Source organism: Burkholderia sp. BE17, assembly GCF_009362305.1.
Taxonomy (GTDB): domain Bacteria; phylum Pseudomonadota; class Gammaproteobacteria; order Burkholderiales; family Burkholderiaceae; genus Burkholderia; species Burkholderia pyrrocinia_C.
The window spans coordinates 1-56,721 of record NZ_WHNU01000056.1 but is presented as its reverse complement, the minus strand read 5'-3'; the positions used below and the strand labels follow the sequence as shown (position 1 = coordinate 56,721).

Annotated in this window: 51 protein-coding genes (1 of these 51 only partly in view); 19 read left to right on the top strand and 32 right to left on the bottom strand. The window is 68.6% G+C overall.

The features are described from left to right. A protein-coding gene (locus GD429_RS35435) for a TlpA disulfide reductase family protein (protein WP_152864248.1) crosses the window boundary here: on the top strand, positions 1-473 show its 3' portion. Its footprint begins 64 nt before the window's first position; only the last 473 of its 537 coding nucleotides appear in the window; its start codon lies off the left edge, out of view; it ends in the stop codon at positions 471-473. Between the two features lie 96 nt (positions 474-569). On the opposite strand, the gene GD429_RS35430 is transcribed toward GD429_RS35435, so the two are convergent. The 9 genes from GD429_RS35430 to GD429_RS35390 form a co-directional block, all read right to left on the bottom strand. Next, the gene (locus GD429_RS35430; RefSeq protein ID WP_034179129.1) at positions 570-1,925 is read right to left on the bottom strand and encodes a sigma-54-dependent transcriptional regulator; all 1,356 of its coding nucleotides are present in this window, start codon (positions 1,923-1,925) and stop codon (positions 570-572) included. 97 nt (positions 1,926-2,022) lie between these two features. Next, the gene (locus GD429_RS35425) at positions 2,023-4,047 is read right to left on the bottom strand and encodes a sensor histidine kinase (protein WP_152864246.1); all 2,025 of its coding nucleotides are present in this window, start codon (positions 4,045-4,047) and stop codon (positions 2,023-2,025) included. A 4-nt stretch (positions 4,048-4,051) separates the two neighbouring features. After that, the gene (locus GD429_RS35420) at positions 4,052-5,341 is read right to left on the bottom strand and encodes a dicarboxylate/amino acid:cation symporter (RefSeq protein WP_321575097.1); all 1,290 of its coding nucleotides are present in this window, start codon (positions 5,339-5,341) and stop codon (positions 4,052-4,054) included. Positions 5,342-5,691: 350 nt separating this feature from the next. Continuing rightward, a complete protein-coding gene (locus tag GD429_RS35415; protein ID WP_152864244.1) occupies positions 5,692-7,377 on the bottom strand; it encodes a cation acetate symporter in 1,686 nt (561 codons plus the stop codon). A gap of 11 nt (positions 7,378-7,388) precedes the next feature. Next, entirely contained in the window at positions 7,389-7,694 is a 306-nt protein-coding gene (locus GD429_RS35410; protein WP_059233105.1) for a DUF485 domain-containing protein, read from the bottom strand. A gap of 238 nt (positions 7,695-7,932) precedes the next feature. Then, the gene (locus GD429_RS35405; protein ID WP_152864242.1) at positions 7,933-9,138 is read right to left on the bottom strand and encodes a CaiB/BaiF CoA transferase family protein; all 1,206 of its coding nucleotides are present in this window, start codon (positions 9,136-9,138) and stop codon (positions 7,933-7,935) included. A gap of 30 nt (positions 9,139-9,168) precedes the next feature. Beyond that, positions 9,169-10,317: an acyl-CoA dehydrogenase family protein gene (locus tag GD429_RS35400; RefSeq protein WP_152864240.1), complete on the bottom strand. Its 1,149-nt coding sequence runs from the start codon at positions 10,315-10,317 to the stop codon at positions 9,169-9,171. Between the two features lie 14 nt (positions 10,318-10,331). Next, positions 10,332-11,540, bottom strand: a complete 1,209-nt coding sequence (locus GD429_RS35395; RefSeq protein WP_152864238.1) for an acyl-CoA dehydrogenase family protein — start codon at positions 11,538-11,540, stop codon at positions 10,332-10,334. Positions 11,541-11,569: 29 nt separating this feature from the next. Then, positions 11,570-13,696 (bottom strand): 3-hydroxyacyl-CoA dehydrogenase NAD-binding domain-containing protein, encoded by a 2,127-nt coding sequence (locus GD429_RS35390; RefSeq protein ID WP_152864236.1) that lies wholly within the window; start codon positions 13,694-13,696, stop codon positions 11,570-11,572. Positions 13,697-13,851: 155 nt separating this feature from the next. On the opposite strand from GD429_RS35390, the gene GD429_RS35385 reads away from it, so the two are divergent. The 3 genes from GD429_RS35385 to GD429_RS35375 all read left to right on the top strand — a co-directional run bounded on the left by GD429_RS35385 (position 13,852) and on the right by GD429_RS35375 (position 17,459). Beyond that, a complete protein-coding gene (locus GD429_RS35385) occupies positions 13,852-14,814 on the top strand; it encodes a LysR family transcriptional regulator (RefSeq protein WP_047899118.1) in 963 nt (320 codons plus the stop codon). A gap of 71 nt (positions 14,815-14,885) precedes the next feature. Then, entirely contained in the window at positions 14,886-16,760 is a 1,875-nt protein-coding gene (gene ggt / locus GD429_RS35380; protein WP_152864234.1) for a gamma-glutamyltransferase, read from the top strand. Positions 16,761-16,823: 63 nt separating this feature from the next. Further along, the gene (locus GD429_RS35375; protein WP_152864233.1) at positions 16,824-17,459 is read left to right on the top strand and encodes a LysE family translocator; all 636 of its coding nucleotides are present in this window, start codon (positions 16,824-16,826) and stop codon (positions 17,457-17,459) included. 38 nt (positions 17,460-17,497) lie between these two features. On the opposite strand, the gene GD429_RS35370 is transcribed toward GD429_RS35375, so the two are convergent. The 6 genes from GD429_RS35370 to GD429_RS35345 form a co-directional block, all read right to left on the bottom strand. Continuing rightward, the gene (locus tag GD429_RS35370; RefSeq protein WP_227791980.1) at positions 17,498-18,523 is read right to left on the bottom strand and encodes an ABC transporter permease subunit; all 1,026 of its coding nucleotides are present in this window, start codon (positions 18,521-18,523) and stop codon (positions 17,498-17,500) included. Beyond that, on the bottom strand, positions 18,463-19,260 hold the full coding sequence (locus GD429_RS35365) for a taurine ABC transporter ATP-binding protein (RefSeq protein WP_152864231.1): 798 nt from the start codon (positions 19,258-19,260) through the stop codon (positions 18,463-18,465). The genes GD429_RS35370 and GD429_RS35365 overlap by 61 nt, the downstream gene beginning before the upstream one ends. A 30-nt stretch (positions 19,261-19,290) precedes the next feature. Then, a complete protein-coding gene (tauA, locus tag GD429_RS35360) occupies positions 19,291-20,307 on the bottom strand; it encodes a taurine ABC transporter substrate-binding protein (RefSeq protein WP_152864229.1) in 1,017 nt (338 codons plus the stop codon). A gap of 255 nt (positions 20,308-20,562) precedes the next feature. Then, positions 20,563-21,555 carry a lipoyl synthase gene (gene lipA / locus GD429_RS35355; RefSeq protein WP_152864227.1) on the bottom strand — a complete coding sequence of 331 codons (993 nt, stop codon included), beginning with the start codon at positions 21,553-21,555 and terminating at the stop codon, positions 20,563-20,565. Further along, positions 21,548-22,294: a lipoyl(octanoyl) transferase LipB gene (gene lipB / locus GD429_RS35350; protein ID WP_152864224.1), complete on the bottom strand. Its 747-nt coding sequence runs from the start codon at positions 22,292-22,294 to the stop codon at positions 21,548-21,550. The genes lipA and lipB overlap by 8 nt, the downstream gene beginning before the upstream one ends. A gap of 83 nt (positions 22,295-22,377) precedes the next feature. After that, positions 22,378-22,704 carry a DUF2917 domain-containing protein gene (locus GD429_RS35345; RefSeq protein ID WP_034179443.1) on the bottom strand — a complete coding sequence of 109 codons (327 nt, stop codon included), beginning with the start codon at positions 22,702-22,704 and terminating at the stop codon, positions 22,378-22,380. A gap of 102 nt (positions 22,705-22,806) precedes the next feature. Here GD429_RS35345 and GD429_RS35340 point away from each other — a divergent pair, with 102 nt between their 5' ends. After that, a complete protein-coding gene (locus tag GD429_RS35340; protein WP_152864222.1) occupies positions 22,807-23,799 on the top strand; it encodes a transcriptional regulator GcvA in 993 nt (330 codons plus the stop codon). On the opposite strand, the gene GD429_RS35335 is transcribed toward GD429_RS35340, so the two are convergent. The 10 genes from GD429_RS35335 to GD429_RS35290 all read right to left on the bottom strand — a co-directional run bounded on the left by GD429_RS35335 (position 23,783) and on the right by GD429_RS35290 (position 33,091). Next, positions 23,783-24,091 (bottom strand): YbeD family protein, encoded by a 309-nt coding sequence (locus tag GD429_RS35335; RefSeq protein ID WP_011546305.1) that lies wholly within the window; start codon positions 24,089-24,091, stop codon positions 23,783-23,785. The two genes, GD429_RS35340 and GD429_RS35335, sit on opposite strands and share 17 nt — an antisense overlap. Further along, a complete protein-coding gene (locus GD429_RS35330) occupies positions 24,091-25,017 on the bottom strand; it encodes a D-amino acid aminotransferase (protein ID WP_152864220.1) in 927 nt (308 codons plus the stop codon). The genes GD429_RS35335 and GD429_RS35330 overlap by 1 nt, the downstream gene beginning before the upstream one ends. Before the next feature lie 48 nt (positions 25,018-25,065). Next, positions 25,066-26,379 (bottom strand): D-alanyl-D-alanine carboxypeptidase family protein, encoded by a 1,314-nt coding sequence (locus tag GD429_RS35325; RefSeq protein ID WP_152864218.1) that lies wholly within the window; start codon positions 26,377-26,379, stop codon positions 25,066-25,068. Between the two features lie 650 nt (positions 26,380-27,029). Next, positions 27,030-27,674 carry an alpha/beta hydrolase gene (locus tag GD429_RS35320; protein WP_152864216.1) on the bottom strand — a complete coding sequence of 215 codons (645 nt, stop codon included), beginning with the start codon at positions 27,672-27,674 and terminating at the stop codon, positions 27,030-27,032. A gap of 13 nt (positions 27,675-27,687) precedes the next feature. Continuing rightward, positions 27,688-28,005 (bottom strand): (2Fe-2S) ferredoxin domain-containing protein, encoded by a 318-nt coding sequence (locus GD429_RS35315; RefSeq protein WP_011694422.1) that lies wholly within the window; start codon positions 28,003-28,005, stop codon positions 27,688-27,690. A 150-nt stretch (positions 28,006-28,155) separates the two neighbouring features. Continuing rightward, positions 28,156-29,307, bottom strand: a complete 1,152-nt coding sequence (locus GD429_RS35310; protein WP_152864214.1) for a VanZ family protein — start codon at positions 29,305-29,307, stop codon at positions 28,156-28,158. 19 nt (positions 29,308-29,326) lie between these two features. After that, positions 29,327-29,980, bottom strand: a complete 654-nt coding sequence (locus GD429_RS35305; RefSeq protein ID WP_415748972.1) for an ABC-type transport auxiliary lipoprotein family protein — start codon at positions 29,978-29,980, stop codon at positions 29,327-29,329. Between the two features lie 73 nt (positions 29,981-30,053). After that, positions 30,054-30,983 (bottom strand): MlaD family protein, encoded by a 930-nt coding sequence (locus GD429_RS35300; RefSeq protein ID WP_152864209.1) that lies wholly within the window; start codon positions 30,981-30,983, stop codon positions 30,054-30,056. 27 nt (positions 30,984-31,010) lie between these two features. After that, on the bottom strand, positions 31,011-31,970 hold the full coding sequence (locus tag GD429_RS35295; RefSeq protein WP_152864207.1) for an ABC transporter ATP-binding protein: 960 nt from the start codon (positions 31,968-31,970) through the stop codon (positions 31,011-31,013). Continuing rightward, the gene (locus tag GD429_RS35290; protein ID WP_152864205.1) at positions 31,967-33,091 is read right to left on the bottom strand and encodes an ABC transporter permease; all 1,125 of its coding nucleotides are present in this window, start codon (positions 33,089-33,091) and stop codon (positions 31,967-31,969) included. The genes GD429_RS35295 and GD429_RS35290 overlap by 4 nt, the downstream gene beginning before the upstream one ends. A 299-nt stretch (positions 33,092-33,390) precedes the next feature. Here GD429_RS35290 and GD429_RS35285 point away from each other — a divergent pair, with 299 nt between their 5' ends. The 5 genes from GD429_RS35285 to GD429_RS35265 all read left to right on the top strand — a co-directional run bounded on the left by GD429_RS35285 (position 33,391) and on the right by GD429_RS35265 (position 38,692). Continuing rightward, positions 33,391-35,454, top strand: coding sequence for a bifunctional 2',3'-cyclic-nucleotide 2'-phosphodiesterase/3'-nucleotidase (locus GD429_RS35285; RefSeq protein WP_152864203.1), 2,064 nt, complete (start codon positions 33,391-33,393; stop codon positions 35,452-35,454). Positions 35,455-35,462: 8 nt separating this feature from the next. Then, a complete protein-coding gene (locus tag GD429_RS35280; RefSeq protein ID WP_152864201.1) occupies positions 35,463-36,308 on the top strand; it encodes a tetratricopeptide repeat protein in 846 nt (281 codons plus the stop codon). Positions 36,309-36,510: 202 nt separating this feature from the next. Beyond that, positions 36,511-37,431 (top strand): biotin--[acetyl-CoA-carboxylase] ligase, encoded by a 921-nt coding sequence (locus tag GD429_RS35275; protein WP_152864199.1) that lies wholly within the window; start codon positions 36,511-36,513, stop codon positions 37,429-37,431. Next, positions 37,428-38,216, top strand: coding sequence for a type III pantothenate kinase (locus tag GD429_RS35270; RefSeq protein WP_152864197.1), 789 nt, complete (start codon positions 37,428-37,430; stop codon positions 38,214-38,216). The genes GD429_RS35275 and GD429_RS35270 overlap by 4 nt, the downstream gene beginning before the upstream one ends. A gap of 233 nt (positions 38,217-38,449) precedes the next feature. Beyond that, a complete protein-coding gene (locus GD429_RS35265; RefSeq protein ID WP_152864260.1) occupies positions 38,450-38,692 on the top strand; it encodes a hypothetical protein in 243 nt (80 codons plus the stop codon). A 16-nt stretch (positions 38,693-38,708) separates the two neighbouring features. On the opposite strand, the gene rfaE2 is transcribed toward GD429_RS35265, so the two are convergent. From rfaE2 to GD429_RS35230, 6 genes are all read right to left on the bottom strand, one after another. Beyond that, positions 38,709-39,194, bottom strand: a complete 486-nt coding sequence (rfaE2, locus tag GD429_RS35260) for a D-glycero-beta-D-manno-heptose 1-phosphate adenylyltransferase (protein WP_152864195.1) — start codon at positions 39,192-39,194, stop codon at positions 38,709-38,711. A 172-nt stretch (positions 39,195-39,366) separates the two neighbouring features. Beyond that, on the bottom strand, positions 39,367-40,245 hold the full coding sequence (locus GD429_RS35255; RefSeq protein ID WP_011353352.1) for a diiron oxygenase: 879 nt from the start codon (positions 40,243-40,245) through the stop codon (positions 39,367-39,369). A gap of 475 nt (positions 40,246-40,720) precedes the next feature. Continuing rightward, positions 40,721-41,947: a patatin-like phospholipase family protein gene (locus GD429_RS35245; RefSeq protein ID WP_152864193.1), complete on the bottom strand. Its 1,227-nt coding sequence runs from the start codon at positions 41,945-41,947 to the stop codon at positions 40,721-40,723. Positions 41,948-41,971: 24 nt separating this feature from the next. Next, positions 41,972-42,721, bottom strand: coding sequence for a PhaM family polyhydroxyalkanoate granule multifunctional regulatory protein (locus GD429_RS35240; RefSeq protein ID WP_152864191.1), 750 nt, complete (start codon positions 42,719-42,721; stop codon positions 41,972-41,974). A gap of 82 nt (positions 42,722-42,803) precedes the next feature. Further along, positions 42,804-43,631, bottom strand: a complete 828-nt coding sequence (locus GD429_RS35235) for an enoyl-CoA hydratase/isomerase family protein (RefSeq protein ID WP_152864189.1) — start codon at positions 43,629-43,631, stop codon at positions 42,804-42,806. A gap of 130 nt (positions 43,632-43,761) precedes the next feature. Next, a complete protein-coding gene (locus GD429_RS35230) occupies positions 43,762-44,754 on the bottom strand; it encodes a fumarylacetoacetate hydrolase family protein (RefSeq protein WP_152864187.1) in 993 nt (330 codons plus the stop codon). 129 nt (positions 44,755-44,883) lie between these two features. Between GD429_RS35230 and GD429_RS35225 the strand changes: the two genes are divergently transcribed. From GD429_RS35225 to metH, 5 genes are all read left to right on the top strand, one after another. Continuing rightward, a complete protein-coding gene (locus GD429_RS35225) occupies positions 44,884-45,750 on the top strand; it encodes an IclR family transcriptional regulator (RefSeq protein WP_152864185.1) in 867 nt (288 codons plus the stop codon). Positions 45,751-45,867: 117 nt separating this feature from the next. Then, positions 45,868-47,163 carry a DUF3108 domain-containing protein gene (locus tag GD429_RS35220; RefSeq protein WP_152864183.1) on the top strand — a complete coding sequence of 432 codons (1,296 nt, stop codon included), beginning with the start codon at positions 45,868-45,870 and terminating at the stop codon, positions 47,161-47,163. 241 nt (positions 47,164-47,404) lie between these two features. After that, positions 47,405-47,662, top strand: a complete 258-nt coding sequence (locus tag GD429_RS35210) for a DUF3567 domain-containing protein (RefSeq protein WP_006477667.1) — start codon at positions 47,405-47,407, stop codon at positions 47,660-47,662. 200 nt (positions 47,663-47,862) lie between these two features. Continuing rightward, positions 47,863-48,930: a homocysteine S-methyltransferase family protein gene (locus tag GD429_RS35205; protein WP_034179166.1), complete on the top strand. Its 1,068-nt coding sequence runs from the start codon at positions 47,863-47,865 to the stop codon at positions 48,928-48,930. Positions 48,931-48,972: 42 nt separating this feature from the next. Beyond that, positions 48,973-51,690 (top strand): methionine synthase, encoded by a 2,718-nt coding sequence (metH, locus tag GD429_RS35200; protein WP_193727286.1) that lies wholly within the window; start codon positions 48,973-48,975, stop codon positions 51,688-51,690. A gap of 113 nt (positions 51,691-51,803) precedes the next feature. Here the strand turns inward: metH and GD429_RS35195 are convergent, their stop codons facing one another. Next, complete coding sequence (locus GD429_RS35195; protein WP_034179168.1) at positions 51,804-52,127, bottom strand: DUF1840 domain-containing protein; 324 nt, start codon at positions 52,125-52,127, stop codon at positions 51,804-51,806. 201 nt (positions 52,128-52,328) lie between these two features. On the opposite strand from GD429_RS35195, the gene argS reads away from it, so the two are divergent. From argS to GD429_RS35175, 4 genes are all read left to right on the top strand, one after another. Beyond that, complete coding sequence (gene argS / locus GD429_RS35190; protein WP_152864179.1) at positions 52,329-54,110, top strand: arginine--tRNA ligase; 1,782 nt, start codon at positions 52,329-52,331, stop codon at positions 54,108-54,110. A 119-nt stretch (positions 54,111-54,229) separates the two neighbouring features. Beyond that, the gene (locus GD429_RS35185; RefSeq protein WP_152864177.1) at positions 54,230-55,126 is read left to right on the top strand and encodes an SPOR domain-containing protein; all 897 of its coding nucleotides are present in this window, start codon (positions 54,230-54,232) and stop codon (positions 55,124-55,126) included. A 69-nt stretch (positions 55,127-55,195) separates the two neighbouring features. Beyond that, positions 55,196-55,834, top strand: coding sequence for a thiol:disulfide interchange protein DsbA/DsbL (locus GD429_RS35180; RefSeq protein ID WP_152864175.1), 639 nt, complete (start codon positions 55,196-55,198; stop codon positions 55,832-55,834). Positions 55,835-55,853: 19 nt separating this feature from the next. Further along, positions 55,854-56,627: an SDR family oxidoreductase gene (locus tag GD429_RS35175; RefSeq protein ID WP_152864173.1), complete on the top strand. Its 774-nt coding sequence runs from the start codon at positions 55,854-55,856 to the stop codon at positions 56,625-56,627. Positions 56,628-56,721: the final 94 nt, after the last annotated feature.

Here is a 56,721-nt window from a genome sequence, read left to right as displayed (position 1 = left end):
TCGTCGCGGCCATCGCCGTAGCCGGCTTCTTCGCGTTCAACGGCAAGTCCAGCGTGCCGGACGCGACCTTCACGCTGCTGTCGGGCCAGAAGGTCTCGACCACCGGCGACCTGAAGGGCAAGGTCTATCTCGTGAACTTCTGGGCGACGAGCTGCGCGACCTGCATGCAGGAAATGCCGCAGATGGTCGATACCTATAATCGCTTCAAGGGTCAGGGGCTGGAATTCGTCGCGGTCGCGATGAACTACGATCCGCCGATGTACGTCGCGAACTACGCGCAGACGCGCCAGTTGCCGTTCAAGGTCGCGCTCGACGACGGCAGCGTCGCGAAGCAGTTCGGCAACGTGCAGCTCACGCCGACGACCTTCGTCGTCGACAAGAACGGCAAGATCCTGAAGCGCTACGTCGGCGCACCGCAGTTCGCGGAACTCGACGCGCTGCTCAAGAAGGCGCTCGACAGCAACGCGGCCTGAGCGCCGGCTGATCCGGATCGAAGGGCCGCGCGCAGCGCCCTTCTCCCAAGACGGACCGCACGACCGGCTATCCCGGCTCCACGGTCCGTTTGCTTTTCAGCGCTCGGTTTCGCCTTTCGCCGACAGCCCGTAGCGCTTCATCTTCTCGTACAGCGTCGCCTTGCCGACATGCAGCCGGTCGGCCGTCGCGGCGACCGCGCCGCCCGTCTGGTTCAGCGCCTCGGCGATCACCGCGCGCTCGAACTGCTCGATGCGCTCCTTCAGCGTCTGCTCGTTGTCGGCAGCGTCGCCGCCCGCGCCCGTTTCCTGCGGCATGTCGGCCACGCCGAGCACGAAACGGTCGGCCGCGTTGTGCAGCTCGCGCACGTTGCCGGGCCAGTCGCGCTGCATCAGGCTCGCGCGCTGCCGGTCGGTCAGCACGGGTGCGGGCCGCCCGTAGCGCACGGCCGCATCGAGCATGAAGTGCTCGAACAGCGGCACGATGTCCTCGCGGCGCTCGGCGAGCGGCGGCAGTGCGATCGTCACGACGTTGAGCCGGTACAGCAGGTCGCGCCGGAACGTGCCGGCCGCGACGAGCTCGCTCATGTCGCCCTTCGCGGCCGCGACGACGCGGCAGTTCACGCGGATCGGCTGGTTCGAGCCGAGCCGCTCCAGCACGCCGTCCTGCAGCACGCGCAGCAGCTTCACCTGCAGCGCGAGCGGCATGCTTTCGATTTCGTCGAGGAACAGCGTGCCGCCGGACGCGTATTCGAGCTTGCCGACGCGCCGCTTCGCGGCGCCGGTAAACGCGCCGGGCTCGTAGCCGAACATCTCCGACTCGAACATCGGCTCGGGCAGCGCGCCGCAATTCACCGCGATGAACGGCTTGTCGCGGCGCGGCGACAGCTCGTGGAGGCTGCGCGCGATCAGTTCCTTGCCGGCGCCGGTGTCGCCGTTGATCAGCACCGACGCGTCGGTGGGCGCGACATTCGCGATCAGCTTGCGCACCTGCTCGATCGCGGGGCTGCGGCCGATGATGCGCGGCGCGACGACGTTCTGCCCGGCCAGCTCGCGCCGCAGCGCATGGTTCTCGAGCACGAGCTCGCGCCGTTCGAGCGCGCGGCGCACCGTCTCGATCAGGCGCTCGGCCGCGAACGGCTTTTCGATGAAGTCGTACGCGCCGTCGCGCATCGCCTGCACGGCCATCGAGATGTCGCCGTGCCCGGTGACGAGGATCACGGGCACGTCGGGCACGCGCTCGCGGCACTGCGCGAGCACGTCGAGCCCGCTTGCGCCGGGCAGCCGGATGTCGCTGACGATCGCGCCGGCCGTGTCCGCGACGATCGCCTTCTCGGCCGCTTCGGCCGACTCGAAGCCGGCGACGTCGAAGCCCGCCAGCTGGAGGCTCTGTACGCTCGCCCGGCGAACGAGCGCATCGTCTTCGATATAGATCACTTGCAGCCGGTTGGCCATCGTACTCACTTGCTCCTGACGGGCCGCGCGGCGCTATCGTGCGCGCGGCGGCGTTGATGCCGGTCGTTCGCCGACCGGGCCTGCGGCGGGCGCTTGCTCAATGCGAGCCCGCCGGCTCGGACACCGAGTCCGGATGATGCGTGCGTGCGCGCCGCAGCGTCAAGACGAACAGCGCGCCGCCCGACGGCGCGTTGCGCGCGGTCAGCGCACCGCCCGCGTCGCTCGCGATCGACGACGAGATCGCGAGGCCGAGCCCGAGCCCGCGCCCCATTTCCTTGGTCGTGAAGAACGGCTCGAACAGGCGCGGCAACAGGTCGGGCGCGATGCCGGGGCCGTTGTCGCGCACCTCGACCGCGAGCGTCGCGGCCGACACCGCGATCGTCACTTCGATCGCGGGCGCCGCGATGCCCGCAACCGCGTCGAGCGCGTTGCCGAGCAGGTTGATCAGCACCTGCTCGAGGCGCAGGTCCTCGCAACGCGCAACGAGCTCGGGATAGTCGCGCGCCAGATCGAGCGGTGCGTCCTGCGGGGACTTCCGTTGGTCGTCGTGCGCGGGCGATACGGTCGAGTCCCGCAACGTCAGCGTCAGCGCGACGCCGCGCAGGCGATCGCCGAGCAGCGACAGCACGCTGCGCAGCGCGCGCACGACGAGCGCCCGCTCGTTGCGCGGCTTCGCGCGGCCGACGAACAGCTTCAACTGGTTGGTGATCTTGCCCATCCGCTCGGTGAGCGCGGCGATCGCCTCGAGGTTCTCGCGCGCGGCCGCCTGCTCGCCGCGATCGAGCAGCACGCGCGTGTTGTCCGAGAAGCTGCGCAGCGCCGCGAGCGGCTGGTTCAGTTCGTGCGTGATGCCGGCCGCCATCTGGCCGAGCGCGGCGAGCTTGCTCGCCTGGATCAGTTCGTCGTGCGCGGCGCGCAACTCCTGCTCCGCGCGGATCCGGTCGCCGACTTCCTTCTGCAATTGCTCGTTCGCTTCCGACAGATCGGCCGTACGCTCCTCGACACGCCGGTTCAGCTCCGCGTACGCCTGCTGCAACAACGCGCGGCCGCGGATCATTTCGCGCACGCGCGCGCGGCGCATCCGCCAATAGAACGCGAGCAGCGCGACCGACACGAAACCAAAGCCCGTGACGATCGTCGCGTTGCGCGCATCGGCGTCGACCGGCGCGATCGGTGCGAGCGTGACGAGCAGCCAGTCGGGCTCGCCGATCCGGCGCTTGCTGGCCAGGAAACGCGGCGCGCGCAGGCCCGCGCCGAGGCGCACGATCTCCGCATCGGCGCCGAGCGTCTGCTCGACGCGCAGCGGCAGCGGCGTGACGGGTTGCTGCGCGTACTGGCGCGTCTCGTAGATCGACGCGGCAACGGGCCCCGTCAACGGCCGTAGCGTGTGGTACTTCCACGCGGGCACCGACGACAGGAACACGACGCCGTGATCGTCCACGACGACGAGCGGCTCGGACGCATCGGCGCCCTGGAACCATTCGAGATTGAGCTTCACGACGACGACGCCCGCGATCTTGCCGTCGCGCCACACGGGCTGCGAGATGTAGTAGCCGGGATCGCGCGAGATCGTGCCGATCCCGAAGAAGCGGCCGACCTGGCCGTTCATCGCGTCGAGGAAATAAGGGCGGAAACGGTATTCGATCCCGACGAAGCTGTCGGGCGCGCGCCAGTTGCTGGCGGCGACGCACAGGCCGTCCGCGCCGATCACGTAGGTGACAGTCGCGTGCGCGTGTTCGTTGAGATCTTCGAGATAGCGGTTGACGCGCGCGGTGTAGTCGCCGCGCTTCGGCTCGGCGAGCAGATCCTGCACATACGGATGACTGCCGAGCAGATAAGGCAGCGATTCGTAGCGGTCGAGCGTGCTCTTGAGCGCGTTGGTGGTGCGGTCGACGCGCACCGCGGCGTTGCGCTGCAGCTCGGCGACGCCGCGTTGCCAGGTAATCGTCCACGTCAGCGCGCACGCCGCGACGAGCGCGGCGGCAAGCACGACGAGGATGAGCAGGCGGCGCTTCACGGTCGAGGCTTCCTGGCGATGCGGATCGCCTATTGTGTCATAGGCCTCCGGATTGTCGCCGCGTGCCGCGCCGCCGGCGGGCGGTGCCGCCGCCTGCTCCTTCATGATGTCAAACGCCGGCCGTCTCGGTCGCCGAGACCTCGCCGCCGCCCTTCAGCGCCTGGCTCAGCTTGGTGCGGTCGAGCTCCTTCTCCCAGGCCGACACGACGACCGTCGCGACGCCGTTGCCGACGATGTTGGTCAGCGCGCGGCATTCGCTCATGAAGCGGTCGATGCCGAGGATCAGCACCATGCCCGACAGCGGGATCGTCGGCACGACGGCCAGCGTCGCGGCGAGCGTGATGAAGCCCGCGCCCGTCACGCCGCTCGCGCCCTTCGACGTCAGCATCGCGACCGCCAGCAGCGTGAGCTGCTGCATCCACGTCAGTTCGATGTTGGTCGCCTGCGCGATGAACAGCACGGCCATCGTCATGTAGATGTTGGTGCCGTCGAGGTTGAACGAATAGCCGGTCGGCACGACGAGGCCGACGACCGAACGCGAGCAGCCGGCCTTCTCGAGCTTTTCCATCAGCTGCGGCAGCGCGGCTTCCGACGAGCTCGTGCCGAGCACGATCAGCAGCTCTTCCTTGATGTAGGACACGAAGCGGATGATCGAGAAGCCCGTGAAGCGTGCGATCGCGCCGAGCACGACGAGCACGAACACGACCGACGTCAGGTAGAACGTGCCGATCAGCTTGAGCAGCGGCACCAGCGAGCCGACGCCGTACTTGCCGATCGTGAACGCCATCGCGCCGAACGCGCCGATCGGTGCCAGCTTCGTGACGATGTGCACGATGCCGAACAGCACGCGCGTGAGCCCGTCGATGAAGTCGGTGACGACCTTGCCGCGCTCGCCGAGGTGCGCGAGCACGCTGCCGAACAGCAGCGCGATCAGCAGGATCTGCAGGATTTCGCCCTGCGCGAACGCATCGACCATCGTGTTCGGGATGATGTGCATCAGGAAGTCGACCGTCGACTGCCCGTGCGCCTTCGCCGCGTACGACGCGACTTCCTTGCCGTTCAGCGTCGCCGGATCGATGTTGAAGCCGACGCCCGGACGCAGGATGTGCGTGGCCGCGAGGCCGAGCAGCAGCGCGAAGGTCGACACGATCTCGAAGTACAGCAGCGCCTTGCCGCCGACGCGGCCCACCTTCTTCATGTCCTCCATGCCGGCGATGCCGGTGACGACCGTACAGAAGATGATCGGACCGATCACCATCTTGATCAGCTTGATGAACCCGTCGCCGAGCGGCTTCATGTCGGTGGCGAGCGCCGGGTAGTAGTGGCCGAGGATCACGCCGACGATGATGGCGAAGATCACCTGCACATAGAGCACTTTGTAGAAGGGTTTCTTCTTCACGATGGTTCCTGCTGAAGTAGATGAGCCGGTGGAAACGGCGTCACGCGCGCGGACGAATGTCAGGGGAGTCACTCGCCCGCGCGGCTGCCGTGCCGCAACAAGCGATGCCTCAAGACATCCGGAGGGGGAGGAAGGCAGTGGTCATCGATTGTCTCCTTGGTTTAATAGTCAGGCCGAGTGGGCGGCCATGCGTTTTATATCGCAAGGTCGATGCCAGCTTTCCGCAACCCCTCAAACCGTTGTTTTCATTGAATTTCTCATAATGCGGCAGGCAAGGAAATCCGGGATTCCGGATTTCCGGAAAATATCCGTCCGGCGATCCGGACGGATTGGCACTTTGATCAGACGAATCAGTGCTGCACGGCCTCGCCGGCCAGCAGGCCCGTCTGCGCGTAGAACTCCTGCTGCGCGAACGCGTCGCGCTCGCGCCGCGCGCGCTCGCCGCGATCCGCGAGCGAGCCGACGACGATCCCGATGAACGCGAGCGGCACCGACACGAGCGCCGGGTTGTCGAGGAACACCGGCGCGTGCGCGTGGTGCAGCACGTCGACCCACACCGATTTCGACAGCACCGTGAGCGCCACTGCCGACACGAGGCCGAGGCCGCCGCCGAGCACCGCGCCGCGCGTCGTCATCCCGCGCCAGAAGATCGACATCGCGAGCACCGGGAAATTCGCGCTCGCGGCCACCGCCGCGACGAGCCCGACCATGAACGCGACGTTCACGTGCTCGAACAGGATCGACAACCCGATCGCCACCGCCGACAGCCCGATCGTCGCCGCACGCGAGATGCGCATCTCCAGACGCTCGTCGGGCTTGCCGCGCGCCCACATCTGCGCATACAGGTCGTGCGAGATCGTCGTCGCGCCGGCGAGCGTCAGGCCCGCGACCACCGCGAGGATCGTCGCGAACGTGACGGCCGCGATAAAGCCGTAGAACCAGTTCCCGCCGACCGCCTGCGCGAGCTTCACCGCGACCATGTTCGAGCCGCCGAGCAGGTCGTGCGTCAGGTTGAACGTGCCGTTCGCGCCGAGCTTGAAGAATTCCGGATGCTGCGCGAGCAGCACGATCGCCGAGAAGCCGATCACGAAGGTCAGCAGGTAGAAGTAGCCGATGAAGCCGGTCGCGTAGAGCACCGACTTGCGCGCCTCCTTCGCGTTCGGCACCGTGAAGAAGCGCATCAGGATGTGCGGGAAGCCAGCGGTGCCGAACATCAGCGCGATGCCGAGCGACAGCGCGTTGGCCGGATCGCGGATCAGCTTGCCGGGCCCCATGATGCCGAGCGCGCCCGGATGCACGGCCACCGCGCGGCGGAACATCTCGTCGACGCTGAAGCCGAATTCGCCGAGCGCGAGCAACACGAGCAGCGTCGCGCCGCACAGCAGCAGCACGGCCTTGATCACCTGCACCCAGGTGGTCGCCGTCATCCCGCCGAAGAACACGTAGACGACCATCAGCACGCCGACGATCAGCTCCGCCGTGCCGTACGACAGCCCGAACAGCAGCTGGATCAGCTTGCCCGCGCCGACCATCTGCACGACGAGGTACAGCACGACGATCGTCAGCGCGTTCGCGGAGGTCAGCAGCCGGATCGGCCGCTGCGCGAAGCGGTACGCGACGACGTCGACGAACGTGAACTTGCCGAGGTTGCGCAGCGGTTCGGCGATCAGGAACATCACGAACGGCCAGCCGACCAGAAAGCCGATCGAGTAGATGAGCCCGTCGAAGCCGAACATGAACACCATCCCGGACAGCCCGAGGAACGACGCGGCCGACATGTAGTCGCCCGCGATCGCGAGGCCGTTCTGCAGCCCGGTGATGCCGCCGCCGGCCGTGTAGAAGTCGCGCGTCGAGCGCGTGCGGCGCGCGGCCCAGCGCGTGAGCGCGAGCGTCGCGAACACGAACGCGAAGAACATCCCGATCGCGACCGGGTTCAGCTCGACCTTGTCGGGCATCGGGCCCGCGACCGATACCGCATGGGCGGCGGAGGAAACGAGAGAGGCAAGCGCGCCGAGCGCGATCGATGTGCGTCGCATGTCGGCCTCCGTTACGAACGCTGCAGGATCGCGTCGACCCGGCGGTCGAACGCACGATTCGCGCGCAGCACGTAGCACGCGGTCAGGCCGATCGCGACCAGGATGATCGCGACGCCCACGGCGATCCCGACCGTCGTCGTCGCGCCGCGATACAGCGGCGCCGCGAGCACGTGCGGCGCGAGCGCGACTAGCAGGATGAAGCCGTAGTAGGTCGCGATCATCAGCGCCGTCAGCGTGAAGCTGAAGCGGCGCCGCGCGCGCACGAGTTGCTGGTAGTCGCGGCGCGCCGTGACCGATTCGATGACGGAAAGCTCCATGTTGTCTCCTATGTGGACCGGAGTTGGCGCTTTGGCGCTTACTCTGGTCCCATGCTTCGCGGTCGACCGGAATCGGCGCTTTAGCGCTTGCTCCGGTCCCATGCTTCGCGATCGACCGGAATCGGCGCTCGAGCGCCGCCCCCAGTCCCCGCAGGGCCCCTCGTCGTTTCGCGAGGGTTGTCTTGTGGATGGTCGGCGCGTCAATCGATCCGCCCGCGCCGCGGCGGTAAAAAACGCGTTACACGATGCGATCCGCACGCAGCCGCGCAACCTCGTCGGCCGACATCCCGAGCCAGCCGCCGAGCACCGCATCCGTATCCGCGCCCAGCACCGGCGGCGCGCCGCGCACCGGCAGCCGCGCGCCGTCGAAACGATACGGCGGCGCGAGCACGTCGACACCGCCCGCGACCGGATGCGGCTGCCGCGTGACGAGCCCCGCGCTGGTCGCGCGCTCGGACCGCAGCGCTTCGTGCAGCCCGAGCACTTCGCCGCACGGAATGCCTGCATCGGCGAGCGCCGCAAGCAGCGTCGCGCGCGATCGGCGCGCGAGTTCGCGGCGAAGCTCGGGCAGCAAATCGGCCCGGTTTTCGGAGCGTCCGAGGTTGGTCTTGTAGCGCGCGTCAGCCGCGAGATCGGGCCGCTCGATCGCATCGCAGAAGCGCGCGAACTGCGTGTTGTTGCCGACGGTGATCACGAGCGGGCCGTCGGCCGCATCGAACACGCCGTACGGCACGATCGACGGATGCGCGTTGCCGTAGCGCGGCGGGTCCTCGCCCATCAGCAGCGCGTCGAGCCCGTAGTACGCGGTGATCATCAGCCCGCAGTCGAACAGCGCCATCTCGATGCGCCGCCCGCGCCCGGTCGCATGGCGCTCGTAGAGCGCGGCGAGGATCGCCTGCGCCGAATACATGCCGGTGAACAGGTCGACCGCCGCGACGCCGAACTTCAGCGGCGGCTGGCCGGCCTCGCCGTTCAGCGCCATCAGCCCGGCCTCGCCCTGCACGACGAGGTCGTAGCCGGGCCGCGCGGCCTCGGCGCCCGAACGGTCGTAGCCGGAAATCGCGCAGTGCACGAGGCGCGGGTTCAGTTCGGCCAGCGCGTCGTAGCCGAGGCCGAGCCTTTCCGCGCCGCCGAACTTGAAGTTGTGGACCAGCACGTCGACCTGCGCGGCCAGCTCGCGCGCGACGCGCTGCCCGTCTTCGGTCTGCAAGTCCAGGCAGATCGAGCGCTTGCTGCGATTCACGCTGTTGAAATACGTAGTCTCGGTGTCGCCGATCCGCAGCCCCCAGTCACGCGTGTCGTCACCGCGCGCCGGATGCTCGACCTTGATCACCTCCGCGCCGAAATCGGCGAGCACCATCGCACACCATGGGCCCGCGAGCACGCGCGAGAAATCGAGCACCCTCACGCCGGCCAGCGGCAATGCGCGCGGTTCGTTCGTCATTCTTGTCTCCTCCATTCGCGTTGTCCGCTTTTACTGTTTCGACAGCGCGATATAGCGCGCGAGATGGTGATCCTCGTCGCCGAGCTGGTGATCGATCATCACGAGGCGTTTCGCGTAATGCGACAGCGGCAGCTCCCACGTCATCCCGATCCCGCCGTGCAACTGGATGCTCTCCTCGGCGACGAGCGTGCCGATCCGGCCGATGCTGTATTTCGCCGCCGCGAGCGCGCGTTCGCGCACCGCGCGCGGCGCATCGAGCTGCGCGGCCGCGTTGATCACGGCCGAACGCGCCTGCTCGACTTCGAGCAGCAGGTCGGCCATCCGGTGCTGCAGCGCCTGGAAGCTGCCGATCGGCAATCCGAACTGCTTGCGCGTGCGCAGGTAGTCGAGCGTGTGTTCCTTCGCGACGTCCATCGCGCCGAGCGCTTCCGCCGACAGCGCGAGCAGCCCGTAGCCGAGCACGCGTTCGAGCAGCGCCGCGCCCGCTTCGCCGTCGCGCTCGACGTCCGGATCGCCGAGCGCGGCATCGGCCGGCAGCGCGACGCGATCGAACCGCACCTCGGCCGCGCGGCCGCCGTCGATTTTCCGGTAGTCGCGCAGCGATACGCCCGGCGCATCGGCCGGCACGACGAACAGGCCGATGCCGGCCGCATCGTCGTCGTGGCCCGACACGCGCGCGCTGACGACGAAGAACGCCGCCTGCGCGGCCTGGTCGACGACGCCCTTCGCGCCCGTCAGCACCCAGCCGTCGCCCGAGCGTTCGGCACGCGTGCGCACGGTCGTCAGTTCATAGTGCGAGCCCGGCTCGTCGTGCGCGAACGCGGCGCTCGCGCTGCCGTCGATCAGCGCCGCGAGCTTGTCGCGATGCGCATCGCCGCCGGCGAGCGACAACGCGCGGCCGGCCAGCAATGCGCCGAGAAACGGCTCGACGACGAGCCCGCGCCCGAGGCATTCGAACACCACCGCGATATCGAAACCCGCGCCGCCGAAGCCGCCGTCGGCTTCGGAAAACAACGCGCCGACCGTGCCGAGCTCGGCAAAGCGCTGCCACATCGCGCGATCGAAGCCTTCGGCCGACTGCGCGATGCGATCGCGCACCGGGAACGCGTACTGTTCGGCGATGAAGCGGTTCAACGTGTCCGCCAGCATCCGGCGGTCTTCTGTGTGCTGGAAATCCATCGTCGCGCTCCTCGTTACAGCCCAAGCATCATCTTCGCGATGATGTTCTTCTGGATCTCGTTCGAGCCGCCGAAGATCGACAGCTTGCGGTTGTTGAAGTACTGCTGCGCGGCGCTCGCGGCGTCGTCCGGGCCGACCGGTTCGCCGTCGTAATCGGCATCGAGCGCCTCGTCGATGAACGGCTGCGCGTACGGCCCCATCGCGCGCCGCATCAGCGACGTGATCTCCTGGCGGATCTGCGTGCCGCGGATCTTCAGCATCGAGCTTTCCGCGCCCGGCGCGCCGCCGCCCGCGACCGCGGCCAGCACGCGCAGGTTGGTCGTGCGCATGTTCTCGAGCTCGATCTCGACGCGTGCGACGCGCGCCGCGAAGAACGGATCGTCCGCGAGCGGCCGGCCGTTCTTCGTCACCTTCGCGGCCACCGCGCGCAGCCGGTCGAGCGCGGCCGTCGAGAAGCCGATCCCGGCGATGTTGGTGCGCTCGTACGTGAGCAGGAATTTCGCGTAGGTCCAGCCGCGGTTCTCCTCGCCGACGAGGTTTTCCGCCGGCACGCGCACGTCGGTGAAGAACACCTCGTTCACCTCGTGCTCGCCATCGAACGTGATGATCGGGCGCACGTCGACGCCCGGCGTGTTCATGTCGATCAGCAGGAAGCTGATGCCTTCCTGCTTGCGCACGTCGGTCGCGGTGCGCACGAGGCAGAAGATCATGTTCGCGTAGTGGCCGAGCGTGGTCCACGTCTTCTGGCCGTTCACGATGTAGTGCTCGCCCTGCGCGTCAACGCCGCGCACCGCGCTCGTCTTCACCGCCGCGAGATCGGAACCGGCGCCGGGTTCCGAGTAGCCCTGGCACCACCAGTCGGTGCCGTCGAGGATGCGCGGCAGCCAGTGGCGCTTTTGCGCTTCGTTGCCGTACTTGATCAGCACGGGGCCGAGCATGTTCACGCCGAACGGCACGATGCGCGGCGCACCGGCGAGCGCGCATTCGTTGTCGAACAGGAACTTCTGCGCGACGCTCCAGCCGGGGCCGCCGTATTCGCGCGGCCAGTGGCTCGCGAGCCAGCCGCGCGCGTTGAGGATCGCATGCCATTCGCGCATGTCGTCGCGCGTGAGGTGCAGGCCGCCCTTCACCTTGCGCGCGATGCGCTCGGGCAGTTCGGCTTGCAGGAAGCGCTGCACTTCCGTGCGGAAGGCTTCCTCTTCGGGAGTGAAATCGAGGTCCATCTTCGGTCCGTTGCGAATGCGGTTGGCGTTCAGTCGATGCGGTTCAGGCTCGCGAAATCCGCGCCGCGCGCGACGAGTTCGACGATCAGCGGCGACGGCTTCCAGAACAGCGGATCTTCCTTCGCGAACGCGCGGATATCGGCGAGCACGTTCGCGAGGCCGACCGTGTCCGCGTAGTGCATCGGGCCGCCGCGATAGCGCGGGAAACCGTAGCCGTACAGGAACACCGCGTCGACATCGAGCGGGCGCAGCGCGATCTTTTCGTGCACGACATTCGCGCCTTCGTTGATCATCGCTGCGAGGTAGCGGCGCAGGATCTCGTCGTCGGTGAACGTGCGCGGCGTGACACCCTTCTTCGCGCGTTCTGCCGCGACGATCGTTTCGACTTCCGGGTCCGGCGTGCCGGCGCGCGCGCCGTCCGGATACAGGTAGTAGCCGCGCGACGTCTTCTGCCCGAACCAGCCGCGCTCGCACAGCCGGTCGGAAATCTCCACGTAGCGCGCGCGCGGATCGCGCGTTGCCGCGCGGCGCTTGCGGGTCGCCCAGCCGATGTCGCCGCCCGCGAGATCGACCACCTGGAACGGTCCCATCGGGAAGCCGAATTCGCGCACCGCGCGATCGATCTGGTACGGCGACGCGCCGTCTTCCATCAGGTAGTCGGCCGCCGTGCGATAGACGGCGAGGATCCGGTTGCCGATGAAGCCGTCGCATACGCCCGCGCGCACCGGCGTCTTCTTCAACTGCTTGGCGAGCGCGAACGCGGTCGCGACGACATCCGCGCCGACGCGTGCCGGCACGACGATCTCGAGCAGCTTCATCACGTTGGCCGGCGAGAAGAAATGCAGGCCGATCACGTCGGCCGGCCGGTCGATGCTCGCGGCCAGTTCGTCGATGTCGAGATACGACGTGTTGGTCGCGAGCACCGCACCCGGCTTGCAGACGCGCGCGAGCTCGGCGAACACGGCCTTCTTCACCGTCATGTCCTCGAACACGGCCTCGATCACGACGTCGGCCTGCGCGAGCGCGTCGTACGACGTGCTGCCCTTGAAGCGCGCGAGCCGCGCCGCGTACGCGGCCGGCGTCATCCGCCCTTTCGCGACGAGGCCGTCGTACACCTTCTCGACGTGCGCGCGGCCGCGCGCGAGCGACGCTTCGTCGCGTTCGATCATCGTCACCGGCAGCCCGGCGTCGAGTGCCGCGACCGCGATGCCCGCGCCCATCGTGCCGCCGCCGACCACGCCGATCCGCTCGACCGGCCGCGCGCTCGCGCGCCGCGCCTCGGGCGCCTTCGCCGCTTCGCGCTCCGCGAAGAACGCATGCACGAGGCCCGCGCGCTGCGGGCTGTCGATGCACTGCAGGAACAGGCTGCGTTCGAACGCCATCCCCGCGTCGAACGACTGCGTGAGCGCGGCCTCGACCGCATCGACGATCTTCGCCGGCGAGAACAGACCGCGCGACTTCTTCGGCAGTTCCGCGCGCGTTGCGTCGATCGCGGCCTGCGCGGCCGCGCGATCGGCGAGCCCCTGCGCATCGCGCGTGCGGCGTGCCAGCGCGCCGAGCGACACGAGTTCCTGCGCATAGGCAAGGCCTTCGGCGAGCGTGTCGTCGCTGTGCGCGACGCGATCGACGAGGCCGAGCGCGAGCGCTTCGTCCGCGCTCGCGTGGCGGCCCGTCAGCATCAGGTCGAGCGCGGCCTTCGCGCCGATCAGGCGCGGCGCGCGCTGCGTGCCGCCCGCGCCGGGCAGCAGGCCGAGCGTGACTTCGGGCAGCCCGAGCTTCGCGCCGGGCACCGCGAGCCGGTAATGCGCGGCCAGCGCGACTTCGAGGCCGCCGCCGAGCGTCGCGCCGTGCAGCGCGACCACGACCGGCTTCGCGCTGGACTCGATCCGCTCGCACACGTCGGGCAGCGACGGCGGCACCGGCGGCTTGCCGAATTCGCGGATGTCGGCGCCCGCGATGAAGTTGCGGCCGGCGCCGACGATCAGCACCGCGCGGATCGCGTCGTCGGCCTGTGCGGCGTCGAGCGCGTCGGCGAGACCGCGCCGCACGTCGGCCGACAGCGCGTTGACGGGCGGATGGTCGATCGTGACGACGAGCACCTTGTCGCGCCGCTCGCGCGTGACCGTGCCGGCTTGGGGTGTGGTGGGTGAATTCATGGTGTCTCCTGTCCTGTCATATGCACCAGACATGCACCGATTCTCGATTGATCGAGATTCATTGACAATTCCCTCTCGCCTTTACAAGCTGTCAAGTCTGACTTGACACTGATTGCTTTCCGACCGTTAAACGGGACGGATCAGGAGCGAAACGCATGGACCTGAACGCGCTGACGCTGCTCGTCGAGATCCTCGACGCCGGCAATCTCAGCAAGGCCGCGCAACGGCTCAAGATGAGCCGCGCGAACGTCAGCTACCGGCTGAACCAGCTCGAGCGCTCGATCGGCCAGCAGCTCGTGCGGCGCACGACGCGGCGCATCGAGCCGACCGAGATCGGGCTGAAGCTGTACGAACACGGCCGGCGCATCCGCAACGAGCTGCTCGCCGCGGAGGAATCGGTGACGACGCTCGGCCAGGACCTGCAGGGCCGCGTGCGGCTGTCGGTGCCGAGCGGCTATGGGCAGATGGTGATGTCCGAATGGCTGCTCGCGTTCAAGCGGCTGCACCCGGGCATCGTGCTCGACGTCGTGTTCGAGAACCGCGTGGAAGACCTGATGCGCGACGAGATCGACATCGCGGTGCGCGTGATGCCCGAGCCACCGCAGAACCTCGTCGCGCGCGACATGGGCGCGGTGCGCTACGTCGCGTGCGCGTCGGCCGCATTCGCAGCCGCGCACGGGATGCCCGCGAGCCTCGGCGCGCTGGCCGCCGCGCCGGTCGTCACCGCGACGGTGATGGGCCGCCAGCTCAGGATCGCCGCGTATCTCGGCGACGAGCGGCACGAGGTGCTGCTCGAGCCCACGCTGATTTCGGAGAACTTCCTGTTCCTGCGCCAGGCGATCCTCGCGGGGATCGGCGTCGGCATCGTGCCCGACTACGTGATGCAGGACGACATGCGGCGCGGCGCCGTCGTCACGTCGCTCGACGCGTATCGGCTCAGCATCTTCGGCACGCACATGTACATGCTCTACATGCCGAACCGGCACCACACGCGCGCGACGTCGACGTTCATAGAGTTCATCCTCGAACAGGCCGGAAAGACCGGCCGGGGCGGGCCCGGCGGGATGCGTCAGGGTTTCCTGTCGGGTGACAATCCGCCGGCCGCGCGGCGACAATAGCGCGCCGGGGCGCGCAGCCCCGTTGCGCCCGCACCATCGCTTCATTCGAATTCACTGCTGCCGAGGGTTCAATGTTCGACCGGATTCGTCCGCATTCGCGTCCCTGGACGCTGCTCGCCGCCGTCGCGCTCGTCGCTCTCAACGCCGGCTGCACGTCCCCGTCCGCGCCGTCGGGCGCCGTCGTCCCGGTTGCCGCCGCGTCGGACGCAGCCGTGCCGCTGCCCGGCATCCATGCACCCGAACTGTCGTCCGGCTGGGTCGACAAGCCGGGCTGGACTTCGCAGCACAGCATGATCGCGGCCGCGAACCCGCTCGCGACGCAGGCCGGCTACGAGATGCTGAAGGCCGGCGGCACCGCGATCGACGCCGCGATCGCGACGCAGATGGTGCTCGCGCTCGTCGAGCCGCAATCGTCGGGGATCGGCGGCGGCGCGTTCATGCTGTACTTCGACGGCAACGCGACGCAGGCGTACGACGGCCGCGAAACCGCGCCGGCCGCCGCAACCGACCGCCTGTTCTACGGGCCGACCGGCCAGCCGATGGGCTTCTACGAAGGTGTCGTCGGCGGGCGCTCGGTCGGCACGCCGGGCGTGCTGCGCATGCTCGACGCCGCGCACCGCGCACACGGCAAGCTGCCGTGGCGCCGGCTGTTCCAGCCCGCGATCCGGCTCGCCGAGCACGGCTTCACGATCAGCCCGCGGCTCGCGACGCTGATCGCAAACGACAAGTACCTGAAGAACGACCCGGTCGCGCGTGCGTACTTCTACAACCCGGACGGCTCGCCGAAGGCGGCCGGCACGGTGCTGAAGAACCCCGCGCTCGCGACCGTGCTGCGCCAGGTCGCCGACCGCGGCGCGAACGCGTTCTACACCGGCGCGATCGCGCGCGACATCGTCACCAAGGTGCGCAAGCACCCGACCAATCCGGGCCTGCTGTCGCTCCAGGACCTCGCGCGCTACAAGGCGAAGGCGCGCACGCCGCTGTGCGCCGACTACCGGCGCTCGGTCGTCTGCGGGATGCCGCCGCCGTCGTCGGGCGGCCTCGCGATCGCGCAGATGCTCGGCATCCTCGAGGCGATGCCCGACTGGCAGCAGATCGGCGCGCAGAAGCCGGTGCGCAACGACGTCGGCTACGAGCCGACGCCGTTCGCCGCGCACCTGTTCAGCGAAGCCGGGCGCCTCGCGTATGCGGACCGCGCGCGCTATGTCGCCGATCCCGATTTCGTGCCGCTGCCGGGCGGCAACTGGGCAAGCCTCACCGACAGGACCTACCTCGCGCAGCGCGCGCGGCTGATCGGCGACAGCAGCATGGGCGTCGCGCAGGCCGGCGCGCCGCAGGGCGCGACGCTCGCGATGGCCGACGATCGCAGCCCCGAATTGCCTTCGACGTCCGACATCGCGATCGTCGATCGCTACGGCCAGGCGCTGTCGATGACGACGAGCATCGAGGATGCGTTCGGCTCCCGGCTGATGGTGCGCGGCTTCATGCTGAACAACCAGCTCACCGATTTCTCGTTCGTGTCGAACGACAACGGCCGGCCGGTCGCGAACCGCGTGCAGCCCGGCAAGCGGCCGCGTTCGGCGATGTCGCCGGAGCTCGTGTTCGACAAGAGGACGAAGCAGGTGACGATGATCGTCGGCTCGGCCGGCGGCCCCGCGATCATCAATCACGTCGCGAAGACGCTGGTCGGCGTGCTCGCCTGGGGCATGACGATGCAGCAGGCGATCGCGCTGCCGAACTTCGGGTCGATGAACGGGCCGACGCAGCTCGAGCGCGGCCGCGTGTCGGACGCGCTCGCCGACGGGCTGAAGGGCCGCGGGCACGACGTGCAGGTCGTCGAGATGAACTCGGGGCTGCAGGGGATCCAGCGGCTGAACGTGCAGGGGCAGACCGTGTGGTTCGGCGGCGCGGACCCGCGGCGTGAAGGCGTTGCGATGGGGGAGTGACGCCGGCAGGCTGGCGCCTCGATCTCGCGTAGACTGGCCCCTCTGCACTCGAGGAGCCGCGGCATGAATTCGACGACACTTGTGCTGTATGTCATCACCGTATCCGCCGTCACGGTCACGCCCGGCCCGACGATGTTGCTGGCGCTGAACAACGGCGCCACACGCGGCATGCGCATCGCGGCTTACGGCATCGCCGGAGCCGCGCTGTCCGACCTGATTCTGATCGGCGCGCTCGGATGTGGGCTCGGCGCACTCATGCAAGCGTCGGAACACCTGTTCGTCATGCTGAAGTGGGCGGGCGCCGCGTACCTGCTCTACCTCGCCTGGGCGCTCTGGCGTGCCCCGACATCCCTGCCGTCGGCCGACGCCGTGCAAGCGGACGGTGCACGCGACGGCCGCTCCGCATTCAAACGCTCGCTGCTTGTCGCACTGTCAAATCCGAAAGGCTTGCTGTTCTTTTCGGCATTCCTGCCGCAGTTTATCCAGCCCCAATCGAACGTCGCGGCCCAGTACGCGACGCTGGCGATTCTGACGGCTACGATCGACGTTCTGTTGATGGGAGTTTACGCGGCGAGTGGCTATCACGCGATGAAGGTCATGTCCGACAGAGCGCTGAAATGGCTCAATCGCGGCTGCGCCGGCATGCTTGCCGGGCTGGCGGTTGCCCTCAGCCTCTATCGACGCGGCACCGCGACCTGACGCGACGACGACGCTCGTCGCGTCGCAACAACCCTCATTCACCCCCGCCCCTTCCACGGCACCACCCGCCGCTCGACCCACCGCATCGCGAGATCGAACAGCCACGCGATCGCGCCGATGATCAGGATCCCCATCACGACGATGTCGGTGCGCAGGAAGCTCGATGCGTTCAGCACCATCTGCCCGAGCCCGGCCGTCGCGGCGACCATCTCGGCCGCGACGAGCGTGGTCCAACCGAAACCGATCGCGATCCGCAGCCCGGTGAGAATTTCCGGCAGCGCGGCCGGCAGCACCACGTGGCGCACGATCTGCGCGAAGCTGCCGCCGAGCGAATACGCGGCGTTGATCTGCTCGACCGTCGCCGCGCGCACGCCGGCACGCGCGGCCATCGCGATCGGCGCGAAGCAGGCGAGGAAGATCACGACAAGCTTCGCCGTCTCGTCGATGCCGAACCAGATCACGACGAGCGGCAGGTACGCGAGCGGCGGCAGCGGCCGGTAGAACTCCAGCAGCGGATCGAGCACGCCGCGCGCGACGCGGCTCACGCCCATCAGGATGCCGGCCGGCACGCCGATCGCGGTCGCAAGCAGGAATGCGCCGAACACGCGCGCGGCACTCCACAGCAGATGCTCGGACAGCGGCAGGCCGCCCTGGATGCGGCCGTGCCACGCGTCGACGAAGGCCGTCCACACGGCTTCCGGCGCGGGCAGGAACAACGGCGGCAGCCACTGCCGATGCGTCGCGACCCACCACAGCACGGCCAGCGCAGCGACCGTCGCCGCGCTCAGCCCTGCGGTCTTTCCCTGACCCGGCAAGCGGTAACGGTGCGACGCGCGCGCGGGGCGCGCCGCCGCGGGACGCCGCGTCGCGTGTTCGTCCTGCTCTAAACCCGCGGCCGTGCGATCGGCCGCCCACGAATCCTGCGTGCTCATGCTGTCCTGCCTGTGCAAAATACTGTTCCGGCCGCGCCCGACGGCCACGCCCTGCCGCGCGAGCTCGCGCGTCACGCGGCTTCCCCGACGGCTTCGTCGCGATGCAGATATGCGATCAGCCGCTCTCGCCATCCGATGAAATCGGGCGACGACTTCACCGCACGCGCATCGCGCGATTCGACGTAGCGGCGCGCGAACGGCAGTTCGAAGGTTTCGGCGATCCGGCCGGGGCCCGGCGTCATCACGACGAGACGCGTCGCGAGGAACAGCGCTTCCTCGACATCGTGCGTGATGAAGAACACCGTCTTGCCGGTGCGTGCCCACACGTCGAGCACGAGCGCCTGCATCGTGCCGCGCGTCATCGCGTCGAGCGCGCCCATCGGCTCGTCCATCAGCAGCACGCGCGGGTCGCTCGCGAGCGCACGCGCGATGCCGACACGCTGCTGCATCCCGCCCGACAGCTCGTACACGCGCGCATGCGCATGCTTGTCGAGCCCGACCAGCGTGAGCATCTCCCGCGCCCGCGCTTCGCGTTCGGCCTTCGACACACGCGCGAAGCGCAGCCCGAGCGCGACGTTGTCGAGCACGTCGAGCCACGGCAACAGCGCGTATTTCTGGAACACGACGCCGCGATCGGCGCCGGGGCCCGTGACCGGCACGCCGTCGACGCGCACGTCGCCGGTCGTCGGCGCGACGAAGCCGGCCATGCAGTTCAGCAGCGTCGTCTTTCCGCACCCGGACGCGCCGAGCGCGACGACGAATTCACCGGCATCGATGCGCAGGTCGACGCGCGCGAGCGCCTGCGTCGTCGGCCGACCGCGCTCGCCCGGATAGGCAACCGATACCTGACGAACTTCCAGCGTGCTCATGATCGAGGGCTCCGCGATAGATCACCGCGCTCAGCGCGCGGCCTTCTGCACGAACTGCGGATCGACGCCGGCCGAATAGTCGGACAGCACCGTCTGGATCGTGCCCTGCGATTTGAGGAACGTGGCGGTGGCCGCGAGCGACTTCGCGGCGCCCGATTGCGCACCGCCGCCGAGCCACGTCGGCGACGCCTGCTCGGCCGGCGTCGGGAACGCGTAGAGCGCGAGGCTGGCCGGCACGTCCTGCGCGTTCGCGCCCGACACCTTCGCCACCGCCGCGACTTGCGGCGACCCGGCCTTCCACGCGGCCGCATGCGCACGGTAGTCGGCATCGGCGGCGGCAAGCACCTTCACGAAGCGCGTGACGAACTCGGGGTTCTCGCGCGCGAACTTGCGGCTCACGACGAAGCCGTCGAAGGTTGCCTTGCCGCTTTCTTTCGCAACCCGGCCCGACGTCGTCAGCACGGTGCCCGACTGCTTGACCTTCGCCAGCACGGGATCCCAGATATAGGTCGCGTCGATGTCGCCGCGCGCCCACGCGGCCGCGACTTCGGGCGGACGCAGGTTGACGATCTTCACGTCGTTCGGATTGACACCCGCGGCCTGCAGCGCGACGAGCGTATGGAAATGCGACGTCGACACGAACGGCACGCCGATCTTCCTGCCCTTCAGCGCCGCGACGCTCGTGACGCCCGAGCCGTTGCGCGCGACGAGCGCCTCGGCGTCGTTGATGTTGTCGAGTACCCAGAACAGCGAGATATCGAGCCCTTGCGACAGGCCGGCCGCGATCGGGCTCGACCCGGCTTCGCCGAGCTGCACGGAGCCCGACGCGAGCGCGCGGATCACGTCGGCGCCGCTGTCGAGCTTGCGGAAGGTGACCTTGTAGCCGGTCGCCTTTTCGACTTCACCGCTCGCCTGCGCGTAGCGCCACGGTACGACCATGTCCTGGTACGCGATCACGACTTCGCGCGATTCGGCGTGCGCCGCGCCGAGCGCGGCAAAGGCGGTCAGCGCGACGACGGCGCGGCGGATGAAGCTGAAACGGGACATGCGGCTCTCCTTCGGAATGCGGGCATTGCTGCGGGAGAGCCGACTATAGGAGCTTTGCGCGCGGCGGGAGCGAACTTATCCTGCGAAGCTATCGATGCCGTTTCAGCTTTGCTTCCCACGCTGAATTGGATCGTGCATCCGGTCGGACGGCGATTGCCGTGCGAATGCGGGGATCGCGGCCGCACCAGCAAAAAAGCCCGCATCGCTGCGGGCTTTTTCGACTGCGTGAAGGCTGCAGTAACGCTGACGCGGCGCTCAGACCACGCCGGCCCCATGCGCCTGCAGATCGGCGTGATAGCTCGAACGCACCATCGCGCCGACGGCCGCGTGCGTGAAGCCCATCTTGTACGCCTCTTCCTCGTACATCTTGAACGTATCCGGATGCACGTACGCACGCACCGGCAGGTGGTGCTCGGACGGCTGCAGGTACTGGCCGATCGTCAGCATGTCGACGTCGTGCGCGCGCAGGTCGCGCATCACCTGCAGGATTTCCTCTTCCGTCTCGCCGAGGCCGACCATCAGGCCCGACTTCGTCGCGACGTCCGGATGCAGCGCCTTGAAGTCCTTCAAGAGCTTCAGCGAGTGCGCGTAGTCCGAACCCGGGCGCGCTTCCTTGTACAGGCGCGGCACCGTTTCGAGGTTGTGGTTCATCACGTCGGGCGGCGCGGCGTTCAGGATCGAGATCGCGCGGTCGAGACGGCCGCGGAAGTCCGGCGTCAGGATCTCGATGCGCGTGTCCGGCGACTGCGCGCGCGTTTCGCGGATGCATTCGACGAAGTGGGCGGCGCCGCCGTCGCGCAGGTCGTCGCGATCGACGCTCGTGATCACCACGTACTTGAGCTTCAGCGCGGCGATCGTGCGCGCGAGGTTCTTCGGCTCATCGGTGTCGAGCGGATCGGGGCGGCCGTGGCCGACGTCGCAGAACGGGCAGCGGCGCGTGCACTTGTCGCCCATGATCATGAACGTCGCGGTGCCCTTGCCGAAGCATTCGCCGATGTTCGGGCAGCTCGCTTCCTCGCACACGGTGTGCAGGTTGTGCTCGCGCAGGATCGTCTTGATCTCGTTGAAACGCGAGCTGCCGGTGGCCGCCTTCACGCGGATCCACTCGGGCTTCTTCAGCTTCTCGATCGGAATGACCTTGATCGGGATGCGCGCCGTCTTCGCCTGCGCCTTCTGCTTGGCGGTCGGATCGTAGGCAGGGGTCGCGGCCGAATCGGCCGGTGCGGGAGAAGCGGTAACGTCAGTCATTCGATTGTTCCAGTGCCTGCGGCTTGTCGGCGGCCGCGGATGCGCCGTCGAGGTTGGCGATCAGACGGCGCACCAGCGTGTGGGCGACGTCGTTCCAGTCGGCGGCAACCTCGAGGCTCGCCATGTCGACAGTTTCCAGTCCGGCATAGCCGCACGGGTTGATCGCAAGAAACGGGCGCAGATCCATCTTCACGTTCAGGCTCAGCCCGTGATAGCTGCAGCCGTTGCGGATCTTCAGGCCGAGGGCCGCGATTTTCGCGCCTTCGTGCATGCCGGATGCCACGTAGATCCCCGGCGCGCCCGCCTTGCGGACCGAAGCGAGATTATACGCCGCGAGGGTTTCGATCACGGCCTCCTCGATCTTCGTCACGAGCGTGCGCACCATCAGCTTGCGCCGGCGCAGGTCCAGCAGCAGGTAGGCGACGATCTGGCCGGGGCCGTGGTAAGTGATTTGCCCGCCGCGGTCGACCTTCACGAGCGGCACGCCGCTGTCGGCCACCAGCAGGTGGGCCGGGTCGCCCGCCTGGCCGAGCGTGTAGACGGGCGGATGCTCGACCACCCAGATCTCGTCGCCGGTGTCGGCCGTGCGCGTGTCGGTGAACGCGCGCATCGCGTCGAAGCTCGTCTGGTAGGCCTCGACGCCCCGCCAGCGAACGGTGACCGGCTGTGCCGGTGATTCGGCGGGCGATGCGGAAACGGCGACAGGCGTGGACACGATGGAAACCGGCGAAACGGACATGGGCGGTAGTTTACCGAAAACCCATGGGTCTCGCCGGCCAGGGAAAGGGACGGATCGTCAGTATCCGTCGGAGGAAATGCCGATCAAACAGTGCGCCATCCGTCATGGAACAGCGCGGCCACGCGTTCGCGCAGCCGTGCCAGCCCGCCGAGCGCGACCTCCCTGGTCGGCCGCGACACCGAGAACGCGACGCACGCGCCCTCCCGGCCTTCCGCGCTGAGCCACAGCCGCTCGCCGCGGCGCAGCTTCAACGTCTCGCCGTCGACCAGGAAGTAGTCGTCGACGTCGTTGCTGCGCGTGGCCCAGATCGGCCCGCACTGGACAATCAGCCGCGTGCTGCGTTGCACCTTCATCGGCACGGTTTCGCCCGCGGGGATTTCGAACGTGATGCTTGAAGAAATTTCTTGCATGATCGACTCCGCCAATAAATGCTTCGATGGCTACAATCGTAGTCACTTGAAGGCGTCCGACCAAACGACCAATTTTCACGTCGATGTGAGGAAAATTAGCAAATGGACCTCCGCCAGCTGCCTGCATTGAACGCGATTCGCGCGTTCGAAGCCGCCGCCCGTCACGAGAATTTCTCGCGCGCCGCCGACGAGCTGTACGTCACGCACGGCGCGGTCAGCCACCAGGTGCGCGCGCTCGAGGAGGAGCTCGGCGTGCAGCTTTTCACGCGCAACGGCAAGCGGCTGTGCCTGACCGACGCCGGCATGCGCTACGCGCAGCAGATCCGCACCGCGCTGATGGTGATCGCCAACGCGACACGCGACGTGCGGGCGAGCGACCGCGACCGGCGGCTCGTGGTGTCGATGCTGTCGTCGTTCGCCGCGCGCTTCATCACGCCGCGCATCGGCACGTTCATCGAGCGGCATCCGGAAATCGACGTCGAGCTGCAGTCGACCAACTCGCTCACCGATTTCGCGCGCGACGACGTCGATCTCGCGATCCGCTTCGGCCACGGCAGCTATCCGGGGCTGCATGTCGAGCCGCTGTTCGACGAGGTGTTCTTTCCGGCGTGCGCGCCGACGCTGAACGGCGGCAAGCTGCCGCAAACGCCCGCCGATCTCGTGCACTACAACCTGTTGCGCTCGGACGACGAGCTGTGGCGGCCGTGGTTCGACGCGGCCGGACTCAAGACGCTGACCGAGCCGAAACGGGGGATTCTGTACCAGGATTCGTCGAACCTGCTGCTGGCCGCGATCGACGGCCAGGGCATCGCGCTGGTGCGCCGCTCGCTCGCGGTGCACGACCTGCTGGACGGGCGCATCGTGCGCCTGTTCGACATCGACGGGCCGAGCCCGTGGCACTATTTTTTCGTGTGTCCGCCGCCGCTGCTGAACACGCCGCGCGTGCAGGCATTCAGGACCTGGCTGCTCGACGAAGTCGCCGAATACAAGCGGCTGTGCGACGAGCTGGACGCGCGGCGCGCGGCGGGGAAGCCCCCCGCCGAGTGCGCGCAGGAAGGAGGATGGAAGGCGCTTGCGCTTAAAGTACGACCTTGACCATCGGATGGCCGGTCAGTGCGCGGTAGATGTTGTCGAGCTGTTCCTGGCTCGTCGCGCGCACGGTGATCGTGAGGCCCGTGTAATTGCCGCCGCTCGACGCGCGCTCCTCGATCTTCTCGACATCGATCTCGTTGTCGTGAACGGCGACGACCTTGAAGATCGTGTCCTTGAACTCGGGGTGCGCCTTGCCCATGATCTTGATCGGGAAATCGCACGGGAACTCCAGCAGCGACTCCTTCCGGGTCTCGATCGCGCCGGTGACCTCGACGGTTTTGGTCGGTTCGCTCATCATTTTCTCCGGGTTAGGTCAAACTGTTCAAACTCACGTGCCTTCGCACGCTGGTACGCGTCATACAGCGCCGCGAACACGGGGCCCGGCTTGCCGCCCTGCACGGGCAGATCGTCGAGCGACGTGACGGGCAGCACTTCCTTCGTGGCCGACGTGATCATGATTTCGTCGGCCGCGCGCAACTCCACTTCGCTGATCTCGCGTGCGACGAACGGGATCCTGCATTCGTCGGCCAGCTCCTCGACCAGCGCGTAGCGGATCCCTTCGAGGATCTTGTTGCTGCGCGGCGGCGCGATCAACTCGCCGTTCTTCACGATCCACACGTTCGACGACGAGCCTTCGGTCAGGTAGCCGTCGCGCAACTGCAGCGTCTCGAACGCGTCACGTTCGGCCGCATGCTGCGCCATCAGCACGTTGCCGAGCAGCGAGATCGACTTGATGTCGCAATGCAGCCAGCGGCGATCCTCGGCCGTCACGCAACGCACGCCCTTCGCGCGCTCTTCTTCCGACGGCAGGCGCAGCGGGCTCGTCATCGCGAACACCGTCGGCACCGCGTTCGCCGGGAACGCATGGCCGCGCTTCGCGACGCCGCGCGTCACCTGCAGGTAGACGAGCGCGTTGCCGTCGCCGAGGCCTTCGGCATTCGCCGCGACGATGCGCTCGATCAACGCGCGCCAGCCGGTGGCATCGTGCGGGTTGTCGATGCCGATCTTCTTCAGGCTGCGCGCGAGCCGCTCCAGATGCTGCTCGATCCGGAACGGCACGTGCGCGCCGTCGTGCGCATAAACGGGGACGACTTCATACACGCCGTCGCCGAAGATGAACCCGCGGTCGAGCACCGGCACACGGGCTTCGGACAGCGGCACCAGCTCCTCCTGCGACGAGACGCTGAGGTAGACGATCGGTTCGAATTCGGCTTGGCTCATGGTGATGACAGATGGGGATGAAGTCGTAAAAACAAAGGCCCGTCGTGCTTACTTCTTCTTGCTGAACATCAGCAGGATCGAGTCCCAGATACGCCCGAAGATACCGGCTTCCGGCACGGCCTGCAGCGCGACGACCGGGAATTCGGACAGCGTCTTGCCGTCGGCGACGATCTTCACGGTGCCGACCTGCTGGCCTTCCGCGAGCGGCGCGATCAGCGGCGCGTTGACGTCGACTTCCGTCTTGACCTTGTCGCCGAGGCCGCGCGGCACGGTCGCCCACTGGTCGCCCTTCACGCCGACCTGCACGGTGTTTGCCTTGCCCTTGTAGATGCGCGGCGTCGAGATCGCCTGACCGCCCTTGAACAGGCGCACCGAATCGAACGCGCTGTAGCCGTAGTTCAGCATCTTCATGCTGTCCTGAGTGCGTTCGCCTTCCTTCTGCTCGCCCATCATCACCGACACCAGGCGGCGCTGGCCGTCGACACCCGGGATCGCGCGCTTCGCCGACGCGATCAGGCAGTAGCCGGCCGCCTGCGTATGGCCCGTCTTCAGGCCGTCGACCGTCGGGTCGAGCCACAGCAGACGGTTGCGGTTGCCCTGGCGGATGTTGTTGTACTTGAATTCCTTCTCCGAGAAGATGCCGTAGTACTGCGGAAAATCGCGGATCAGGTGCGCGGACAGCTTCGCGAGGTCGCCGGCCGTCGTGTAGTGGTTCGGGTCGGGCATGCCGTTCACGTCGGCGAAGTGCGTGCCCTTCATGCCGAGGCGCTGCGCCTCGTCGTTCATCAGCGTGACGAACTGCCCTTCGCTGCCGCCGACCAGTTCGGCCAGCGCGATCGCGGCGTCGTTGCCCGACTGGATGATCATCCCGTACACGAGGTCATGCACGGACACCGGCTTGTTCGCCTCGATGAACATGCGCGACTCGTCGGTGCCGACACGGCGCACCGCTACGCTCGGCGTGACGATCTGCTCCATCGAGATCTTCTTCTTGTCGAGCGCCTCGAACACCAGGTAGGCCGTCATCAGCTTCGTCAGCGACGCGGGCTCGACGCGTTCGTCGGCGTTGCCCGATGCGAGCACCGTGTTGCTCGTCGCATCGACGAGCACCCACGAGCGCGCGTTCACGCCCGGCGGCGGAACCGCGCCCGGCATGAAGGTCGCGGGCGCGCCGGTGAACTGCTCGGCGGCGGCCGGCGCCGCATGCGCGGCCTTGGCCTTGGCGGCCGGCTTCGCCTCGGCGACGACGATCGTCGACGCGAGCGCGACGGGCAGCATCACGCCGAGCGCGACGTTGCGCGTGGCGGTGCCGAAGGCGATGGAGGAAGCGAGGGACTTGAGGCCTTGGGGAGACAGACGCATGATCGATTCAGGCTGATGGCAGAAAGTGCGGTGCGAAACGCGCAGGGTTGAACGGCAAGGCGGCGGGCGTTTCGGGCGCTCGCCCGACATCGTCGGGCGACGCGAAACGCGCCGGTTGGACTCGTGCGGACGCGATCGGTTCGCGACCGTCGCGAGCGGGCGGACAGGCGGCGAAACGAGCGCCGCATGGGCCCAGCCGGGCCGCGGGCGACGCGAAATGCGGCCATTATACGTGGCCGCGAACGGCGTTTTCGGGAACCGGGTGTAGCGTCCGGTGCCAGGCGGTGCCGATGTGCCGGCGAATTCGTGCTGGTGGCAACGCGCAAACCGCGGCGATGCCCGGCGGCATCGCGAGGATTTGCAGCGCCACCACGGGCGCGAAGGCGCAGCATATCGGTGCCGGTTGGTGGCAGTTGGCGCCGAACACTACACGTTCGCAAGACGGCCGCAACCCGGCTTCAGGAGGATAGCGCGGGCACGCTGCGGGAAATCGCTCGAAGCCGTGAGAAAGGCGCGCGCAGGCGGGGTGCAAGTCGGGTTGCGCCGCGCGGCGCGGCGCGATGTCGCGCGGGTGGATCGCGCCTCCGGCGGGTGCCGGGTGCGCGGGGCGATGCGAGCCGCCGGCCGTTACGCCGGCGCCTGCGTGCCGGTTAGCGCCATGCGTCGACGATGATGCGCTTCAGCACATGCAGCTTGCGGTGGAGGAAATGCTCGGCGCCGGGGATCACGACGACCGGCAGTTCCTGCGGCCGCGCCCAGTCGTACACCGACGCGATCGGCACCGTGTCGTCGGTTTCGCCGTGGATCACGAGCGTGTTCTCCGGCACGTCGGCCACCTGCCAGCGGCTCGCGGCCGTGCCGACGAACACCATCCGCTCGATCGACTCGCCCGCGTCGCGCAGCCGCTTCGCGACGTGCGACAGCACGAAGGTGCCGAACGAGAAGCCCGCGAGCACGAGCGGCAGGTCCGCATACGCAGGCTGCGCGCGCATGTGCGCGAGCACCGCGAGCAGGTCGTCGGCCTCGCCGGTGCCGTTGTCGTGCACGCCTTCGGTCGCGCCGACGCCGCGGAAGTTCGACCGGTAGACGACGTAGTCGAGCTGCACGAGCGTACGCGCCAAGGTCTGTGCGACCTTGTTATCCATCGTGCCGCCGAACAGCGGATGCGGATGCGCGACGAGCGCGATGCCGCGCGGCGCGGCACCGCCTTCGCGCACGGCGTCGGGCAGGTCGACCGCGATTTCGATCTGCCCGACCGGACCTGCGATCAGCGATTTCTGCGTATAAACGTTCATTCGGCCGGCCCGTTCAGATCTTGAGACGATCGACGACCTTGCCGTCGCGCAGGTGCGATTCGACGATCTCGTCGATGTCGGCCTGGTCGACGTAGGTGTACCACGTGCCTTCCGGATACACGACCATCACGGGCCCTTCCTCGCAGCGGTCGAGGCAGCCGGCCTTGTTGATGCGAACCTTGCCGGGCCCCGCGAGGCCGAGTTCCTTCACGCGCTTTTTCGCGTACTCCTGCATGGTCTGCGCGTCGCATTGCGCGCAGCTCGGACGCTCGGCGCCCGGCTCGCGCTGGTTCAGGCAGAAAAAGACGTGGTGCTGGTAGTAGGAATCCATGATGGTGACGAGCGGCCCGGCGCGGTGCCGGGCGGAAAGAGGGGCGATAGCCGTTGCGCGGTGCAACGGATGATGGTCCGGACGATTATAGCGACCGGCGCGCGCCGCTGCCCGCGATCCGGCCGGAACCGCCCCGCCCGGACTGCACCGTCAGCGGCGCACCGCGGCCGGCAGCCACGCGTGCTCGACGCGCTGGCCGAGCCAGATCAGCGCCGCGTAGGGCCAGATCCATGCGAGCCAGCGCGCAATGCTGTTGAAGTGCAGGTAGCGGCCCTGCCGCCAGCCCGACAGCGTGAAATCGAAGAACGGATTGACCGGCAGCAGGTTGACGAGCACCACGCCGGCCAGCAACGCAAGCGCCGCGAGCGTCGCGCGCCAGGCGGCCGGCACGCGCAGCGCGACGAGCGCGGCCGCGAAACCGAGCTCGATGCCGAGCCGCGCGCCGGGCGTCGCCCACACCACGACGAGGCCGGTGGCCGACTGCATGAACGTCGCGGCCGCCTTCAGCACGAGCGTCGCGGCGACGAACGCGATCAGCAGCCGGATGCGCGGCGCACTCGGCCGCATCGCGAGCGACGCGATCGCCAGGGCGGCAAACAGCATCAGCCCGCCGAGCGCGGCCTCCCACGCGGAATCGGACAGCCAGCCGTCGACGCGCTCGGGCCATTCGCTCACGTGCCACGCGGCCGGCAGCCACGCGAGCAGCGTGTTCTGCATCGACGCGTCGGCGCGCTCCCACAGCGCGGCCGGCCAGTCGCCGATGCCGAACAGGAACGGCGACGGAAACAGGATCGCGAACGGCCACAGCACGGCGAGCAGCAGCGGCGTCGCGCCGTCGGCCTCGAACCACGCGAAGCGCAGCCGGCGCAGCGCGCCGCGGTCGAGCAGCGCACCGGTGGCCGGTGCGACGAGCGCCGCGCCCAGCAGCGCGCCGAGCGCGTTGGCCGCGAGATCGAGATTCGACGCGACGCGCGTCGGCAGGTAGGTCTGCAGCGCCTCCATCGAGCCCGACAGAAGCACGCCGAGCGCGCCCGCGATCAGCGTCGCCGCGACCCCGCGCCAGCGCGGGTGCAGCGCGAGCACGCCGAGTGCGCCGAACGGCAAATAACCGAGCACGTTCGTGACCACGTCGAACGCGGTCACATAGCGCTGCATCGGCGCGAACAGGTAGTCGAACGGCCCGATGCCGAGCGACACCCAGCCTTCGAACGGATACAGCGACGCGTAGACGATGAGCGCCGCGTAGGCGGCAAAGGCCTGCCGCGCGAGCGGCGATGTGCGATGCGTGCCGGTCGCGTTCATCGCGGCTGCGCGGCGTGCGTCACGGCGTGCCCGCGTATGCCTGCATGCCGACCCATGCGGCGATCTGCGACACGAGTTCGTCGCTCGCCGTCGCGAGCGCGCGCGCGCCGCCGGCCGCGTCGGGCGTGCTCGACGGCGCGCGCGCGACGAACGTGCGCTGGCCGAGCACCTTGCCGTCGAGCGTCAGCGTCGCGCGCGCGGTGACGGCGCCGTGGCTTTGCGACTGCCCGTCGAACACCTGCTCGAATTCGTTCAGGTCGACCTTGAGGGTCGGCGCGCGCACGCCGTCGGTCCCTTCGAGCACCGCGCCGCGCGACGACAGCGCGCCGCGCAGCCGCTGCGTGAGCAGTTGCGCGGGTGGCGCGGTCCAGCGGCTGTCGCGATAGACGGCCACGTGCTGCGCATCCGCGTACGCGAGGCGGTACGCGAACTTGTCCGAATCGAGCGCGTCGGGCGCCGCGATATCGAGCACCTTCAGCGCAGGGCCCGAACCGGCCGTCACAACCGACGGGGCCGCCCCAGGTGCGGCCGGCCCGAGGTCGTAGCGGACATTCGACAGCGCCGCGCTGTTGCCGGCGCAGCCGGCCGCAAGCGCGAGCGTCAGCACGGCAAACGCAGCCGCGGCCGGACGCAGCGCGCGGTCAAGGATTCGTGGCATGGCGTGTTCCTGCATGATGTTTCCGGTTTCGATGGACGTCACTGCCCGGCCGTTTCCGGCCAGGCGATCGATGGGTTTCCGCCCTGCTTCACTTCCCGGCCGTCGCAGCCGGCCAGGCGAAGCCCGCTTCGCCGGGCCCCGGCGCAGCGCCGGGCGTGCCGAACAACAGACTGCGCGGGTTGCGGCCGAGTTCACCGGCGACGTCCTTCAATTGCCGCGACGCGTCGCCGACGCTGCCGGCCAGCGCATTGAAGCGCGGCAGCGTGTCGTACTGCACGCGCGCATTGAGGTCGTTCAGCGCGACGCCGACCTGCTCCGCGGCCGTGCCCGCCTTGTTCAGGTTCGACACCAGCGGCCCGTTCGGCTGCAGCAGCGTGTTCGCCGACGCCATCGTGCGGTTCACCTGGTGCATCGTCTCCGGCAGCGCGGCGACGGCCGGGGCGAGTTGCTTCGACAGCGTCGTCGCGCCATCGGCCGCGTGCTGCAGGCTTTCGGCCGTCGCGCGCAACTGCTCGCGCATCTCCGGCGACATCAGCGCGTTCGCGCTTTTCGCGGCCAGTTCGAGCTGCCGCAGCAGCACGTCGCCGCGCTCCTGGATCTGGTCGAACAGGCTCGGCCGCATCGGGATCTGCGCAATCGCCTTCGGCGACGACGGCAGCGGCGCCAGGTCGCGGCCCGTATCCTCGAGCTGCACGAACGCGATGCCCGTCACGCCCTGGAAGCCGAGGCTGCCGTAGGTCGATTGCGTGATCGGCGCGTCGTGGTCGACGAGAATCCGGATCCGGATCTGGCCAGGGTGCGTGCGGTCGAAGCCGATCGACTGCACCTTGCCGACGTCGAGGCCGCGAAAGCGCACGGCCGCGTCCGGGAACAACCCCGTCACGTTGGTGCGCGCGAGCAGGTCGTACGGCACGCGCACGGTGCGGTCGACGTTGAACCAGAACACGGTGCCCGCGATCGCGAGCGTCAGCGCGATCGTGAACAGGCCGGCCCAGAACGCATGTGATTTGTTTTCCATTCGACGGTTCCTTGCTTCTTGCCTTGCCTACAGCTCGACGCTCGACAGCGCCGGTTCGAGGGCCGCCTTCGGCAGCTTCGCGCGCCGCTCGGGCGGCAGCGCCTGCAATGCGCGGCGCCCGCGCAGCCCCAGGAAATATTCGTGGATGAACGGATGGTCGACGTTCGCGGCCTCCTCGACCGGCGCGGCGACCAGCACCTTGCGGTCGGCCAGCACCGCGACGCGCGTCGACAGCGCGACCATCGTGTCGAGATCGTGCGTGATCATCACGACGGTCAGCCCGAGCGTGCGGTGCAGCGTCGCGATCAGCTCGACGAATTCGTCCGATGCCTGCGGATCGAGGCCGGCCGTCGGCTCGTCGAGGAACAGCAGCTCGGGCTCGAGCGCGATCGCGCGCGCGATGCCGACCCGCTTCACCATCCCGCCCGACAGCGCGGCCGGCATCTTCGACGCGTGCTTGCACGGCAGCCCGACCATCTCGAGCTTCAGCATCACGATGTCGTGCAGCAGGTCCGGCGGCACGCGGCCGAGCTCGCGCAGCGGCTGCGCGACGTTGTCGAACACCGTCATCGACGAGAACAGCGCGCCCTGCTGGAACAGCATCCCCGAGCGCGTGCGCATCATCCGCGCGCTCGCGTCGTCGATCGTCGCGGTATCTTCGCCGAACACCTTGATCGTGCCCGACGTCGGCCGCTCGAGGCCGAGGATCTGGCGCACGAGCGTGGTCTTGCCGGAGCCCGAGCCGCCGACGATCGCCACGATCTCGCCGCGCCGCACGTCGAAGTCGAGCTTCTGGTGAACGATGTTGCGCCCGTAGCGCTTGGTCAGGTTGCGCACCTCGATCACGAGGTCGCCGGCATCCGTCGGCGCGGCGGGCGGCGTGCCGGCCGAGGCGACGCCGACTGCCGCGGTGTGAGCCGCTGCGGCACCGGCCGCTGCGGCACCGGCCGGCGCGGCATCGGCCGCCGATTCGTTCGATGCGTTCATCCGAGCCCCACGTTCTGGAACAGGATCGCGAACACCGCGTCGGCGAGGATCACGACCGTGATCGACGACACGACCGACGTGGTCGTCCCTTCGCCGAGGCTCTGCGAGTTCGCCTTGATCCGGAAGCCGAAATGGCACGCGACCAGCGCGATCAGCATGCCGAACACGACACCCTTGCCGACGCCGATGTACAGGTTCGCGATCGGCACGACGCCCGGCAGCGAGCGCACGAAATAGTTGACGTCGATCCCGAGCACCAGCTTCGCGGCGAGCGCGCCGCCCGTCAGCGCGATGATGTTGGTCCACATCACGAGCAGCGGCATCGCGACGCCGAGCGCGAGCACGCGTGGCAGGATCAGCCTCAGCCCGTGCGGGATGCCCATCACGCGCATCGCGTCGAGCTCCTCGGTCACGCGCATCACGCCGATCTGCGCGGTGATCGCCGAGCCCGAACGGCCCGCGACGAGGATCGCCGACAGCACGGGGCCGAGCTCGCGGATCACCGACAACCCGAGGATGTTCACGATGTAGCGGTTCGCGCCGAACATCTGCAGCTGCTGCGCGGACAGGTAGCTGAGCACGATGCCGATCAGGAACGCGACGAGCGCGGTGATCGGCAGCGCCTGCGCGCCGGCGCTGTAGATGTTCGCCGAGGTTTCCTTCCACGGCATCGTCTGCGGGCGGCGCAGCACCGACAGCGCATCGAGGATCACGAGGCCGAACATCGCGATGCCGCCCTGCAGGTGTTCGCCGAACGTGAAGATTGCCTGGCCGAGCCGCGTGACGGGATCGACGCGCACGATGCGCTCGGGCGCCTCGCGCCCGCTGTCGAGCCGCTCGATGCGCTCGAAGATCGTGCGCTGCGTGGCGCTCAGCGCGACGCCGGCCGGCAGCTTGCGGCCCCACACGCGCCACAGCGCCTGGCCGCCGACGTGGTCGAGCCGCTCGATGCCGGACAGATCCCATTCGCTCACGCGCCCGGACCCGATGCTCGCGACTCGGCGCGCGACCGCGCCGCGATTGCGCGCGAGCGCGATTGCGGTCCACTGGCCGGTCAGGCGCACCGTCCGGCCCTGGCCGCCGGCGTCGACCGACAGGCCGGGAGGAGTCTCGAAGTCCAAGGGCAGGTTGTTTGCAAAAGGATGACAGCGGCCATTGTAGCGAACCGCCCGGCGCAGCGACGTGAGGATTTCCGTGGGGCGCCCAGCCGGGCGCGCATAGCTGGGCGCGCCCGGCCCGGGCCTGCTCCCTGAGGCCGCCGCACACGCGGCCCGCGGCCCGCGTCATCGCCTTTCATTCTTCCGTCACGTTTCCTTTCGATACTCTCACGCGCCGCACCTCAGGCCGTCGGCGCCCCGCGCCGCCATTTCGTTGCGCACTTCGCATTTCACAAAACAGAACTCCGAGAACAGGACAACCGATGCGTTTCCCCCCGCTTTCCCGCCGCCGCGTACCGGCCGCCGCCGCGCTCGCCAGCCTCGCCTTTGCCCTCGCCGGCTGCGGCGGCGACGACGTCACCGCCCCGCCGCAGACGCAGGCCCAGGCGCCCGTCGGCACGACGGCCACGCTCGCGCTGCTCGAGACGACCGACCTGCATACCAACGTGCTGTCGTATGACTATTTCAAGCTCGCCGCCGACAATTCGCTCGGCTTCGAGCGCGTGTCGACGCTGATCGCGCAGGCGCGCGCGCAGTACCCGAACACGCTGCTGCTCGACAACGGCGACACGATCCAGGGCACCGCGCTGTCGGACTACCAGGCGCTCGTGAAGCCGATCGGCTGCGACCAGACGCTCGCGATCTACAAGGTGATGAACGCCGCGAAATTCGACGGCGGCGGGATCGGCAACCACGAGTTCAACTATGGGCTGCCGTACCTGTCGCAGGTGACCGGCAACACGTTCGAGGTCGACGGCCTGCCGGCTGCGGCCCAGCAGAAGAAGTGCGCGGGCCCGAACTTCCCGCAGGTGCTCGCGAACGTGATCAGCGCGAAGACCAATGCGCCGCTGTTCACGCCGTACACGATCCTGACCCGCACGGTGACGGCGACCACGCCGGACGGCAAGACGGTCAGCGCGCCCGTGAAGATCGGCATCATCGGCTTCACGCCGCCCGCGATCATGAGCTGGGACAAGCGCTGGCTCGACGGCAAGGTCTACACGACCGGCCTGAAGGAAGCCGCCGAGAAGTACATTCCCGAGATGCGCGCGAAGGGCGCCGATCTCGTCGTCGCGATCTCGCACGGCGGCCTCGACAATTCCGCTTATTCGCCGACGATGGAAAACGGCAGCTGGTGGCTGTCGACGGTAACCGGCATCGACGCGATGCTGATCGGCCACTCGCACCAGGTGTTCCCGGACGCGAACAGCACCGTGTCGCAGTTCAACCTGCCGGGCGTCGACAAGGTCAAGGGCACCGTCAACGGCGTGCCGACCGTGATGGCCAACTACTGGGGCAAGCATCTCGGCGTGATCAAGCTCGGCCTGAAGTTCGACGGCAAGACGTGGGGCGTCGACAAGTCGCAGACGACCGTCGAGGCGCGGCCGATCCAGAATGCCGACAAGACCTACGTCGCGGCCGACCCGTCGGTATCCGCGGCGATCGCCGCCGAGCACCAGGCGACGATCGACTACGTGAAGACGCCGATCGGCTCGACCGATTACCGGATGAACTCGTACTTCGCGGATGTCGGCGATCCGGGCGCGATCCAGATCGTCAACGAGGCGCAGGCCGACTACGTGAAGACCTACGTGCAGGCGAACCTGCCGCAGTACGCGTCGCTGCCGGTGCTGTCGGTCAGCGCGCCGTTCAAGAGCGGCTTCGGCGGCGGCAGCGACTACACCGACGTCGCGCCGGGCGCGCTCGCGATCAACAACGCGGCCGACCTGTACCTGTATCCGAACACCGTGTACGCGGTGAAGGTGAGCGGCGCCGACGTGAAGAACTGGCTCGAGACGGCCGCGAAGCGCTTCAACCGGATCGACCCGACGCAAGCGACCGTGCAGAAGCTCGTCAGCAGCTTCCCCGGCTACAACTTCGACATGTTCACGTCCGCCGATCTGTCGTACGAAATCGACGTCACGCAGCCGCTCGGCAGCCGGATCAGGAACCTGACGTACAAGGGCGCGCCGATCGATCCGAACGCGCAGTTTATCGTCGCGACCAACAACTACCGCGCGAGCGGCGGCGGCAACTTCCCGGGCCTCGACGGCAGCAAGACGATCTTCGCGTCGCCCGACGCGAACCGCGACGTGCTGATCGCGTTCATCAAGAAACGCGCCGCGATCACGCGGGCGGCCGACGGCGCGCAGCGCAGCTGGCGCTTCACGAAGCTCGCGAGCTCGGTCGCGCACGTGCAGTTCGCGTCCGCACCGAACCGCCTGGGCGACGCAGCGGCGGCCGGCCTGACCGGCATCACGCAGGTTGCGGCCGACGACGGCTCGGGCAAGAACCTCGCGACCTACGAGATCGACCTCACGCAATGAGACACGCGATGCAACCGATCCGGACGATGCGGCCGGCCGAAACCGGCCTCGCCGCCGCCGCGCGGCGCGTGCTGCGCGCGAAACTCCCGCCGGCCGCGCTGCTCGCGGCGGCGGCCGTGACCGTCGCGGCCGTCGTCGCGGCGACCGGCCTGCGCGGCAACGGCCCCGCGCCGAGCGCCGCTCAGCTCGACGAATGGCAGGCGATGGTCACGCAGGCCACCGAGCCGCACGCGCTGGCGCAGTTGCGCACGCTCGCGCGCCGCGGCTCGGGCGCCGCGCAGGCGGCGCTCGGCATCGCGCTCGTCGACGCGCGCGAACCGGGGCTGCGCGACGAGGGGCGCGGCTGGCTGGAAACGGCCGCGCAGGCGGACGGCAAGGCCGACGCGCCGGCCGCGCGGCGCGCGCAGCTCGCGCTCGGCAAGGCGTTGCTGCTCGGCAGCGGCGACATCCCGAAGGACTACGTACGCGCCCGCGCGCTGCTCGACGAAGCGGCCGACCAGGGCGATCCGGCCGCCGCGTATTACCTCGGGCTGATCTATCGCAGCGGCTACGGCATCGCCGCCGATCCGGTGCAGGCCGCGCACTGGTTCGACATCGCGTCGCGCGCGGACACCCCGGCCGCGGACTTCATGCTCGCGAACGCGTACCGCGACGGCAGCGGCGTGCCGCGCGACGACGCGCGCGCGCTCGCGCTGTATCGCCGAGCCGCCGAGCACGAGCTGCCGGAAGCCGTGCAGACGCTCGCGATGGCCTATCGCAACGGCGAGCTGGGGCTCCGGCCCGACGCGGACGAATTCCACGCGCAGTGGATCGAGACCGCGCATGCGTTGAAGCACCCGGTCGTCGCGCCGTGACGATTCCGCGGCACACGCGGGCACAAACCGACCGCTCGACGGCTGCCTGACGCGCCCGCCCCGACGCCCCGCGTAGCGATCGCCCTGCAACGGAACCGATCGCGGGGCGCGGGCGAGCGCGCCGATCGCCGTGCCGCCATCCGGTCGATCCGCGTCGGTTGCCCGGCGCGCGCCCCCGCCCCCTGTCGCTACAATAGTCACCATGAACGCCCCCACCTCCTCCGACACGCCCGATTCCGGCGACGCGCACATCGCGCGCAACCGGCTCGACGCGCACCTGGACGCCGCGCCGCGCGCGTGGCCGCTCGACATCGTCGCCGCCACCGGCTCGACCAACGCCGACCTCGCCGCCCGCCTGAAGGCGCTGCCGCGCAACGCGAACGCATTGCCCGCGCCGCTCGTGCGCGTTGCGTTCGAGCAGACGGCCGGCCGCGGCCGGCAGGGCCGCCCGTGGTTCGCGCAGCCCGGCAATGCGCTGCTGTGCTCGATCGGCTGCATCGTGCCGCGCCCCGTCGACGCGCTCGGCGGCCTCAGCATCGCGATCGGCGTCGCACTCGCCGAAGGGCTGGCCGCACTGCCGCTCGACGCCCGCATGCGCGTTGCGCTCAAATGGCCGAACGACCTGCTGCTGGCCGCAACCGACGAAGGCTCGCCGCGCATCGTCGGCAAGCTCGCCGGGATCCTGATCGAAACCGTCTGGAGCACCGCCGACGCAACCGCCGTCGTGATCGGCTTCGGCATCAACGTCCGCGGTGCGGAAGCCGTCGCCGCGCAGGTCGACGCGCTGCGCGCACGCGACGCGACGCTCGCGAGCGGGCTGCCGCCCGCCGCGCTGTCGGTCGCGTGCGCGTCGGCCAACCTCACCGATACGCTCGCCGCGTCGCTGAACGCACTCACGCCGGCGCTCGCGCAGTTCGCAACCGAAGGGCTCGCGCCGTTCCTGCCGCGCTGGCACGCGCTGCACGCGTACGCGGGGCGCGAAGTCGTGCTGCTCGAACAGGGTATCGAACGCGCACGCGGCATCGCGACCGGTATCGATGCAACCGGCCAGTTGCTGCTCGACACACCGAACGGCATGCAGGCGATCGCGGCCGGCGACGTGTCGCTGCGCGAAGCGCAATGAGCGAGCCATACCTGCTGATCGACGCCGGCAACAGCCGGATCAAGTGGGCGCTCGCCGACGCGCAGCGCGCGCTCGTCGCCACGGGCGCGTTCGGCCACACGCGCGACGGCGGCGCCGATCCCGACTGGTCGAACCTGCCGCGTCCGCGCGGCGCATGGATTTCGAACGTCGCGGGCGCCGATGTGGCCGCACGGATCGACGCGCTGCTCGACGCCCGCTGGCCCGGCCTGCCGCGCACGACGATACGCTCGCGCCCCGCGCAATGCGGCGTGACGAACGGCTATACGACGCCCGACCAGCTCGGCAGCGACCGCTGGGCCGGCCTGATCGGCGCGCATGCGGCCTTTCCGGGCGAGCACCTGCTGATCGCGACGTTCGGCACCGCGACGACGCTCGAGGCACTGCGCGCGGACGGCCGTTTCACGGGAGGCCTGATCGCGCCGGGCTGGGCGCTGATGATGCGCGCGCTCGGCACGCACACCGCGCAGTTGCCGACGCTGACCACCGACATCGCGAGCGGGCTGCTCGCGGGCGCGCAGGCCGAGCCGTTCCAGGTCGACACGCCGCGTTCGCTGTCGGCCGGCTGCCTGTACGCGCAGGCGGGGCTGATCGAACGCGCGTGGCGCGATCTCGCCGATGCATGGCAGGCACCCGTGCGGCTCGTGCTGGCAGGCGGCGCGGCGGACGAGGTCGCGCGCGCGCTGACGCTGCCGCATACGCGGCACGACGCGTTGATCCTGTCCGGGCTAGCGCTGATCGCCGCGGAAGCTACCGCGGAGGATTGACGGAAATTCGCCGGCTTCGCGCCGCACTGGCGGTATCGACGAATGCCCATGCAGGGCTTCGTCGCGGTGACGGTGGGACAGCGCACGCCGCCGCCGCGATACGGACGGCGGGCCACCGCGCGGCAAAGGTCGCACGTGTATTGCCTGACTGTTGCGAACAGTCATGGAAACAACGAACAGGCCGGCCATGCGGCGGGTCCGACTGAACGACTGAAGGAAAAGGAGTGTCGACGATGCTGCGCTGGCTGATCGCTGTTCTCTTTCTCGCCAACATGCTCTCGTTCGTGGTGGCGCGCGGCGTGTTCGGGCCGCTGCCGGCAGCCGGCCCGCGCGAGCCCGGCGTGCTGTCGCGGCAGGTGCAGCCCGACGCGCTGCGCGTGACGCCGCTGGCGCAGGCGGCCGACCAGCCCGTCGTCGGCAGCCCGATCGTGCCGCCGGCCGTCACGGCCGCGCCGCTCGCGGCATCCGCGCCCTGATGGCGCCGGGTCGCGCTCAGGACTGCTGCGCGCGGACCTTCTTCAGCAACGCGGTGGTCGAGCGGTCGTGCTCGAACGGAATCGCCAGCGCGCGGCCGCCCCAGCCGCGCACGAGCGCCGATTCCGGCAGCGCATCCATGTCGTAGTCGCCGCCCTTCACGAGGATGTCAGGACGAATCGCCTCGATCAGCGACACCGGCGTCTTTTCCTCGAACTTCACGACCCAGTCGACGCTTTCCAGCGCCGCGAGCAGCGCCGCGCGATCGTCCTCGCGGTTGATCGGCCGGTCGTCGCCCTTGCCGAGCATGCGCACCGACGCGTCGCAGTTCACGCCGACGATCAGGCATGCGCCGAGCGCTTTCGCGTCGGCGAGATACGTGACATGGCCGCGATGCAGGATGTCGAATACACCGTTGGTGAACACGACGGGCGACGGCAGCGACGCGCGCAGGGCAACTAAGGCGTCGCGGGTGATCAGCTTGCGTTCGAAGGTGGCGGACATGATGGAGATCGGACGGAATGAACGATGGCGCGCACGGCGGCCCCGACGGCAGGACGCGGCGGCGGCGCCAGATAAAAAGCCCGCCGGACCGGCCGGGCGGGCTTCATGCAACGGACGCGAAACAGCGCGACGCGGCCGGCGCGACTCACGCCGGCTACGGTGCCTGGTGGCCTCAGGCCGGCTGCGCGGCCGACGACGGGCCGCTTTCGGCCTGCAGGCGGCCGGTGACTTCCTTGCGGTAGCGGTTCAGTTCCTGCGCGGTCGCGAACGTGCGCTCGAACAGGATCGACAGGTTGTGCAGGATGCGCTCGACGACCTTCTTTTCCCACTCGCCGTCGAAACGGATCTGTTCGTCGAGCCAGCGCTCGAGCCATTCCGGATCCGGCAGGCGCGACTGCACGGTGTCGCGCGGGAACAGCGCCTGGTTCACGTGCAGGTTGGTCGGGTGCAGCGGCTTTTCGGTGCGGCGCGCCGACGCCATCAGCACGCCGATCTTCGCGAACGCGGCACGCGCGACGTCGCCGCAGTTGTTCAGCGCCTTCTTCATGTAGCGCAGGTACGCGCCGCCGTGACGCGCTTCATCGCGCGAGATCGTTTCGTAGATCTGCTTGATGACGGGTTCGGTGTGCCAGTCGGCCGCGCAGCGGTACCAGTGGTTCAGGCGGATCTCGCCGCAGAAGTGCAGCATCAGCGTTTCGAGCGGCGGCGCCGGATCGAACTGGAAACGCACCGCGTGCAGTTCCTCTTCGGTCGGCACCATTTCCGGCTTGAAGCGGCGCAGGTATTCCATCAGCACGAGCGAATGCTTCTGCTCCTCGAAGAACCACACGCTCATGAACGCGGAAAAGTCGCTGTCGTGCTGGTTGTCGCGCAGGAACATTTCCGTCGCGGGCAGCGCCGACCATTCGGTGATCGCGTTCATCTTGATCGTCTTCGCCTGCTCGTCGGTGAGCAGCGAAGCGTCGAACTTGTCCCACGGAATGTCCTTCTCCATGTCCCAGCGGACGGCTTCGAGCGACCTGTAAAGTTCCGGATAAAGCATCGTGTTCATGATGGTCCCACCCCTGTTCTGCGCAATGCGACTTCTCTAAACGTGACTGTTGCCGCAAAGGCGCGCCAAGCGCGCTTTTTGCAGCCAAGACTGTAATTTTACGCGTGAAACCGACCGACCGGACGCTGATTCCGCGTCCGGCAGCCGGGCGGCCGCGCCGCCGCCGTTGGGCACGCCGCAGCCACGCTCCGTTCGAACGGAACCGGCCGCGCTTGCCTGAGTTGGGGGCCGGCGCTGGCCGGCTCGTTGGCGAGCCCGTCCCCTGCCCCAGGCGGGTTCCCCGCAGGGTCCCGTGCGGATGCCGGATCGGCGGGCTGCTCGATGTGGTGTATACGGCGGCGGCCATGATATCACGCGTGTATGACGCTTCCGAGACGCCTGCCCGGTCGCGCGCCGCCAATCCCGGTGCGGCGATCGGTCGCGCCCGACCGTCGCGAAAACGCAACCTCGCGCAACCGCCCGCCATCCGCGTGCATCAGACCCGTATTTCGCCCGTCGCGAGGCCGTCTTCCGGCGGCATGCCGGCTGCCGACGCGCTGCCGCCGTCCGCCTGCGCGATCCAGCCGGCGAGCGTGTCGCGCTGCGCGCGCCCGTCGCCGTAGCCGAGCTCGATCAGTTCGCGCGTGAACGCCTCCTCGAACAGCAGGTAGCTCGCGAACGACGCGCCGGCCGGCTGGCTGCCGCCGACCGCGCCGAGCAGCCCGCGCATCGCCGCCGGCATCTGCTTCAGGTGCTTCGCGGCGATCAGCTCGATACGCTCGGACGGCGCGATCGCGAGCACGTCGACGTGCCGCCAGCCGCTGTCGACCTCGACCTGGTGCGGCAGGTGCTCGATCATCCGGTTGATGTGCTCGATCCGCTCGATGTCCGAGCCGATCGAGTCGAGGAACACGCTCGCAAGCACCTGCTGGCCGATCTGCGCGAGCGTCGGGTAGCCGCGCACGCGGCCGGCGCCGTTCGCGGCCGGAATCTCGGGCCGCGGGTCGGCCGCGCCGACGACGACGATCCGGTGCGCGCCGAAGTGAATCGCCGGCGACAGCGGCGCGATCTGCCGGATCGAACCGTCGCCGAAGTATTCGATCTGCCCGTCGAGCACGAGCGGCACGGCCGGGAATACGAACGGAATCGCCGACGACGCGAGCAGGTGCGACGCCGACAGGTCGACGAGCCGCGCGGTGCGCTGCGCGCGCCGCCACGCCTGGATCGGCTCGGCTGCCTGGTAGAACGTGAGGTGCCGGCCGCTCGAATAGCTGAGCGCCGTCACCGCGAGCGCGTGCAGCAGGCGCGCCTCGAGCATCTGCTCGATCCGGTGGAAGCTCAGTTCGCGCTGCAGCAGGTGCGCGAGCGGCGTGTTGTCGAGCAGCCCGCGCGGCGAACGGCGGGCCGCCCAGCCGAACGTCATCGTCGCGAGCCAGCGTGCGCCGGCGGCCGCGATGCCGAGCCAGTCGGTGCGGTACACGTAGTCGGGGCGCAGGTGCTCCCAGAATTCGAGCAGGCGGCGCACGCCGTGGGAGAAGTCGTCCGCGTGGCTCGCGATCGACGTCGCGTTGATCGCGCCGGCCGACGAGCCGCACACGACCGCGAACGGCAGTGTCTGCCGGTCCGGATCGGCCTCGCGCGCGATTTCGGCCAGCGCCTTCAGCACGCCGACCTGGTAGGCGGCACGCGCGCCGCCTCCCATCAGAACGAGCGCGAGCCGCATGATCGACCTGCTACCGGCGCCGCGTCACGTCGAGCGCTTCGGCGGACGGGTTTCGGGCGACGAAGCGGCCGCCGCGCTCGCCGCGGCCGAACCGGCCGGCTTCGCGCGCTTCGCGGCGGGCTTGCGCGGCGCGGCGGCGGCCCGTGCCGGCTTCGCGGCCTGCTCCGGCGGGGCGGCCGCGTCCGGCGGCGCGTCGCCCGGCGCCGCGGGCTGCATGCCCGGCTGCGCCATCGCGAGGCTCGCGAGCTGATTGAACTGCGACTGCAGCAGGTTCCACCAGCCGGCCGGGTCGAACGCCTGCTGCGCGGCATCGCCTTCCGGCGGCGCATCCGCACCGTCCGTCGCCGGTGCGGCATCGCCCGGCGACGCCGACGCGGCTTTCGCCGCCTGCGCGGCCGCGACGGCCGCTTCCTCGGCCGCCGACATCGAGCTTTGCGCGAACGCGCCGAACGCCCGCAGCGTCGCGAGCGTCGCGCGCTGCACCTCGAGCGCCTGGATCGCGGACTGCAGCATCCCGAGATTGAGCTTCAGCCACTGCTCGACCGCGCGCAGATCGGTGATCCGCTTGTCGAGTTCCTCGACGCTCGTGAGCGGCGCCATCATGTCGGACATGCTCGACAGCGACGGCGGCAGCCCTTGCGTGGCGCCCGGAAACGACGTCATCCCGCCGAACGGCGACATCCGCATCATGTCCCACATCCGGTCCATCATGTCGGCGGGCTTGAAGCCGGCAAAGCCGGCGAAAGGGTTGGAGCCGGAGGCATCGGTCGTCATACGGGCATCCTGGTTGACTGGGGGAGCGGGGCGGCCGCCATGCGTCGTGCGGCCGCGCGTGATTCGATCATAGCGCGCGTCGTCAGAACGGCGCGTCGCCGGGGAAGTCGGGCGGGCGCCGCTCGCGCAGCGAACGGATGCCTTCCTGCACGTCGGGCCCCGAGAAGCCCATGAATTCGAGCGCGAGCGACGTGTCGAAGGTCGGCCCGGCCGTGCGCAGCCAGTTGTTCAGCGCGTACTTGGTCCAGCGGATCGCCGACTGCGAGCCCTGCGCGAGCCGCTCGGCCACTTCGTACGCCTTCGGCAGCAGGTCGGCCGGCTCGACCGCGAGCGATACCAGCCCGATCCGCTCGGCCTCCGCGCCGCTCACGGGCTCGCACAGCAGCAGGTAGTACTTCGCCTTCGCCATCCCGCACAGCAGCGGCCACACGATCGCCGCGTGGTCGCCGGCCGCGACGCCGAGCCGCGTATGGCCGTCGATGATGCGCGCATCCTTCGCGGCGATCGAGATGTCGGCGAGCAGCCCGGCGACGAGCCCCGCGCCGACGGCCGGGCCGTGCATCGCCGACACGATCGGCTTGCTGCAGTTGATCACGTTGTAGACGAGATCGCGCGCCTCGCGCCACACGCGGGCGCGCACGTCGAAGTCGTTCGCCATGTCCTCGACGAGCGCGAGATCGCCGCCCGCCGAAAAGCCCTTGCCTTCGCCGCGGATCACCGCGACGCGCGTGTCGGGATCGCGATCGACGTCGCGCCAGATGTCGGCGAGCTCGCGATGCATGCGCGCGTTCGCGGTCGCGAGGCCGCTGCGGTTCGCGCCCTCGCCGCTCATCACGATGTCGAGCACGCCATGGTCGCGGCGTGTCACCTTCAGTGCTTCGTAACCGCCGTACGCGGCGAGATCGGCCATGCGCCTGCTCCTTGCTCGAGGCTCTTGAATCGAGTGTAGCCAAGCCCGCGCGGGCAAACATCAGGCGAAACCCGGCGCGCGGGCCTGGGCCGGGTTTCGTGCGGGCGCTGCGTGCGTCGCGCGCTTCGCCTTACGCCGCGCCGTCGGGCGGTGCGACCGATTGCTCGATCGCGCCGAAGATCGACTTGCCGGCAGCGTCGAACATCTCGATGCGCACGGTGTCGCCGTAGCGCATGAATTCGGTCTGCGGCGCGCCGTGCTCGATCGTCTCGAGGCAGCGCTTCTCGGCGATGCAGCAGTAGCCGCGCTTCGCGTCCTTGTTCGACACCGTGCCCGAACCGACGATCGAGCCGGCACGCAGGTTGCGAGTCTTCGCCGCGTGCGCGACCAGCTGGCCGAAGTGGAACACCATGTCGGTACCCGCGTCGGGCTGGCCGACCTTCCTGCCGTTCCAATGGACGATCATCGGCCGGTGCACGCGACCTTCGCGCCATTCGTCACCGAGCTCGTCGGGCGTCACGGCGACCGGCGCGAACGCGGTGGCCGGCTTGCTCTGGAAGAAGCCGAAGCCCTTCGCGAGCTCGGCCGGAATCAGGTTGCGCAGCGACACGTCGTTCACGAGCGTGACGAGCCGCACGGCCTTCAGCGCATCGTCGGGCGACGCGCTCATCGGCACGTCGCCGGTGATCACCGCGACTTCCGCCTCGAAATCGATGCCCCATTCCTCGGACGGGCACACGACGTCGTCGCGGGGCCCCAGGAAATCGTCGCTGCCGCCCTGGTACATCAGCGGATCGGTCCAGAACTCGGGCGGCATCTCCGCGCCGCGCGCGCGGCGCACGAGCTCGACGTGGTTCACGTACGCGGAGCCGTCTGCCCACTGGAACGCACGCGGCAGCGGCGCCATGCAGTTGGCAGGATCGAACGCGAACGCGTTGCGCGCGCGTCCCTGGTTCAGCGCGTCGTACAGGTCGCGCAGCTGCGGCGCGTAGAACGCCCAGTCGTCGAGGACGCGCTGCAGCGTCGGCGCGATCGCGTCGGCGATCGCCGCGGTGTGCAGGTCGCGCGACACGACGATCAGTTGGCCGTCGCGCGTGCCGTCCTTCAGCGAAGCAAGTTTCATAGCGGGGATCTGCCGTTGTAGTGACGATGGAAGGAATCTATTTTACGATGGTGAATCCATGCGGCGCGCGACGATCGCGCACGCCGTGTTCGCCCCGATTCTTGCCGCATTTTCGCGCACCCGTTGCCCATGCCCGCCAGCCCGCTTCCCGACGACGATCTCGCCGACTCCGACACCGACGACGCCGCTTCCGGCGAGCACGGCGAGAAGGTCCGTTCCGGCATCCAGTCGATCGAGGTCGGCTTCCGCCTGCTCGACGTGCTGACGAGCGAGCCGCGCGCGATGATGCTGCGCGACCTCGCGCAGCGCGCGGGCATGAGTCCTGCGAAGGCGCACCGCTACCTGGTCAGCTTCTCGCGGCTCGGCGTCGTGTCGCAGGATCCTGTATCGGGCCGCTACGAGCTCGGCGGTTTCGCACTGCAGATGGGGCTCGCGCGACTCGCGCGCGTTGACGGCGTGAAGCTCGCACGGATCGCGCTGACCGAGTTCCGCGACCGCCTCGACCAGACGGTCGGCATCGCGGTGTGGGGCAACCAGGGGCCGACGATCGTGCACTGGATGGAATCGAGCCATCCGGCGAAGGCATCGCTGAAGCTCGGCGACGTGATGCCGCTGCTCGGCTCCGCGACGGGGCTGCTGTTCGCCGCGTACCTGCCGCGCAGCAAGACCGCCGCGATGCTCGAGCGCGAACTCGCCGATACGCGCCGCTCGCCGCATCACGGCGGCCCGCGCACGCTCGACGAAGTCGACGCGGTGCTCGCCGACGTGCGCGAGCACGAGGCCGCGCGCGTCGAAGGGATGCTGCTGCCGACGATCCACGCGTTCTGCATGCCCGTGTTCGACGCGGTCGGCGAACTCGCGCTCGCGATCGTCGCGCTCGGCCAGGAGGGCTCGTTCGATATTGCGTGGGGCGGCGAGATCGACACCACGCTGCGCGCGTGCGCGCGGAAACTGTCTTACGAACTCGGCTATAGTCGCGACGCACGCGACGCCTGACGCGCGCGAGACACCCCGGTACACGCCGTAGCGCGAACGCGCGACGCCTCCGACGGTCCGATTCCTGTGGCGCGCGCTGCGCGCCCGACGTCACGCGACCGACCCGACCCCGTTCCGATGCCCATGCAGCCTGCCGACATCCGCCCGCGTCACGCCCTGCCCCGCCGCTGGCTGCGCGTGGGCGTCGCGCTCGTCGTCGTGCTGGTGCTGCACGCGCTCGCCGCGATCTGGCTGATGCGCAATCGCGAATCGTTCACGCCGCCCGCGCCCGCCGAGATCCCCGTGCAGATCGAGCTGCTGAAGCCGCAACCGATCGAGCGCCAGCCCGCGCCGCCCGCGCCGAAGCCGGTCGAGCACCCGGCCGCCCCCGCGCCGGCCGCGCCCGAGGCCGCCGCACCGAAGCCCGCACCGTCACCGGAGCCGGTCCTAACGTCGACGCAGACGGCCGAGCAAGGCGAGCCCCCACCGGCTGCCGCCTCCGCCGCGAGCGGCGTGCCGGGTGCATCGGACGCATCGGGCACGCACGCCGCATCGGCCGCGGGCGCCGGCAGCGCCGCGACGCCGGGCCCCGCGACCAGCGGCGTGAAGTTCGCCGCGCCGCCGTCCGGCGACCTGCAGTACGACACGTTCTACAACGGGATGCAGAACATGATCGGCACGATCCACTGGCGCACCGACGGGCGCACCTACGACCTGTCGGTATCGATGCCGGTGCCGTTCGTCGGCCCGTACGCCTATCGCAGCGAAGGCCGCATCGACGCGTTCGGCGTCGCGCCCGACCGTTACGTCGAGCAGCGCGGCAAGCGGCCGGAAGACATCGCGATCTTCAACCGCGAGATCCGGCAGGTCGTGTTCACGCGCACGCCGAACAATGCGCCGCTGCCCGACGGCGTGCAGGACCGCTTCAGCATGCTGATGCAGTTGTCGGGGCTCTTGCGCGGCAACCCGTCTGCCTACAAGCCGGGCGTCACGCAGCAGTTCTTCGTGATCGACAACAACAGCGGCGAGACCTGGCCGATCACGGTGATCGGCGACGAGCAGGTGCAGACGCAGGCCGGCATCATCGACGCGCGGCATTTCATGCGCTTGCCGCGCCGCGACGGCGACACGCGCCGCATCGACATGTGGCTCGCGCCGTCGCTCGGCTGGCTGCCCGCGCGGCTCGTGCAGACCGAACCGAACGGCGCGCAGATCGAGCTGCTGTGGCATGGCCGGCTCGCGGCGCCGGCCGTGCCGTCCGATGCCGCGCCGGCAGGCGGCGCAACGAACGCGCCCGCCGGCGCATCGACGCCCGATGCATCGGCCGCACCGCCCGCACCGTCCGCGGAACCGGCACAACCCGCGCCGCCGGCCACCGTGCAACCGCCAGCGCAACCGGCTGAACCGCCAGCGGCGTCGCCTGTCACACAGTGAACGCGCAGGGATCGGCAATTTCGACCGACTACAGATTTCCGTGAAATGGCCGATGACACTCTTTAACAACTATTTCAGTCCACCGGCAGACAATAAGAAACGTTTCATAGACATCGGCTTCTAACCGATACACCCCACGCAACGGGAACGGGGTGTGCAGCGCAAGCCCCTTGAAACCGGCAAGGCTCGCCCCACCTAGGGGACAACAAGGCCAGATGCCACTGCGAAGAGGAGTGCCGCCATGCAAATGATCTACAACAGCCCCAACTACTGCGTCGTCGAATTTGCGCCGCAGGCCGGCCATCATCTGATGAATGCCGGCGGGTACGAAATCGTCGACAAGAATGCGCAGCGCGAGATCTTCATCGACGGCGAACTTGCCGAACGCTTCCGCGCGCACGTGAAGCAACTGATCGAGGATGAACCGTCGCTCGACGAAGTCGACGAATTCCTCGGGCAATTCGACAGCCTGATGATGATGCCCGTCGTGCTGCACTGACGACCCGCGGCCCGGCGCCTCGCGCGGCCGGGCCATTCGCCGCGCATCGACGCGGCGCCGCGAGCACTCCGTTCACGCCCCCGTCCGGTTCGCCGGCGGGGGCTTTCGTTTGGCGGGCGCCCCAGCCGGCGCGAGGCCGGGCGGCGGCCTGGCGCACCGGCTACAATGACGCTTTTCCCGTCTTCGCCGGTCCTCCGCCCATGTCTGCGACTCCTCTCGCCGCTTCCGTCCCGCTCGACGCGCCCTACACGCGCGGCGCCGCACTGCCCGCGCTGCTGAAATCGCGCATCCTGATCCTCGACGGCGCGATGGGCACGATGATCCAGCGCTACAAGCTCGACGAAGCCGCGTATCGCGGCGAGCGCTTCAAGGATTTCCCGCGCGACATCAAGGGCAACAACGAGCTGCTGTCGCTCACGCAGCCGCAGATCATCCGCGAGATCCACGACCAGTACTTCGCGGCCGGCGCCGACATCGTCGAAACCAACACGTTCGGCGCGACGACGGTCGCGCAGGCCGACTACGGGATGGAAGATCTCGTCGTCGAGATGAACGTCGAATCGGCGAAGCTCGCGCGCGAATCGGCCGCGAAATACGCGACGCCGGACAAACCGCGCTTCGTCGCCGGCGCGATCGGGCCGACGCCGAAGACGGCGAGCATCTCGCCGGACGTCAACGATCCGGGCGCGCGCAACGTCACGTTCGACGAGCTGCGCGACGCGTACTACCAGCAGGCGAAGGCGCTGCTCGACGGCGGCGTCGACCTGTTCCTCGTCGAGACGATCTTCGACACGCTGAACGCGAAAGCCGCGCTGTTCGCGCTCGACGAGCTGTTCGAGGACACCGGCGAGCGCCTGCCGATCATGATCTCGGGTACCGTCACGGATGCATCGGGCCGGATCCTGTCGGGCCAGACGGTCGAGGCGTTCTGGAATTCGCTGCGCCACGCGAAGCCGCTCACGTTCGGCCTGAACTGCGCGCTCGGCGCGGCGCTGATGCGCCCGTACATCGCCGAGCTCGCGAAGCTGTGCGACACCTACGTGTCGTGCTACCCGAACGCGGGCCTGCCGAACCCGATGAGCGACACCGGCTTCGACGAAACGCCGGACGTCACGTCGGGCTTGCTGAAGGAATTCGCGCAAGCCGGGCTCGTGAACCTCGCGGGCGGCTGCTGCGGCACGACGCCCGAGCACATCGCCGAGATCGCGAAGGCGCTCGCCGACGTGAAGCCGCGCCGCTGGCCGAACCAGTACAGCGACAACGCCTGACCCGACCGCCCCACGCCCTTCATTACACGAATTCGCACCGCCATGACCGATCACATGATGCGCCTTGCCGGCCTCGAGCCGTTCAACGTCACGTCCGGAACGCTCTTCATCAACGTCGGTGAACGCACCAACGTCACCGGCTCGAAGGCGTTCGCGCGAATGATCCTCAACGGCCAGTTCGACGAGGCGCTCGCCGTCGCGCGCCAGCAGGTCGAGAACGGCGCGCAGGTGATCGACATCAACATGGACGAGGCGATGCTCGATTCGAAGGCGGCGATGGTGCGCTTCCTGAACCTGATCGCGTCGGAGCCGGACATCGCGCGCGTGCCGATCATGATCGACTCGTCGAAGTGGGACGTGATCGAAGCCGGCCTCAAGTGCGTGCAGGGCAAGGCGATCGTGAACTCGATCTCGCTGAAGGAAGGCGAGGAAGCGTTCCGCCGCCACGCGAACCTGATCCGCCGCTACGGCGCGGCCGCCGTCGTGATGGCGTTCGACGAGAAGGGCCAGGCCGATACGTACGAGCGCAAGACCGAGATCTGCAAGCGCTCGTACGACTTCCTCGTGAACGAAGTCGGCTTCCCGCCGGAAGACATCATCTTCGACCCGAACATCTTCGCGGTCGCGACCGGCATCGAGGAGCACAACAACTACGCGGTCGACTTCATCGAGGCGACCCGCTGGATCAAGCAGAACCTGCCGTACGCGAAGGTGAGCGGCGGCGTGTCGAACGTGTCGTTCTCGTTCCGCGGCAACGATCCGGTGCGCGAGGCGATCCACACCGTGTTCCTGTATCACGCGATCCAGGCCGGCATGGACATGGGCATCGTCAACGCCGGCCAGCTCGGCGTGTATGCCGAGCTCGACGCCGAGCTGCGCGAGCGCGTCGAGGACGTGATCCTGAATCGCCGCGCCGATTCCACCGACCGCCTGCTCGAAATCGCCGACAAGTTCAAGGCGGGCGGCGCGAAGAAGGAAGAGAACCTCGAGTGGCGCAACCAGCCGGTCGAGAAGCGGCTCTCGCATGCGCTCGTGCACGGCATCACGACCTTCATCGTCGAGGACACCGAAGAGGTGCGCGCGAAGATCGACGCGGCCGGCGGTCGCCCGATCAACGTGATCGAAGGCCCGCTGATGGACGGGATGAACATCGTCGGCGACCTGTTCGGCCAGGGCAAGATGTTCCTGCCGCAGGTCGTGAAGTCGGCGCGCGTGATGAAGCAGGCGGTCGCGCACCTGATCCCGTTCATCGAGGAAGAAAAGCGCCTGCTCGCGGAAGCGGGCGGCGACGTGCGCGCGAAGGGCAAGATCGTCATCGCGACCGTGAAGGGCGACGTGCACGACATCGGCAAGAACATCGTGTCGGTCGTGCTCCAGTGCAACAACTTCGAAGTGGTCAACATGGGCGTGATGGTCCCGTGCAACGAGATCCTCGCGAAGGCGAAGGTCGAGGGCGCGGACATCATCGGGCTGTCGGGCCTCATCACGCCAAGCCTCGAGGAAATGGCGTACGTCGCGTCGGAAATGCAGCGCGACGACTACTTCCGCGTGAAGAAGATCCCGCTGCTGATCGGCGGCGCGACCACGTCGCGCGTGCACACGGCCGTGAAGATCGCGCCGCACTACGAGGGCCCGGTCGTCTACGTGCCCGATGCGTCGCGTTCGGTGTCGGTCGCGTCGAGCCTGCTGTCCGACGAAGGCGCGACGAAGTATCTCGACGAGCTGAAGTCCGACTACGAACGCATCCGCGACCAGCACGCGAACCGCAAGGCGCAGCCGATGGTCACGCTCGCCGAGGCGCGCGCGAACAGGACGAAGGTCGACTGGGCCGGCTACACGCCCGTGAAGCCGAGGTTCATCGGCCGCCGTGTGTTCAAGAACTACGACCTGAACGAACTCGCGAACTACATCGACTGGGGCCCGTTCTTCCAGACGTGGGACCTGGCAGGCCCGTACCCGGCGATCCTGAACGACGAGATCGTCGGCGAATCGGCGCGGCGCGTGTTCTCCGACGCGAAATCGATGCTCGCGCGCCTGATCCAGGGCCGCTGGCTGAGCGCGAACGGCGTGATCGCGCTGCTGCCGGCGAACACCGTCAACGACGACGACATCGAGATCTACAGCGACGAATCGCGCTCGGAAGTGCTGCTCACGTGGCGCAACCTGCGCCAGCAGAGCGTGCGCCCGGTGGTCGACGGCGTGATGCGGCCGAACCGCTCGCTCGCCGATTTCATCGCGCCGAAGGAATCGGGGGTCGCCGACTACATCGGGATGTTCGCGGTGACGGCCGGCCTCGGCGTCGACGTGAAGGAAAAGCAGTTCGAAGCCGACCACGACGACTACAGCGCGATCATGCTGAAGGCGCTCGCCGACCGCTTCGCGGAAGCGTTCGCCGAAGCGATGCATGCACGCGTGCGACGCGAGCTGTGGGGTTACGCGAGCGGCGAGACGCTCGACAACGACGCGCTGATCGCCGAAAAGTACGCGGGCATCCGCCCGGCGCCCGGCTACCCGGCCTGCCCCGACCACCTCGTGAAGCGCGACATGTTCGACGTGCTGCATGCGGACGAGATCGGCATGAGCGTGACCGATTCGCTGGCGATGCTGCCGGCCGCGAGCGTATCGGGCTTCTACCTTGCGCATCCGGACAGCCGCTATTTCTCGGTCGGCAAAATCGGGCAGGATCAGCTCGAGGACTACGCGCGGCGCATGGCGCTGTCGCTCGACGACGCGCGCCGCGCGCTCGCGCCGCAGCTCTGATCGATGCAGACGGGCGGCCGACCGCCCGTTTGGTCAGACAAAAAGAAAAAGCCCGCTCGGAAGCGGGCTTTTTCTTGCCTTACTCGACCTTTCGTACTGCCGGGCAAGAAAGCTCAGAAGCCCCAATGCACGTCGGCTTCGCCGGCTTTCGCCTCGCGCAGCATCGTGAGGAACGGCGCGACACGCTGGGCCAGGCTCGGCGGCACTTCGTGGTGCGCGTGGTCGGCTTCGTCCTCGTGGAAATGGCCGGCGTGCTCGGCGCGCGCCTGCTTCGCCTGCGCGACTGCGCCTTCCAGCTTCGCGATCGCGTGGTCCAGTTCGTCGTGCGTAATCACACCGCGCTCGCCCAGCTGCTTGCCGACGAGGCCCAGCACATACACCGCGAAATCCTTCAGCACGTCGAGATCCTGTGCCGCCTTGCTCTTGAACGTAATCATGACAATTCCCTTTTCATCTTGTTGTGCCTGCGCGGCGAGGTTGGGGGAACGCCGGCAGACCGGCGTCCGGCCTCGCGGACGCGGGGCGCCTGAGCGGCATATTAGCACCTGTTAAAATTCTGCGATCCCTGAAACGCGCGCTTAAAAAGCGCGCCGGCGGCCCGGCGTTTCCGGCCGCCACCAACGAAGCCTTCTACCAGCATGCTGCCAGCACACAAACAGACCCTCGAAGCCCTGCTCGCGGATAGCGTCAAGCAGGTCGCACACGCGCTGAAAGGCGCCGACGCAGCGTTCGTCGCCCCGACCATCACGCTGGAGCGCCCGAAGGTCGCCGCGCACGGCGACGTCGCATGCAACGTCGCGATGCAGCTCGCCAAGCCGCTCGGCGCGAACCCGCGCCAGCTCGCCGAGCAGATCGTCGCCGCGCTCACCGCGCAGCCGGCCGCGCAAGGGCTCGTCGAAGCCGCCGAAATCGCCGGCCCCGGATTCATCAACCTGCGCCTGTCGGCCGCCGCGAAGCAGGCGGTGATCGCCGCCGTGTTCGACCAGGGCCGCGCGTTCGGCACGTCGGATCGCGAGAAAGGCAAGCAGGTGTTGCTCGAATTCGTGTCGGCGAACCCGACCGGCCCGCTGCACGTCGGCCACGGCCGCCAGGCCGCGCTCGGCGACGTGCTCGCGAACGTGATCGCGAGCCAGGGCTACGCGGTGCACCGCGAGTTCTACTACAACGACGCGGGCGTGCAGATCGGCAACCTCGCGATCTCGACGCAGGCGCGCGCGCGCGGCCTGAAGCCGGGCGACGCGGGCTGGCCGGAAGCCGCGTACAACGGCGAATACATCGCCGACATCGCACGCGACTACCTGAACGGCGAAACGGTCGCCGCGTCGGACGGCGAGCCCGTCAAGGGCACGGGCGACGTCGAGGATCTCGACGCGATCCGCAAGTTCGCGGTCACGTACCTGCGTCGCGAACAGGACATGGACCTGCAGGCGTTCGGCGTGAAGTTCGACCAGTACTACCTCGAGTCGTCGCTGTACAGCGAAGGCCGCGTCGAGAAGACGGTCGACGCGCTGATCAAGGCCGGCATGACCTATGAGCAGGACGGCGCGCTGTGGCTGCGCACGACCGACGAAGGCGACGACAAGGATCGCGTGATGCGCAAGTCGGACGGCACGTACACGTACTTCGTGCCGGACGTCGCGTACCACGTGACCAAGTGGGAGCGCGGCTTCACGAAGGTGATCAACATCCAGGGCTCGGACCACCACGGCACGATCGCGCGCGTGCGCGCGGGCCTGCAGGGGCTGCACGTCGGGATCCCGAAGGGCTATCCCGACTACGTGCTGCACAAGATGGTCACCGTGATGCGCGACGGCCAGGAAGTGAAGATCTCGAAGCGCGCGGGCAGCTACGTGACGGTGCGCGACCTGATCGAATGGTCGGGCGGTGCCGCGGCGGGCCAGGAAGCGGCGCCCGACCTGATCGACGAGGCGACCATCACGCGCGGCCGCGACGCGGTGCGCTTCTTCCTGATCTCGCGCAAGGCCGATACCGAGTTCGTGTTCGACATCGACCTCGCGCTGAAACAGAACGACGAGAACCCGGTCTATTACGTCCAGTACGCGCATGCGCGGATCTGCTCGGTGCTCAACGAATTGAAGTCGCGCTACAACGTCGACGCCGCGCAACTGCCGGGCGCCGACCTGTCGCAGCTCACGAGCGCGCAAGCGGCATCGCTGATGCAGAAGCTCGCCGAGTATCCGGACATGCTCACGCACGCCGCGAACGAGCTGGCACCGCACGCGGTCGCGTTCTACCTGCGCGATCTCGCTGGTGAATTCCACTCGTTCTACAATGCGGAGCGCGTACTGGTCGACGACGAAGCGCCGCGCAATGCGCGCGCCGCGCTCCTCGCCGCGACCCGGCAGGTGCTCGAGAACGGCCTGGCGGTGCTCGGCGTGTCCGCGCCGGCCAAGATGTAAGGACGCAAGCGGCCCGAACCGGGCAGCGAATGGCTGCGGCAGCGCCCGTCGTCGGATTAACCGCCGTCGGATAGCCCGCCGCGGCCTTTTCACGATTCTTTTTGCAGGTGACTCAAGCAATGGCACAACCACGCCGCACTTCGAAACAATCGAAACAAGCCGGAGGGACATTTCTTGGAATCGTGCTGGGCCTGATCGTCGGCCTCGCGATCGCCGTGGTGGTGGCGCTCTACATCACGCGTTCGCCGTCGCCGTTCGTGTCGAAGGTCGCGCCGCCGCCGGCCGACAACGGCGCGAGCCAGCCGCAGCAGTTCGACCCGAACCGCGCGCTGCAGGGCAAGACGCCCGGCCAGCCGGTGCCGCAGGCCGCGCAGCCCGCGCCGCCCAACACCGCGCCCGGCCAGGCTGCGAACCAGACCCAGGGCGGCCTGTTGCCCGAGCCGCAGATCGTCGAAGTGCCGCCGTCGGCCAACGGGTCGAGCGGCTCGAACAACACCGGCAACTCGAGCAACACGACCGCGTCGAGCAATACGTCGTCGGGTAACGGCGTCGCCGTCGCGCCGAAGCCGGCCGACACCACGCCGCCGAAGAAGACGCAGCAAGCGCAGCAACAGCAGCAAGGCGGCGAGGACGACCTCGCGCGCTTCGCCGCGCAGAAGCAGGCGCAGCAGGCCGCCGCGCAAAAGCAGCAACAGCAGCAGGCTGCGAACGCGCCGAAGCCGACGTCATCGGCCACCGCCGCCGCGGCAGCGAAGCCGCCGACCGCGAGCGACGCGAATACCGGCTACTTCCTGCAGGTCGGCGCGTACAAGACGGAAGGCGACGCCGAGCAGCAGCGCGCGCGCCTCGGCTTCCAGGGCTTCGAGTCGAAGGTGTCGAAGCGCGATGTCAGCGGCGTGACCTATTTCCGCGTGCGCGTCGGCCCGTTCTCGAAGTTCGAGGATATGAACTCGGCCCGTCAGCGCTTGTCCGATGCAGGTGTCGACACGGCTGTGATCCGCTTCACGAAGCAGTAGGCAGCCGGTCGAGCCCACGCAGAACCCGTTACGTTTCGTAACCCGAGCAACTGATTCGACGTTCACAACATGAAAAAACTGCTTAGCACGCTCCTTCTGTCCCTGGGCCTCGCGGCCGGCTTCGCCCAGGCAACGCCCGCCGCGCCGGTCGCCGGCAAGGACTTCGAGGTGATGAAGTCGCCGCAGCCGGTGTCCGCGCCGGCCGGCAAGGTCGAGGTGATCGAGTTCTTCTGGTACGGCTGCCCGCATTGCTACGAATTCGAGCCGACGATCGAGGCCTGGGTGAAGAAGCAGGGCAACAACATCGACTTCAAGCGCGTGCCGGTCGCATTCCGTGACGATTTCGTGCCGCACTCGAAGCTGTTCTATGCGGTGTCCGCGCTCGGCATCTCCGAGAAGGTCACGCCGGCGATCTTCAACGCGATCCACAAGCAGAAGAACTACCTGCTGACACCGCAGGCGCAGGCCGACTTCCTGGCCACGCAAGGCGTCGACAAGAAGAAGTTCATGGACGCGTACAACTCGTTCAGCGTGCAGGGCGAGGTGAACCAGTCGGCCAAGCTGCTGAAGGACTACGCGATCGACGGCGTGCCGACGGTCGTCGTCCAGGGCAAGTACAAGACGGGCCCCGCTTACGCGAACAGCATCCCGGGTACCGCCCAGGTGCTCGATTTCCTCGTGAAGCAGGTTCAGGACAAGAAGCTTTGATCCCCGCCCGCGCGCCGGCATGACTACTCCGTTGAAGGTCTTCATCACCGGCGCGTCGAGCGGCCTCGGCCTCGCGATGGCCGAGGAATACGCCCGCCAGGGCGCCACGCTCGCGCTCGTCGCACGACGCACCGAGGCGCTCGATGCGTTCGCGCGGCGTTTCCCCAAGCTGTCCATCTCGGTCTATTCCGCCGACGTGCGCGATGCCGACGCGCTCGCGACGGCCGCCGCATCGTTCATCGCGACGCACGGCTGCCCCGATGTCGTGATCGCGAACGCGGGCATCAGCCAGGGCGCCGTCACGGGCCAGGGCGATCTCGCGACGTTCCGCAACGTGATGGACATCAACTACTACGGGATGGTCGCGACGTTCGAGCCGTTCGTCGGCCCGATGACGGCGTCGCGCCACGGCACGCTGGTCGGCGTCGCGAGCGTCGCCGGCGTGCGCGGGCTGCCCGGCTCCGGCGCGTACAGCGCGTCGAAGTCGGCCGCGATCAAGTATCTCGAATCGCTGCGCGTCGAATTGCGCCCGGCCGGCGTCGGTGTCGTGACGATCGCGCCCGGCTATATCCGCACGCCGATGACCGCGCACAACCCGTACCGGATGCCGTTCCTGATGGACGCCGACCGCTTCGCCGCGCGTGCGGCGCGCGCGATCGCGCGGCAGCACGCGTTCCGCGTGATCCCGTGGCAGATGGGCGTCGTCGCGAAGGTGCTGCACGTGCTGCCGCGCTGGCTGTACGACCGCCTGTTCGAGAAGGCGCCGCGCAAGCCGAAGGCCGGCGCGCACTGACGCACCGGCGGGCCGCGCGGCTCGTTCGGCTCGTTCGGCTCGTTCGGCTCGTTCGGCTCGTTCGGCTCGTTCGGCTCGTTCGGCTCGTTCGGCT

Bases quoted from the DNA above. Each gene is read 5' to 3' on its own strand.
- GD429_RS35430 (WP_034179129.1), bottom strand. From the start codon at position 1,925: ATGGCCAACCGGCTGCAAGTGATCTATATCGAAGACGATGCGCTCGTT.
- GD429_RS35425 (WP_152864246.1), bottom strand. From the start codon at position 4,047: ATGAAGGAGCAGGCGGCGGCACCGCCCGCCGGCGGCGCGGCACGCGGC.
- GD429_RS35415 (WP_152864244.1), bottom strand. From the start codon at position 7,377: ATGCGACGCACATCGATCGCGCTCGGCGCGCTTGCCTCTCTCGTTTCC.
- GD429_RS35410 (WP_059233105.1), bottom strand. From the start codon at position 7,694: ATGGAGCTTTCCGTCATCGAATCGGTCACGGCGCGCCGCGACTACCAG.
- GD429_RS35405 (WP_152864242.1), bottom strand. From the start codon at position 9,138: ATGACGAACGAACCGCGCGCATTGCCGCTGGCCGGCGTGAGGGTGCTC.
- GD429_RS35400 (WP_152864240.1), bottom strand. From the start codon at position 10,317: ATGGATTTCCAGCACACAGAAGACCGCCGGATGCTGGCGGACACGTTG.
- GD429_RS35395 (WP_152864238.1), bottom strand. From the start codon at position 11,540: ATGGACCTCGATTTCACTCCCGAAGAGGAAGCCTTCCGCACGGAAGTG.
- GD429_RS35390 (WP_152864236.1), bottom strand. From the start codon at position 13,696: ATGAATTCACCCACCACACCCCAAGCCGGCACGGTCACGCGCGAGCGG.
- GD429_RS35385 (WP_047899118.1), top strand. From the start codon at position 13,852: ATGGACCTGAACGCGCTGACGCTGCTCGTCGAGATCCTCGACGCCGGC.
- ggt (WP_152864234.1), top strand. From the start codon at position 14,886: ATGTTCGACCGGATTCGTCCGCATTCGCGTCCCTGGACGCTGCTCGCC.
- GD429_RS35375 (WP_152864233.1), top strand. From the start codon at position 16,824: ATGAATTCGACGACACTTGTGCTGTATGTCATCACCGTATCCGCCGTC.
- GD429_RS35370 (WP_227791980.1), bottom strand. From the start codon at position 18,523: ATGGCGAGAGCGGCTGATCGCATATCTGCATCGCGACGAAGCCGTCGG.
- GD429_RS35365 (WP_152864231.1), bottom strand. From the start codon at position 19,260: ATGAGCACGCTGGAAGTTCGTCAGGTATCGGTTGCCTATCCGGGCGAG.
- tauA (WP_152864229.1), bottom strand. From the start codon at position 20,307: ATGTCCCGTTTCAGCTTCATCCGCCGCGCCGTCGTCGCGCTGACCGCC.
- lipA (WP_152864227.1), bottom strand. From the start codon at position 21,555: ATGACTGACGTTACCGCTTCTCCCGCACCGGCCGATTCGGCCGCGACC.
- lipB (WP_152864224.1), bottom strand. From the start codon at position 22,294: ATGTCCGTTTCGCCGGTTTCCATCGTGTCCACGCCTGTCGCCGTTTCC.
- GD429_RS35345 (WP_034179443.1), bottom strand. From the start codon at position 22,704: ATGCAAGAAATTTCTTCAAGCATCACGTTCGAAATCCCCGCGGGCGAA.
- GD429_RS35340 (WP_152864222.1), top strand. From the start codon at position 22,807: ATGGACCTCCGCCAGCTGCCTGCATTGAACGCGATTCGCGCGTTCGAA.
- GD429_RS35335 (WP_011546305.1), bottom strand. From the start codon at position 24,091: ATGAGCGAACCGACCAAAACCGTCGAGGTCACCGGCGCGATCGAGACC.
- GD429_RS35330 (WP_152864220.1), bottom strand. From the start codon at position 25,017: ATGAGCCAAGCCGAATTCGAACCGATCGTCTACCTCAGCGTCTCGTCG.
- GD429_RS35325 (WP_152864218.1), bottom strand. From the start codon at position 26,379: ATGCGTCTGTCTCCCCAAGGCCTCAAGTCCCTCGCTTCCTCCATCGCC.
- GD429_RS35320 (WP_152864216.1), bottom strand. From the start codon at position 27,674: ATGAACGTTTATACGCAGAAATCGCTGATCGCAGGTCCGGTCGGGCAG.
- GD429_RS35315 (WP_011694422.1), bottom strand. From the start codon at position 28,005: ATGGATTCCTACTACCAGCACCACGTCTTTTTCTGCCTGAACCAGCGC.
- GD429_RS35310 (WP_152864214.1), bottom strand. From the start codon at position 29,307: ATGAACGCGACCGGCACGCATCGCACATCGCCGCTCGCGCGGCAGGCC.
- GD429_RS35305 (WP_415748972.1), bottom strand. From the start codon at position 29,980: ATGCAGGAACACGCCATGCCACGAATCCTTGACCGCGCGCTGCGTCCG.
- GD429_RS35300 (WP_152864209.1), bottom strand. From the start codon at position 30,983: ATGGAAAACAAATCACATGCGTTCTGGGCCGGCCTGTTCACGATCGCG.
- GD429_RS35295 (WP_152864207.1), bottom strand. From the start codon at position 31,970: ATGAACGCATCGAACGAATCGGCGGCCGATGCCGCGCCGGCCGGTGCC.
- GD429_RS35285 (WP_152864203.1), top strand. From the start codon at position 33,391: ATGCGTTTCCCCCCGCTTTCCCGCCGCCGCGTACCGGCCGCCGCCGCG.
- GD429_RS35280 (WP_152864201.1), top strand. From the start codon at position 35,463: ATGCAACCGATCCGGACGATGCGGCCGGCCGAAACCGGCCTCGCCGCC.
- GD429_RS35275 (WP_152864199.1), top strand. From the start codon at position 36,511: ATGAACGCCCCCACCTCCTCCGACACGCCCGATTCCGGCGACGCGCAC.
- GD429_RS35270 (WP_152864197.1), top strand. From the start codon at position 37,428: ATGAGCGAGCCATACCTGCTGATCGACGCCGGCAACAGCCGGATCAAG.
- GD429_RS35265 (WP_152864260.1), top strand. From the start codon at position 38,450: ATGCTGCGCTGGCTGATCGCTGTTCTCTTTCTCGCCAACATGCTCTCG.
- rfaE2 (WP_152864195.1), bottom strand. From the start codon at position 39,194: ATGTCCGCCACCTTCGAACGCAAGCTGATCACCCGCGACGCCTTAGTT.
- GD429_RS35255 (WP_011353352.1), bottom strand. From the start codon at position 40,245: ATGAACACGATGCTTTATCCGGAACTTTACAGGTCGCTCGAAGCCGTC.
- GD429_RS35245 (WP_152864193.1), bottom strand. From the start codon at position 41,947: ATGCGGCTCGCGCTCGTTCTGATGGGAGGCGGCGCGCGTGCCGCCTAC.
- GD429_RS35240 (WP_152864191.1), bottom strand. From the start codon at position 42,721: ATGACGACCGATGCCTCCGGCTCCAACCCTTTCGCCGGCTTTGCCGGC.
- GD429_RS35235 (WP_152864189.1), bottom strand. From the start codon at position 43,631: ATGGCCGATCTCGCCGCGTACGGCGGTTACGAAGCACTGAAGGTGACA.
- GD429_RS35230 (WP_152864187.1), bottom strand. From the start codon at position 44,754: ATGAAACTTGCTTCGCTGAAGGACGGCACGCGCGACGGCCAACTGATC.
- GD429_RS35225 (WP_152864185.1), top strand. From the start codon at position 44,884: ATGCCCGCCAGCCCGCTTCCCGACGACGATCTCGCCGACTCCGACACC.
- GD429_RS35220 (WP_152864183.1), top strand. From the start codon at position 45,868: ATGCCCATGCAGCCTGCCGACATCCGCCCGCGTCACGCCCTGCCCCGC.
- GD429_RS35210 (WP_006477667.1), top strand. From the start codon at position 47,405: ATGCAAATGATCTACAACAGCCCCAACTACTGCGTCGTCGAATTTGCG.
- GD429_RS35205 (WP_034179166.1), top strand. From the start codon at position 47,863: ATGTCTGCGACTCCTCTCGCCGCTTCCGTCCCGCTCGACGCGCCCTAC.
- metH (WP_193727286.1), top strand. From the start codon at position 48,973: ATGACCGATCACATGATGCGCCTTGCCGGCCTCGAGCCGTTCAACGTC.
- GD429_RS35195 (WP_034179168.1), bottom strand. From the start codon at position 52,127: ATGATTACGTTCAAGAGCAAGGCGGCACAGGATCTCGACGTGCTGAAG.
- argS (WP_152864179.1), top strand. From the start codon at position 52,329: ATGCTGCCAGCACACAAACAGACCCTCGAAGCCCTGCTCGCGGATAGC.
- GD429_RS35185 (WP_152864177.1), top strand. From the start codon at position 54,230: ATGGCACAACCACGCCGCACTTCGAAACAATCGAAACAAGCCGGAGGG.
- GD429_RS35180 (WP_152864175.1), top strand. From the start codon at position 55,196: ATGAAAAAACTGCTTAGCACGCTCCTTCTGTCCCTGGGCCTCGCGGCC.
- GD429_RS35175 (WP_152864173.1), top strand. From the start codon at position 55,854: ATGACTACTCCGTTGAAGGTCTTCATCACCGGCGCGTCGAGCGGCCTC.